Genomic DNA, 52,702 nt, shown 5'->3' with positions numbered 1-52,702 from the left:
TCCTCGCGCGAGTCGCGCACCAGATCCTCCAGCGTGCGCTGCGCGCGGTTGTAGTAGTCGGCCGACATTTTCAGATTACGGAAAATGCGGCTGCCATTATGCGGGTGCTTGTCGGTCAGTTGCACGACGTAGTCGCGGTCGGCGCGCGTCTTCTCGCCGCCCTTCGGCTCGATCACGATTGCGCCGAAAGCTCCGTCAGGCTCCTGAAACCCGGTATGGCTGTGAAACCAGTAGGTGCCGGCTTGCTGGATCGGGAACTGGTAGGTGAAGGTCTGGCCCGGCGCGATCCCGTTGAAGCTGATGCCCGGAACGCCGTCCTGCCGGAACGGCAGGATCAGCCCGTGCCAGTGGATGGAAGTGCTTTCGCGCAGATTGTTCTTGACGTTGATCGTGACCTGCTCGCCTTCCTTGAAGCGCAGGACGGTCGGGCTCTGACTCTTGTTGTAGCCGATGCCGGTTTTCTTGAAGTCTCCGGTGTCGATGCGGATCTTGTCGACGCTGACATTGTAGGTGCCTGCCAGCGTCATGCCGCCGGATACGGCGAGGGTTGCGGCCAGAATGGCCGTCTTGATACGGGGGATGGGTTTCATCTCCGGTCCTTTCAGATTTGATTTGAAAGCGGTGCATTTGCGCCGCGTAGCGTGCTGATGATTGCAGCCCTGCAAATGGTCATGTCGCGTCAAGGCGCGTCCGAGTGATGCAAAGGGTTGCGTATGTTCAACTTCGGCCGCCTATTCGGCGGGCACGAAGCGACAGAAATCAGGCTCGCGGAGGCGGCGTTTCGCTGAAGGAGGCCAGATTATAAGGCACGACGACGCCGAAATCGTATTCGACCGAGATTTGCATGCGCATCTGTACCGGCAGCAGAATTGGCGGTGGCAGAAGCGACGAACAATGCGCCGTCATGGCGGCGCAGCCACCCGTCTTCACATGCAAAGCGGTGACATCACAGCTGCTTGAAGCTGGCACAGATTGATGCGCGCCTTGGGAATGATCCGGCTGGGCACGTGCGAACGACATATGCGGAAACGTCGCCGTAACCATTACGGTCAAGGCCAGAAGCCACCCCCAGAATATGCTGTGCCGCTGTGTCATGCCACTCCATCAACATCGACGTTCTCCAATCGCCGAAAAATCGGTCAGACGCGCGGAAATTGCAAGCTTACACTTGGTTACATTAAAACCGCGCCGGGTGAGTTGACCCTCCTGCGCTGGAATGATTTCGTTTCACAACGTCGGGGAGGGGGTTTCGCGGCATGCGACATCATCTGCCCCAGCAGATCAAAACACAGTCAAGGAAAACAACATGACGTTTATGAAATCTATCGGAGCAACGACTGCACTCATCCTTTTTGCAGGATCAGCGATGGCGGGTGCGGGACACGGCTCGTCCATCGGCAAGGCAGGAGACCCGGACAAGGTCGACCGCGTCATCGAGGTCAGCATGGACGAAATGAAGTATGAGCCCAAGTCCGTTTCCGTCGCCACGGGCGAGACGATCAAGTTCGTCGTGCGCAATGACGGAAACCTCGTTCATGAATTCAACCTTGGCAACAAGGCCATGTGGGACGATCACAAGGGTGAGATGAAGAACATGCTGAAATCCGGCATGATGACGATGAAAAAGCTCAACCATGCCAAGATGATGGAAGGCGGCATGATGCATGATGAAAGCAACAGCGTCCTCCTGGAACCCGGTCAGACCGCTGAGGTGGTCTGGACTTTTACCGATACAACCGAAATGGGCTTTGCCTGCAACGTGCCGGGGCACCGCGAGGGCGGCATGGTCGGCAAGATTGCGTTCGCGGGGCACTGATTTTGCCTCGGATCATGAGGGGCCGGTTTCTGCCCCTCATGATCCAGCGGAAAAGGCCTTCGGCCCGGCAAGCAACAGGTTCGGCTAAGACGAGAGAGCAACATGAAACACCTCACTTTTTCGATAATTTCAATCTCGGTGACGGCTTACGCAAATGTTGCGTCCGCGACCCCGGAGGGCGACTGGGGTAGCGCATACGGTCATATGATGTGGAACGGAGGCCACGGGCTGCTTGGCGGTCTGATGATGTTGGTCTTTTGGGGGGTGATCATCGGATTGATCGTGCTGGGCGTTCGAGGCTTCTCGGGCCGATCCGACGCGTCGTCTAATTCAAGTGCGCTCGACATTCTAAAGGAACGCTACGCTCGGGGCGAAATCGAAGAGGATGAATACGAGCGTCGCAAGGCGAATCTGGAGCGCTGAAATTGAGAGAAGATCGGGGCTGTTGACAATAATGTGAGATCGATACCCAAAGGCTCGGTTGACCTTCCAGCACTGGACAGTCTTACATTCTATAAAATCAGATATTTGAGATGAAATATGATACCGGAAATTGGGCAATTCGCTCTCGCTCTCGCGCTGATGATTGCGTTGGTTCAAAGCATTTTACCGGTGCTGGGTGCTGCGCGTGGTAATCTACTGTGGATGCGAAGTGCGCGCGCGTCATCGATCGCGCAACTCGTCTTCATCGGCATCGCGTTCCTGGCCCTCACGCGGTCCTTCATTGTCAGCGATTTCACGGTTGCGAACGTGGTCGAAAATTCCCATTCACTCAAACCGATGCTCTACAAGGTCGCGGGCACCTGGGGGAGCCACGAGGGCTCCCTGTTGCTCTGGGTCTTGATCCTTGCGGCCTTCGGTGCGGGTGTCGCGCTTCTGGGGTCGAATATTCCGGATGCGCTAAAGGCGCGAACGCTGTCGGTTCAGGCGTGGATCAGCACTGGATTTCTCTCATTTCTGATACTTACGTCCAACCCGTTCGAGCGGATTTTCCCTCCGCCGCTCGATGGCAATGACCTCAATCCGCTTTTGCAGGATGTTGGGTTGGCGATGCATCCACCGCTGCTCTATTTCGGCTATGTCGGTTTCTCGATCGTCTTCTCCTTCGCCGTCGCAGCGTTGATTGAAGGGCGGGTTGATGCCGCCTGGGCACGGCGGGTTCGCCCCTGGACACTGGCGGCGTGGATGAGCCTGACGGCTGGTATCGCTCTGGGGTCGTGGTGGGCCTATTATGAGCTGGGCTGGGGTGGCTGGTGGTTTTGGGATCCGGTTGAGAATGTCAGTTTCATGCCTTGGCTTCTGGGCACGGCGCTTCTGCATTCGGCCATCGTGACGGAAAAGCGCGACGCCTTCAAAAGCTGGACGATTCTTCTGGCGATCCTCACGTTCTCACTGTCTTTGCTGGGCACGTTCATTGTGCGCTCAGGATTGCTCACATCCGTTCATGCCTTCGCGGTCGACCCCGAACGCGGCCTCTATATTCTCGGGCTGCTGGGTGTTTCCATCGGCGGGTCTCTCGGGCTTTATGCATGGCGCGCGCCAGCGATGGAGGGGGGCGGTCTCTTCGCGCCGATCAGCCGCGAGGCGGGGTTGCTCGTCAATAACCTTCTTCTGGGGGCTGCGACAGGTACGGTCCTGTTCGGCACGCTGTATCCGCTTTTCATGGAAGCTGTCGTCGGCACCAAAATTTCGGTCGGCCCACCCTTCTTCAATGCGGCCTTCATTCCGATGATGCTGCCGCTTGTTGTTGTCATGGGTTTTGGCCCGTTTCTGTCCTGGAAACGGGCAGACCTGAAGGGCATCTTTCAGCGCCTTCGCTTTGTCGCGGTGCTTGCAGGGTTATCGGGCCTCGCCGTCTGGTATCTGACCGAGGGCGGACCTGTCCTTGCCTATCTGTCGGTTGCAATCGCTGTCTGGCTATTGCTGGCGACGCTACGCGAGTGGACGACCCGCATCAGGCTTTTCGAGGTGCCTTTTGCAGATGCGATGCGCCGGGCCCGCAATATGCCGCGGTCATCTCACGGCATGACATTGGCCCATGCCGGTCTGGCAGTTGCAATGCTTGGTTTCATCGGGTCGAGCGCATGGAAATCGGAAGAGATCGTCTTCGTTCAACCCGGAGCCGAGATCGCGATTGCGGGCTTTGATGTCCGCTTCGACGGGGTCGAGCGCGTTCAGGGACCCAATTATGTTGCCGATCGAGGCACACTTACAGTAACCCGTGATGGGGATCCGGTGACGATACTGTACCCCGAGCGCCGGTTCTATTTGGTTGCACAGAGCAGCACGACCGAATCCGCCATCCGTTCGACACTCGCAGGCGATCTTTACGCCTCTCTGGCCGAACCAGCCTCGGAAGACACAGCCGCGTCCGGTGCATGGACCCTGCGTATTCTCTATGAGCCGCTGGTGAATTTTATCTGGATCGGTGCCGCAATGCTGGTTCTCGGCGGAGGTCTTTCACTGTCTGACCGACGATTGCGCGTGGGCGCTCCGCGACGTGCGATCACACCTGCCGCACAAGCGACCCCAGCGGAGTGATTTGATGACACGTATTCTCGCAGCCCTACCGATCCTGGTCGCACTGATGGTTGGCGGCTTTTTTCTGTGGGGATTGAACCCTGATCGGGACCCAAACGAAATTCCTTCGGTTCTCATTTCCCAGCAGGTCCCTGAATTCGACCTGGCGCCTGTTGCGGGCATGAATATTCCCGGTCTTGCCCGGACGGATCTGACAGGGAATCCGGGGCCAGTGGTGGTGAATGTCTTTGCTTCATGGTGCGTACCTTGCCGAGCCGAACACGCGGTTCTGACGCGGATGGTCGAACGCGACGGCGTGCGGCTCATGGGCATCAACTACAAGGACAAGCCCGAGGAGGCCCGTGCCTGGCTGGATGATCTGGGCAACCCCTATGAGCGGATAGGATCGGACCTGAACGGACGCGCCGGAATCGAATGGGGTATCTCAGGCGTGCCTGAAACCTTCATCGTCTCCGGCGCTGGCACCGTACTGTACCGCTATGTCGGTCCGGTCGTCGGCCCCGAAGCAGAAGCGGAATTTTCTACGGCGCTGGCAGAGGCCCGCGCTACGAAGGCGCCGCGCACATGATACGGAAAACGCTGTTCGCAACCTTGATACTTTTCATCCTGCCCTTTGCTGTGGCGGCGGTAGAGCCGGACGAGATACTGGACGATCCGGTGCTGGAGGCGCGGGCGCGGGATATCTCGAAAGACCTGCGTTGCGTCGTCTGCCAGAACGAGAATATTGACAGTTCGAATGCCGGCGTTGCTCGCGATCTGCGCCTGCTGGTCCGGGAACGGCTGATTGCAGGCGATACGAACCAGCAGGCACTCGACTTCATTCAGGCCCGCTATGGTGATTTCGTCCTTCTGAAGCCGCCGTTCAAGCCGTCCACTTACGCGCTCTGGCTCGCCCCCGGCGTTTTTCTGCTCTTCGGAATAGGGGTAAGCATCCTAATTCTGTCCCGAGCTCGGACGCGCCGCCCGAATGAAGCCCTGAGCGACTCCGAAGAGTCCGCCGTTGCTGAACTTCTGGCGCAAGAAAACAGGAGTGATCCATGATGCTCTGGGGTATTTTTTCTGCGCTGGCCGTCGCGGCCGCGCTTTTCATGGTACTGCCGCTGTTCGGCGCGAAAACGGAAATGGCCAACCGCCAGGCCGGCTCGGTCTCGATCCTTGCCGATCAGTTGCGCGAGGTCGACGCCGATCACGAACGCGGCTTGATTTCCGCAGCTGAAGCCCAGGCAGCCCGTGTCGAAATCAAGCGCCGTCTTCTGGCGCTTTCCCGTCTCCCAGAAACCAAACGCATGGATGGAATCAAGAGCGGTCAGGCACTTTTGGTGGTCGTGGCCCTCGCCGTTCCTGCGACCGCCGGGGCGCTCTATGCGTCACTTGGTTCGCCGCAAATGCCCAGCATGACCTTCGCTGACCGTGAAGATGAGCGCACCCAGCGGGTCGAAATCGCCGATCTGACGGAGCGTCTGCTGGAGCGGTTGAAAAATGACCCGAATGGCGGCCCAACCGAGGGCTGGATGCTGCTGGCGCAGACATACATGCGTATGGAACGCTATTCCGACGCGGCGGCAGCCATCGCAAATGTCACCGAGCGTAAAGATGTGACCTCGGCGATTTTGTCCCAATACGCCGAGGCGCTGATCGCAGCCGAGGAAGGCATCGTGACCCCGGATGCCCGCACCGTCATCGCCCGCGCACGACAGATGGACCCGGCGAATCCTGCTGCGTCCTACTATGAGGCCATCGCGCTTGATCAGGCGGGCGACAGCAAAGAGGCGCACGACCTGCTCCTTGCCCGGCTGGATGCCGCGACAGGATCGGAATCCTGGGTGGAGCTTTTCGTCGCACAGGCCAATCGGATCGGCGATACGCTTGGACGTGACGTTGTCAGACTGACCTCCATCGCACCGATGGACGCTGCCCCGTCATCAGGGCCGACCGAGGACGACATGGCCGCGGCCGCCGAGATGAGCCAGAGCGAACGTGATACGTTCATCCGGTCGATGGTTGATCGATTGGCGAACCGACTGGAAAGCGCGCCAGATGATCTGGACGGGTGGCTGCGGCTGGCCGACGCCTATCAGGTCTTGGGCGACACACAAAAGGCGCAGGTAGCTTATGGTAAAGCGGAGAGGTTGGCTCAAACCTTGCCCAATGATGATCCTCGCAGACAAACCATACGAGAGGCGTTGACCGGTCCCGAACAGTGACGTGGAGGCAGCGAGCATGAGGAGAAGAGAATTCATTACAGGGCTTGCGGCGGCCGCAACGGTGTTTTCAGCGAGAAACGCGGCAGCCCACCCGGTAAAGCAGTTACCGGACTACGATCTACCAGAAGAAATGCTGCCAAGGGTCGTGCCCATTGCGGGCAACTTTGTGCCGTATGAAATACACGTCAACCCCGATGAATTCGCGCTCTACTGGACGCTGCCGGGCAACAGGGCACTGCGCTATGTGGTCGGCATCGGACGCCCGGGCCTTTATGAGGCAGGTGAATTCCATGTGGGCGCCAAGAAGGAATGGCCCAGTTGGACGCCGACACTGGGAATGCTGCGCCGTGAGCCCGAGCTTTACTCCAAATGGACGGACGGAATGCCGGGCGGACTGAACAACCCGCTTGGCGCCCGGGCGCTCTATCTGTTCACGCCCGAACGCGGTGACACGTTTCTGCGGATCCACGGCACCAATGATCCCTCGACCTTGCGACGCCGGGTCTCGAACGGATGCGCGAGGCTGATCAACGATCAGATGGTCAATCTCTATAACCGCGTGCCGATGGGCACACGGATTGTTTTATATCCGTCCCTAGTCTAACGCCAGCGCGACCCCCGTTCAATTCCACCAGGTGGAAACCTATCCGAGCGATCAAATGAACAGGGACGATGTGTTTATTGTCACCGCTCTATCTCCTGCCCCCGTGCTCGGGAGCGAGTCCGCCCCCGACCGCACAAGCGCCTCGGCCAAATCTGTGCATCCTAATCGCAAGCGGATGCCCGGCGTTACTGCGCCGTGTATCCGCCGTCGATGACGAGTTCTGCGCCGGTCACGAACTTCGCCTCGTCCGAGGCGAGATAGACCACACCATAAGCGATATCGTTCGGCTCGCCGACCCGGCCGATCGGGTGCAGTGCAGACAGCGCCTTGCGACCCTCCGAGACGTCGCCGTGCTCGGCAAGGTAATTCTCGACCATCGGCGTCCAGATGTAGCCGGGGTGGATCGAGTTTACTCTAATGCCCAACCGCTCCTTGGCGCAATAGAGCGCAACCGACTTGGTGTAAAGCCTGACCCCACCTTTCGAGGCGTTGTAAGCGCCGAGATTGGGGTCGCCGACCAGACCTTCGATCGACGATATGTTAATGACCGCGCCACCCGCCGGTTCGTTGCGTTTCATCGTCAGAATCGCATGCTTGGTGCCGAGGAAGACTCCGTCGAGGTTGATGCTCATGAGTGTTCGCCAGCGTTCCAGCGTCTCTTCCTCCGGTGGCCCGCCCCAGCCGACGCCCGCATTGTTGACGAGCACGTCGAGGCGACCGAAGTGCTCAAGTGTGGCGATCATCACTCGCTCCCAGGCGCTTTCCTCGGCGACGTCGTGATGGAGATAGATTGCCTCGCCGCCGCCCTCCGTGATGGCCCGCGCCACCGCTTCTCCCTCGGTATCCTTGATGTCGGTCAGCACCACTTTGGCACCCTCGCGCGCCAGCAATTGCGCCGTCGCCGCCCCGAGCCCCAAGGCCGCGCCGGTGACGATCGCCACTTTATTGTTCAAGCGTTCCATCTTCCCCTCCTTCTTTTCCGAGTTTCTCAGCGGCCCCACAGTTTTAGAAGACACAGAGAGCAGCATCTTCTCTTTAGGAGACGCAGTGATCCCGGAACCATTACAGTCTGACCTGGACTAATCCGCGATCAGCCTGGTTTTCCAGCTCGCTCGGCCACTGAAGGCAACGCTGCATGAAAACTAAAGTGTAAGAAGTCGGCTTGAAGTACGTCCTTCGAATAGGGCGCCCGGAGTTCAGCCGATCGCCGGACGGATAGTGATCAAGGAAAGGATGTTCTCATGCGGCCAATAAAGCTATTTTTATCCACGATGATCGTTTCGGTAGCGAGCCTCCCATTCGCCGTTCGCGCGGCGGATGTTGAAGCGCTTCCTGACGCGACTGTTTCCGAGGGACAGGAGATCCTGCAGTGTCAGAATGATCTGCTGGCGTTCGAGGACGAGTTGGCAAGGACTGGGTTCGGTGTATTGGCGCCAGGCGGCTATATTGGCGGATATGCCGGATACAAGACGGGTTATGGCCTGATCGGCACGCCGCGCCAGCAGATGCAGGTGCTGCGCGACGCAGCCGGGGTATATGCCCTCGCAGGCGATGAAAAAGCCTGCCAGATGGTGCTCGCGTCCATGCGGAAAATTTATGAGGCGCATGACGAGCCGGTCGGATCTGAAACCGAAAATCCGGAGGCCCGGACGGCGTGGCGGCGCGCCCATTTGGCAAAGGCTGTACCGGTGACCGAGATGGGCAGGCTGATGCGTGCGGACGTGGTCATCGATGCGGATCTCCGCACCGCCGACGACACGATGTTAGGTGAAATCAAGGACGTTATACTTGATCCGCAACGGCAGACGATCGCATATGTATTGGCCTCCCGAGGCGGGTTTCTGGGATTGGGCGAGGAGTTGATCGCCGTGCGCTGGACCGATCTGCGGGCCACCGAGGATCACGAGATCTACGTGCTTGATGTCTCGCCCGAAGCCTTCATGGCGGCACCCAAGGTGGAGCGGCAAAATTTTGCGGCGAGCTTCGACGAGGGCTGGCGCCATCGCCTCGATCAGTACTGGGCAGGCGTCGTCGCGACGCCATAGATCGGTTGTCGGCTTCGGAAGATTTCGTCTATAGCAATTGACGCGCCGTCCAGCCGATTGCTTCGAGTCCGCGCGCGCGCCAGCCACGTCGGCGCCAGACAGAAAGGGTCACTTCCTCTGCATCTGCGAGGTCGTCCATGTATTGGGCCTGCAGTTGCTCGGTCAGCGTTTGATCGCGTGCAATCAACACGAGTTCCTGGTTCAGGAACAGGCTCCGGTAATCAAGGTTTGCCGAACCGACGATCGACCAGACTGTGTCGATGGCCGAGGTCTTGGCGTGCAATGGGCGCGGAAGATATTCATAAATCCGCACCCCCGCGGACAGTAGCGGCGCATAGGCTGCCTGCGTCGCCCAGCCCGCAACCATCGGGTCGCCCCTGCGGGGCACCAACAGCCGTACGTCCACGCCGCGGGTCGCGGCGGCTCGGAGCGCCTGGCCAACCATGACCCCCGGCCCGAAATAGGGCGACGTCAGATAGACTCGAGACTGGGCACTCGCAATCAATCCTGCGTGCAGACAGGCGAGACGATGTTGGCAGTGGCGAGAGTAGCTCGGCACCAGCAACGCCTCCATATCTTTGGGGTCTTCGGGAATGGCGCTCGCTGGGAACCGGTGTGCATCGTGCCAGAGCCGGTCGAAATGTCCGATTGCAAGCGTTGCGAGTGGGCCGGAGACGCGCACATGGGTGTCGCGCTGACGCGTCTCTCCATGCAGCCGACGCGAGTTCAGGCGGCGGATGTTGAAGCCGCCCAGGAATGCTTCCCGGCCATCCACAACCAAAAGCTTTCGATGGTTGCGCTGGAGGTAGTGCAGAGGGTGCCGGGCGCGAAACGGTCTGAACCAACGGAACCGGACTCCGTTCCGTTCGAGTTCACGCCTGAACTTCCGGAAACCCCGCTGGCCGGCGCCGAAAGCGTCGAGGTGCAGTTGGACGTCAATCCCCGAGCGGGCCTTGGCCCCGAGCGCGGCAACAAAGCGGGCGCCAATCTCGTCGGCCGCGAATATGTAGGATTCCATCCGGATGTCGCACTGTGCGCTTTCAATCGCCCCGGTCATTGCGTCGAAAAGAGCATCGCCTTCGAAGAAAAGCTGGAACGCGCCCCGGCCCTCGCGGAGATCCGGAACGCAGATGGCGGCACCTGCTTGCGTACCTGGCGGCGTGTCGCCGTGTACCGAACCGCCCGTTTTTTCGCTGGCAAGGCTCATGGTTCGCACCTAGCATTCTCCAATGTGGCCTGCAATGTCAGCGGCGTGGCGCGTGCATCAGATTTGTCGCACAACATGCTGCGCGGCCGCAATCTTATCGCTGCAGCGTAAAAGCCCACTCCAGGTTCTGCTGATGGAACCCCGCGCGGCTGGGACGGACGGAAGAGCAAGCAGCATGACACGCGCGCGTCGATCTCTCTCACATCCAGGATCGAATTGATCCTTTTGATGTGCGTGCATCGCAGCAGCCTGACCCTGGTCGGCGAGACGGCCCAAACTCCCGCCTTCTGTCATTTGCGATCTGCGCTCGCGGGGCCATTTACCCCGGATTATTCATGGGGGGGTTATGATCGGCTTGTGGGTGGCTTGCATCAAGACTTTTTCTTGGGCAAAGTCAGTGTCGTAGGAGTGCAAACACATTGATGTAGATCTAATGCCCAGTCTCCAGCGACAGACGCAGTCTTCATTCGGCCATGTGAGAGCCTGGAGTCGGGCAATTTTTCTATGTTTGCTGTTGCTGCTTGGCGGTCTCTTCCATACCGATCACGACATGTCGGTCTCTGCGGTACCGGACCTGACGATCGAGCAGACGAAGGACCGCGGCCATTCACGGGTCAGTCATGCTCGGCACGCCATCCCGGCCCCTGCGCATTGCCACACGACCGGCTCATGTGCGGCCATCGTGCCGATCGTCGGTTCGCAAACCGCCCCGCCGAGCGATTCAACCCTCTGGCACCTTGATGCCGAACCTCTTCCAGCCTCCCGGCCGGCCGACAACCAGTTCCGCCCTCCTCGCTTCTCCGCGCGCGTCTGAGTGGTGTCTGACGGCGCTTCGGCGCGCCGTCGGCACCAGCGTTCTGCCATTTTTTGCGCTCCGGAGATTCTATTATGTTTACAACGCCACGCCATCAACCATACATGACCGCCCCACGAGATCGGCGTACCACAATCGACCGTCGACTCGTCGAATGTCGACAGGAATTTTTTCGCTTCTTCCGTCGTCGTCTTGCCCGCCCCGAGGACGCCGAAGATGCGTTGCAGGATTTCTGCCTCAAGGCGCTCCGCGCCGCAAACACCCTGGAGGACAGCCAGAATGTGGATGCCTGGCTCAGCCGGATCCTGCGGAACACGCTGACTGACCACTATCGCCGCCGTGCCGCACGCCAGAAGGGAGAGACTGCTTTTGCGCGCGAACCCCGCAGCGAAGTAGCTCCAAGGCCTGCGCATGAGCCTTCCGCGTGCGGTTATATTCGCGAGCTGTTGCCGGTACTCAAGCCTGAATACAGAGAGATAATCCGCCGCGTCGATCTTGAAGAGACGTCGCGTCAGTGCGTTGCGGCGGAACTGGGACTTACCTCCAACAATGTGGGTGTGCGCCTGCACCGGGCCCGCCGGGCGCTGCGGGCCGAGATCAAGCATCGTCGTAAGGAGCCCCACGACAGCGCGATCCTGACTTGAGGCTGCGGCTGGCTTTGACCTGTAACGGAACCGAAGTTAGTGCGTCAGAATGATTGGAGGTGAAGGATGACAGGCGAAAGGCAATGTAATTGACTTATCTGATCACGAGGAGAAAACAATGATCAAACAGATATTCACAGGCGTCGCCGCAATCGCGGCGTTTTCAACTCCGGCATTTGCCGATGGCGATGCCGAGGAGGGCAAAAAAGTCTTTAGAAAGTGTCAGGCCTGCCATCAGGTTGGCGAAGACGCGAAGAACCGTGTGGGCCCGATCCTGAACGGCGTTGTCGAGCGTCAGGCGGGGACTCTTGAGGATTACAAATACTCCGACGCTATGACCGAGGCTGGTGAAGAGGGACTGATCTGGACCCATGAGAACCTCGCCGAATATCTCAAGAAGCCTCGAGAATTCATTCCTGGTAACAAGATGACCTTTGCCGGTTTGCGAAAGGAAGAGGAAGTCGAGGACGTGATCGCCTATCTCGAGACCTTTCCCGACAAGGAAGAGTAGTATGCGGCTACTACGCCCCATTGAGTTTCCGCTTGCACGTAGGCGCGATGTGTTGAAGCGGATCCCATTCGGTAGCTCGTCAGGGACTACGAGACGAGGTCCTTATGAGCCATCTGCCCGCTGGCCGTAGGCCCACGGCATCAACGCGTCGATGTCCTTGTCGAGATGACCGTTGGCCAGCTTCATGAACAGGTCCTTCAGATAGGCGTATGGCTCGACGCCGTTCATCTTGCAGGAGCCAATCAGGCTGGCGAAGCGTGCCCAGTTCCGGCCGCCTTCGTCATGACCGGCAAAAAGTGCGTTACGGCGATTCATGGCAGGGCTGCGGATGGCGTTTTCGACAAGATTGGAGTCGATGTCGACGCGGCCATCATCAAGGAAGTGACGGAAGCCCTCTTCGCGCCGCAGCATATAGGCCATGGCCTCCCCAAGCTCTGATTTGCGCGAGACCCGCCCGGCCTGCGCCTGCAGCCAGGCGAAGAACTCATCGACCAATGGACGAGACAGCTCCTGCCGGACGGCCCGGCGCTGATCAGGAACCGAGCCACGGATTTGGTCTTCAATCTTGTAGAGCGTGGCGATGCGCAACAGCGCCTTGTCCACGATAGGCGAACCTTTCTTGGGTTTGGCCTTGATCAGTTTGCGTCGTCCATGCGCCCAGCAGAACGCCAGACGCAATGGATCGCCGCCCGTGCGTTTTGGTGTGGCAAGGTGAGTATAGGCGCCGTAAGCATCGACTTGGATCGTGCCGTTGAAGCCGTGCAATATTTCGGCGGCATATTCGCCTTTACGCCCGGGCCGATAGTGGAACACGACACCCGGCGGCGCGGTGCCGTTCCAGCCACGGTCGTCGCGCAAGACCGCCCAAAGGTAGCCGGTCTTGGTTTTTCCGCGCCCGGGATCCAGCACCGGGGCGGTGGTTTCGTCGACATAGAGCCGGGAGCTTTCCGACATCAGGCGCTTGCCCATGTGATCGACCACGGGGGCGATCAGCGCGCCGGTCCGACCCATCCAGTCAGCCAGAACCGAGCGGTCGATCGGCACGCCGTGACGGGCCATGACCATGGCCTGCCGGTTCAGCGGCATGTGCTCGGAATGCTTGGACACGGCGATCTGTGCCAGCAGCGCCTCGGTGGGTCTATGTCATCATCCGCTTTCAGGACCGCCAAAAATTCATCTAGCACCTTGGTGACAGTCGGTGAAAGCTGTTCTTCATGCTGATCTGCCATGTTAAATCGATGCCTGTGAAATAGAGTTTCCACTTTCCTAGCATTTCACCAGAAAATAGTCATTGGAAGCGACCTCTGGTCCAAGTCTCACCATTATTCGTTTTCGGTTTAGCCGCGCGACCCTAGAAGCAGCAGAATTTGTGTGTTGTCGAAAGTGTCGCCAGCCCATTTTGCTGCAACTCATGTCCGCTTTAGCGGCGGATGGGTGTGGACTCGCGGTTGCAGCGAATGGCAGCTTCCCGCCGACCCTACAGAAGTGACCTGTACTCATCCATGAGCGTGGCGACCTGTAGAAGGCCCTGTGCCTCGGATTTGTGGATGAGAGCCGGGACGTCGAGCGCCGGATTTTCGAACCGCTCTCGCATGCGCCTCAGAGCTAGTATGGATTCCGAAGGATCGAGCTCGATGGTATCGGCGATGAAGTCATCCGCTGAGATCGCACCAATCGCATGGGGGGCAAGTGCCACTTCTGGAAAGTCCGCGAGGTTGTCAGTGATGATGACCGAGGCGGATGTGGAAATCGCAGCCGCCAGGACATGGTTATCATTTGGATCAGGAAGGTCGAGCTTATCCTCGAACACCTCGTAGCCTGTAACCAGGGACTCGGGGAACGCGGCTTCGATCGCCTTGCGTTGCCGGTATCCATCCGTGGCACCTTTGGTGATCTCAGAGATGGCCTTCTGGGTTTCGTCCAGAATACGCGCACTCCACCGAGGCCGGAACAAGCCGGCCTCCGCGAGGCTCAAGAGCATATTGCGTCGCAGCGCTCCTCCGAGGACACAGGCGTCGAGAAGAGCCGTGAACCGGTCCGCGTATCGGCTCATACAAGATCGTCCTCGGCATCCGCTTTTGCCAAATCACCGAGCGCATCTGACCGCGTCGCATCCCGCTTCTCCTTGTACGCGAACAGATCGTCTGCGCGCACGCGTCTGTGACGGCCAGTCTTCGTGAAGGGAACGTCTCCATTCTCCAGAAGATTGACGAGGAACGGTCGCGAGACATTCAACAGATCCGCGGCTTGTTGCGTCGTCAACTCTGCTTCGACCGGAATCATGCGGAACCCCCTCCCACTCGAGACCAACCGCAACACTTCCAGGAGCGATGCGGTCAACGCAGGAGCTAGAGTAACGGTTTGCATCTCTCCACTTTCAAGCGCGAGCGACAGCGTCGTAGGCTCGCCTTCCTTGATCTGGGAGGCAACAATCGTTCTGAGTTGTTCTGCGTTCTTGATCTCAACCTCATCTGGCAAACGATCAAAAAACGCCTCTTTTTTCAGGGCGGACATGATTTCTCTCCAGTGTTTTCTCAGCTTGTTATCAACATAGGTGTATTCGAAATAAACGCAATAGTCGAAATAGTCGAATTTTCTTAGCATTGTGTGAATGCCACGTTGCGAGCAACTTTGGTCCTTGCGAGTTATGAGGTCGCTACCCCCGCATCCTCGAGCTGCTCGCGATCTGGCAGGTCCTGCAAGGATTCCAGATCGAAGGTCACAAGGAACCTGTCGGTCGTCACATACGTGTACGGCGCGCCGCGTCGCGGGGATCGCGGCCCTGTCCCGATCAGACCCTGCGCGTGTAACCGACCGATCAGGTCGCGGCTGACGTCTTTACCAAAAATGTCCTTCAACCCGTCCCGCGTGATCGGTTGGTGGTAGGCGATGGCGGCGAGGACCGCCACGTCATACTCCCGTAGACCGAGGTCCTGGTCTCCCACATCAGCTGCCGCTCTGATCGCTGGTGCATAGGCCGGCCGGGTGCGCAGCATCCAGCCGCCGGCCACCTTCGCCACTTCGAAGGACCGCCCTTCAAGATCAGCGGCGAGGTCGTCGATGAGAAGATCGACCGAGGCCCCCTGCCCCACCACGCGCGCCAGGTCGTCGCGCGGCACCGGCGAGGCGGAGGCGAAGAGCACCGCCTCGATCCGGCGCATCCATTCCCGCCAGCGCAGATCGGCGGGCAGGTCCTCTAGCTCGCGATCCAGATCGGTCTCTGCGTGATCCTTCATACCCTCAGATCCCGTAAAGCCGGAACGTGTCACGCCCGGTCAGTTCGCGCACAGCGCCGAGTTCCACCAAACGATCACAGAACCGACGTGCAGCGCGATCGGACCGCAAGGAAGTCAGTGCCGTTGGCGCGACGGAATCACGGGCCAGGAACAGGGCCACGGCGTCCTCCGCACCCTTGGCGCGCAGTTTCGGTGCAACGTCGCGAAGGCGAGCCGCGCGTCGCGTGAGATTGGCAGCTTCACGCGTTGCTTCGTCGGCTGCCGCTGTGGCAGCCCGATGACAGGCCAGGTGCAGGTCCTCCCCGGTCCTTCGCAAATCGCCGCGCTTCAGACCGAATGCCAGGAGCGGCAGGACGTGGGACCATCCGAGCGCCTGCGCCAAGGCGGCATCTGCGGTGAGGAGCGCGGCCGTGCCGTCGCGTGATCGTTCCTCGATGACAGCCTGCATAACGGACGCGGCGCGCGGGATCGGAGCCCCCTGCCCTGCATCAAGCCACTCCCCGATCTGCTCCAGCTCCACGTCCGGCAGCGCGCGGTGCAGCGTTTTTACCGATACGGGTCGCTCGATGCCGCGTCGCCAGTAAAGGTAGATCTCGCCTGCGGGGCCGGGATTATCGCCCGGTTGCAGGAATTGCACCGCGTCGCGCAACTCCTGAGCCCGTTCGACGCGGCCCGAATGGGCGACACAGGTCTCCGCCGCCTTAAGCGCCAGCCGCTCCCGGAGCAAGGCCTGGGGGACGTCTTCGCGGCTCAACACAAGATGCAGATGGGCGAGCGCAGCCCCGGACAAAAACGCCACATCTTCAGGGGTTTCAGTGCGCGCGGAGGTGACCCAGGACGGCAGCTTGGGTAGGCTGGTCAGGTCGTTCGAGATCGTGCCTGGCTGATATGTCATACCACAACACTAGTCTCTCGCGGCGCTTTCGTCCACAGTATACGGTATAAACCGCCCCACCCTACCGGTCTTTGTTATGTCCAATAAGCTTGCCTTATCGGACATTTAGAGATATGCTGGGAAGCAGCTCAATTTCATCACTGGATTCACTGGAAAATGGCCTCAGAGGACGAGAAGTCGACATCATCAAACTCTGGTGCATTTAGTATTGCTCAGAACCGCGACAGCGATCAAGAGAAAAGTGGCCGCGTCGCCCTGCCCGCTCATGTCGCCGGTTCCGGCAATCTCGATCGCTTGGTCGACACCGCGCGCGACTATGCGCGCGCCGCGGCCTCGGACAATACGCTGAAGGCCTATGCGAAAGACTGGGCGCATTTCGCGCGTTGGTGTCGGATGAAAGGCGCGGAGCCTCTGCCCCCCTCTCCCGAAATGATCGGGCTCTATCTTGCAGACCTAGCGTCCGGCTCGGGCCCCTCCCCGGCCCTATCGGTCAGCACCATCGACCGCCGCCTGTCGGGTCTCGCCTGGAACTGCGCGCAGCGTGGCTTCGCCCTCGATCGCAAGAACCGCCACATCGCAACGGTGCTCGCCGGGATCAAGCGCAAGCATGCCCGCCCGCCGGTGCAGAAGGAAGCGATCCTGGCCGAGGATATCCTCGCGATGGTCGCCACCCTTCCTTTCGATCTGCGCGGCCTGCGAGACCGGGCCATCCTGCTCTTGGGGTACGCAGGCGGTCTGCGTCGCTCGGAAATCGTCAGCCTCGACGTTCATAAGGACGATACCCCGGATTCCGCCGGTTGGATCGAGATCTTCGACAAGGGTGCCCTGCTCACCCTCAATGCCAAGACCGGCTGGCGCGAGGTCGAGATCGGCCGTGGCTCCAAGGATCAGACCTGCCCCGTGCACGCGCTCGAGCAGTGGCTGCACTTCGCCAAGATCAACTTCGGCCCAATCTTCACCGGCACTTCGCGCGATGGCAAGCGGGCATCCGAAACCCGGTTGAACGACAAGCATGTCGCGCGCCTGATCAAGCGCACGGTCCTCGACGCGGGCATCCGGTCGGACCTGCCTGAAAAAGACCGCCTGGCGCTGTTCTCCGGTCACAGTTTGCGCGCCGGTCTCGCCAGTTCGGCAGAAGTCGACGAGCGCTACGTCCAGAAGCAGCTTGGCCATGTAAGCGCCGAAATGACCCGCCGTTACCAGCGCCGCCGAGACAGATTCCGCGTGAATCTGACCAGGGCTGCAGGGTTGTGACGTGGATCAGGAGTCTTCGGACTTCAAAGCCGAAAGTGAGGCAACATGGCGAGGGAGATCGCTGCGGGAATGGAGGATATCCACGATGATGACCTCGTCCAATCGATCCAGAAAGACCAGGAAATGCTCCCCTGCCCTTATGAATCGCAGGTCTTCGACGTCGTCAACGAGAACTGCGCAACTCCGGCTATGGGCCTGGCCATTTAGAATACTATCACAGAAGTTGAGCAATTCTGCTTCGTAAAGCTCTGCCTGGCGCAGCCCGAAATTCTCGATTGTCCATCTGGCAATTTCTGTGAGGCTTGCTTCCGCACGACGGGTTAGCCGGAAGGATCGGCTCATGAACGCGCGCGCGCAGTCGCAAAGGCCCTACGGATCGCATCTTTGCCGCTGCCCTCCGCAATATCACCTGCCTTGGCCTGCGCCAGACCTTCGAGGAGACCCCTCCGGATCCCGGCCAGCTCTGCTTCTTCCTGCTCGAGCAGCCTCAGGCCAGCGCGCATGGCTTCACTCACATTCTGGTAGCGCCCAGACGCCACCAGTGCTTGAACCAGATGGTCTTGGGTTTCGGTCAGGACAACGTTGCGTGTCACCATGGTACAAATCTCCTTGTTGGCAATATATGCCAATGCGAAGTTTTGGTCAATAGTTTGGACCCTCGCATCGCCGTCGCCAAACGGTCGTTTATTGGCGCTATATGAAACTGCAAAAAGACTGTCTTGATGCCATTGATAGGCTACGCGCGCGTTTCAACCGAGGATCAAACCCCCCTGCCCCAGTCAGAGGCTCTGAAGACTGCGGGTTGCGTGGAGATATTTGAGGAGCATGCCTCGGGCGGCAATCGTGCGCGGCCGGTGCTGGCGCGGGTGCTGGAACGCGTATCCAAGGGCGACACGCTGGTCGTGGTGCGGATCGACCGCTTGGCGCGGTCGCTGTCGCATCTGCTAGAGGTGATCGAGCGACTTGAAGCCAAGGGTGCTTTCTTTCGTTCCATTCAAGACCCAATCGACACGGCATCGCCGCAGGGCAAGTTCACGTTGCAAGTGCTGGGGGCTGCGGCCGAGTTCGAACGCGCCCTGATCCGCGAACGCACAAAGGCCGGGCTTGCCTCGGCGCGCTCCAAAGGCCGCGTGGGCGGGAACCCTGGGCTGCGGGCCAAAGACCCTGCCGCTCTTCGCAAGGTACGGTTGGCGCGACAGGACGGCTACATTGAGCGTTTGAACGAGACGGCACAAGATTGGGTGCCCCATGTGCGCCGGTTGCGCCCCGACTTGGCTTGGGAGGACGTGTTGCGTATCATCAACGGCCCCTTGCCCGAGGCGCGTCGCTGGACGCAAAGCCGTCTCTTGCGCGCCGTGAAGGCCTATGTCCGCGATGGGTTCCTGCCCAACGAGGTTCTGGGCAGTGCCCGGCGCCGCGAAACCGACGACCGCCTGCCCGCCATCGTCGCCGCCATCAAGGGCGCGGATCCCGAGATGACGCTTCAGGCGATCTGCACCCGGCTGGAAGCGATGCGCGAGCGCACGCCCCGCGGGCGGACAAGCTGGCAGCCTTCGTCGGTGAAGATGCTGCTGGAGCGGGCCGAGAGACTGGGAATGATTTAAGAGACTCAGATTCGTTCTTTGGAAGCAAAACCGCCTATGTGAATCGGGTACATCTTGCGTTTAAGTGATGGCAGCGACACAAGCACTTGACGCGCTGGATCCGCGAAATAAGATAAGTCATTGTAAATAAATGATTTCACCGGATACCGGCCCACCATCTGAAAAAATCCTTGCCTGTCAAACGCTTTCCTGACATTTTTGCGGAAGAACGCTAACCATCAGTTTCCGGCGGTTTTGCGTTCCTTCTCAAGATAGACCCGGAAGACGGGCGGCGGGACGGGCATGAACGAGCAGCGGATCAGAATGGATCAAAAGATCCAGACGATGGCGACACGTCTAAGCAAATCGCTTGATGTGAATATGCGCAAGTCGTTTCTACCTGATGAACGAAAGGCTCTCAGACGCTTCTCATCCACGGAAGTTGCCCAGATCCTCGGCGTAAGCCAAGATTTTTTGCGGAAGATGTTTTTCGAGGACAAGCTCGATCTCGGTGAAATCGAGACAGACGCCCGCGGCCGCAGGTTCTACACTGCAGAGCAAATCGATATAGCGCGCCACGAAATAGCCCGGTCAAGCACCAAGTTCCAGCATATCGTTCCTCGTCGTCGGGATGGGGAGCATATCCAGATCATTTCGATCGCCAACTTCAAAGGGGGCGCAGGGAAGACGACAACAGCGATCCATCTGGCCCAAAAGCTTGCCCTTGATGGTTATCGGGTTCTGGCAATTGATCTCGACCCACAAGCCTCAATGACCACCATGTTCGGTTTCCGGCCGGAAATCGACTTCCCTGAGGCCGGAACGGTGTACGATGCCCTTCGGTACGAGGACCCTATCCCCTTTAGAGACGTTGTGCGCAAAACGTATTTCCACAACCTCGATCTAGCCGCGGCCGGCTTGCTGCTCTCTGAGTTCGAGACCGAAACCGCACACGCCCTTCGAAACAATATCAGGCCGCCGTTCTATCAGCGGCTTGCCCTTTGCATTAATGAAGTCGAGACAGACTACGACATTGTCGTCATCGACTGCCCACCGCAACTCGGGTTTACCACACTATCGGCTTTGGTAGCGTCGACATCCCTAGTCGTCACTGTCATTCCAAGCATGCTTGACGTCGCCTCGATGGCCCAATTCCTGCAGCTCACATCCAGCCTCATGGCAACAATTGCTGATGTGGGCGCATCGCCCGACTGGGACTTCATGAGATTTCTAATCACTCGTTTCGAGCCCAATGACGGCCCCCAAACCCAGATGGCGGCATTCCTGCGGACCATGTTCACGGATGACGTTCTTACTCAGCCTTTCCTGAAATCCTCCGCGGTCTCTGACGCTGGGCTCACGCAACAGACACTGTTCGAGATCGCCAGAACGGATTTTCATCGCCAGACGTACGATCGGGCTATCGAGTCCATCAACGGGGTTGTGGCGGAGGTCGAAGGGCTCATCAAAACGGCATGGGGGCGCAAGTAATGGCCCGCAAAGTCACATTCGACATTCCCGAGGATGAAGAAAAGCAGCAGAGCTCGTCGATTTCTCCGACTCGAACCCAGTCACGAGCCCCTGCCCTTTCGGGAATGGCCCGTTCTCTTCAGGATGCGGCACAATCTTCAATTCAAGAAATCAGTACCGACCTTATTGATGATTCCGAGTTCCAGGATCGTCTGGCCCTGGATGACGAAGATGACATCAGGGAACTGGCTGAAAGCATTGACAAGCAGGGACAGCTTATCCCGATACTTCTGAGCCCCGAAGGGGGGCGGTACAGGATCATCTATGGGCGCAGGCGATTAGCGGCCCTTCGACTTATTGGCAAGCCCGCAAAGGCTCTCATCAGAGGCTTGGATGAGGATCAAGCGATTCTTGCACAAGGCCAAGAGAACAGCTTCCGAAAAGACCTCAGCTGGATCGAGAAAGCCCTTTTTGCACGTTCTCTCATAGAGTCCGGCAAGGATGAGGGACTGGTCTGTGACGCCCTCAACATCGATCAGAAAGCCAGGAAAGCCGGTGACAAGCTCACGGGACTTGCTCGCATGAAACAAGTCACTTCCTGTATTCCGACTGAACTCATCCAAAAGATCGGGGCGGCACACGGGGTTGGACGGGATCGTTGGTATGCTGCCGCAAAGTCTTATGAGAGCCTTGGCTTCTCTGGAGGTGAAGGGTTTCCGGCCGGAAACCGAGAATTCCATGATGCTCTCATGGAATCCAGAGGTTCAGGCAAGACCTCCGACGAACGCTTTGCGATCTTCGAAGGGCTCCTGAAACAGCACAAGCCCCCTGCCCCATCGGCGATCAAGACAAAATTCGGGATGGTGAAGGTCACCAAAAGAAACGTGATCATCACCGTCAAGAACGGAGATGACGGGCTTCATAAGTGGATCTCTGAGAATCCAGAGGCCGCTCTTCTAGCGTTGGCGAACGCGAAGGCCGCTGGTCCAGGGCAGATCATTACCCCAGAGAAAATGGAACCCATAGGTAACCCAGTCTCCGGCAGGGATCAGGATCTTGATGGTCCTGACATAGACGATAACAAAAACTGAGCAGAAAGGAGGACAGGCCAGAAAAGGAAAGACCCCCCGAAAGCAGTGCTTCCGAAGGGCCTCGATTAGCTTAGACACCTGATTGATACCCCGAAGCCGAATCGTTTTCAACACCGTTCGCGGTGAACGGGGAAGCTTTTTCAGCCGAAATCATCATGAGACAGGTATTTTCTCACACACCCGCCTTGGCGGAACGATCGTCTGTACCCGGTACGAACCCGTACAGGGTAATCGAGCCGATCCGAGCGCTTCGCAAAGAACTCGGTCTGACACCAAATGACCTGGTAACACTGCAGGCCTTGATCAGCTTCATGCCGAAGAAGGCCGGACAAACAGCTCCAATGACTATCGTCTTTCCCTCAAACGCATCATTGTCTGAGAGAACGAACGGCCTGAACGAGAGAACGATTCGACGGTGTATCGGACACCTCGTGGATGCCGGGCTGATCCAGCGCAGGGATAGCGCAACCCGCAAACGGTTCCCTCTTCGCTACGGTGGATTGATCAGAGATGCCTTTGGCTTCGATCTGCAGCCAATGTATGATCGGGAAAGAGAGCTCACCGAACACGCAGAACAGCTTGTGGGCGATCAGGAAAAGCTACGGTCACTCAAGGCGGAGGCACTGGCTCTTCGTGTCGAGGCTTTGCGCCAAGCAAAGGATGTTGAGACTGTCTCATTTCTCCAGAACGTACGAAACATCCTACGCCGTGCAACTCTCAAAGCCGACGAAATCATAGAGCTTATCAAGAGGCTGGCAGAGTTGGTCGGAGCGACCATCAGAGAGTTTCCGGCCGGAAACCATGACGCTCAGGAAACAATGCCCGACCAAATGTCCGGCGACGACGGACAAAATGTCCGGCACGTAGAACCCACAAGATTGAATATAAAAAAAGATAGAGCAGATGCACACTGCACCTCTGGTTTTCAGGAACGCCGAGATCCAACAATTATGGCATGGACGGACCTGAAAAACGTATCGGACTTCTTCCCGCATGAACCAAGAGATCATCAATCAGTTCTCGAAATATTGGCCGATGTCGGAAGATTGCTAAGAATAGAACAGGGCAGGATCATGAAACACCTCAGAGAACGAGGTCCAGGGCAGCTCCTTATTGCACTCGACGAATTAATTTTGAGAGCCAGCACAGGACAGGTGAAAAACAACAACGCCTACCTCGACGCTATGATGAGGCAAGGGACGTGATGGTCTTATCACGCTCACTCAACCAGTTTGTAATTGAGCGTAGTCTTCGATCCTCCGGCAAATTTTCCCGGATAGTTCCAACCATAAGGTCATCGAGAGGGAAAGGAGTGTTGGTTTGAGGGTGACGGGAAGTGAGATCGGGAGAGTGGCTTCCGGCGCCCGTCGTGGAGAAGATCTGATGACCAAAGCTGTCCAGAAAATCACCCTGTCCCCCTCGCGGGATGTCCCTTTTGACAAGCTGGTGCTGAGCCAGTCCAACGTGCGGCGCATCAAGGCTGGCGTGTCCGTCGAGGAATTGGCCGAAGACATCGCCCGCCGCGGTCTGTTGCAGAGCCTGAGCGTGCGGCCAGTGTTGGACGATGATGGGACCGAGTCCGGCAAGTTCGAGATCCCGGCCGGGGGCCGCCGGTTCCAGGCATTGTCCCTGCTGGTGAAGCAGAAGCGGTTGGCGAAGACGACGCCCATTCCCTGCATCGTGCGAGATGCAGGGTGCGCGATCCTGGCCGAGGACGATTCCTTGGCCGAGAACATGCAGCGCGTCGCCTTGCACCCGCTCGACCAGTTCCGCGCGTTTGTGTCCCTCCGCGACAAGGGTCAGAGCGATGCAGAGATTGCTGCAGCCTTCTTCGTGACGCCACAGATCGTGAAGCAGCGCCTGAAACTCGCCTCCGTCGCCCCTGCACTGCTTGAGGTCTATGCCGAGGATGGCATGACGCTGGAGCAGCTCATGGCCTTCACCGTGAACCCCGATCACGCGCGTCAGGTTCAGGTCTGGGATGTGATCCATTCATCCTGGAACAAGGAGCCATTCCAGATCCGGCGCATGCTGACCGAGACCTCGGTCCGGGCGTCCGACCGGCGCGCGATCTTTGTGGGTGTTGAGGCCTACGAAGCGGCGGGCGGCACGATGCTGCATGACCTCTTTCAGGGCGATGACGGTGGCTGGCTCGAGGACCCTGCCCTGCTCGATCGGCTGGTGACGGAAAAACTCCAGGCCGAGGCTGAGACGGTTGCGGTTGAGGGCTGGAAGTGGATCGAGGTCGCGCTTGACCTGCCCTACGGCTACAGCCACGGGCTGCGGTCTCTGTCTGGTGATCCGGCACCGATGACGGATGACGAAGGTGCAGCTCATGCCAAGCTGCTCGCCGAGTACCGAGCGCTCGAGGAGGAATACGCGGATCAGGATGACATCCCCGACGAGATCGACACGCGGCTTGGCGTATTGGAAACGGAGATGGAAAAGATCGAGACCCGGCCGTTGATCTTCGACGCGGAGGAGATCGGGCGGGCAGGGGCGTTCGTCACGCTCGACCGCTACGGCGCGCTGGCCGTCTATCGCGGCTATGTGCGTCCAGAGGATGAGCCCGTTGAGAAGACCACGGTCCAGGATGGTACGGATCCAGCGGTGGCGGGGCAGGGGGATGATCGTGATCTCACCGATGGCCATGGCAGTGCCGCTCATGGCGGAACCGACATCATGTCGGGTGGCCAGCCGATCGGAGCTGACTTGCCGGAGGATGAGGACGACGGCGCGCTGAAGCCGCTGCCCGAGCGGTTGGTCATGGAGTTGACGGCCCACCGGACGCTGGCGCTTCGTGAAGCGATCGGGCGCTCGCCGGATGTGGCGCTGACGCTGCTGCTGCTGAAGCTCGTCACGGACACCTTCCGCACCTCCTCTGCTTCAGGAAGCTGTCTCGAGGCATCCGTGCGTCAGGTCTACATGTCGGCGCAGGCGCCCGATCTGAAGGACAGCGTGGTGGCAAAGCTGGTCGACGAGCGTCACGCGGAATGGGAAGCCGATCTGCCGCTTGGCGATGATGCGGCACTCTGGGACTATCTGACGATCCTCGACCAGGGCAGTCGGCTGGCCCTGCTGGCGCATTGCCTCAGCTTCGGCGTCAACGCGCTGCATGAGAAGGTGAACCCTTACGGGGCAGGCATCTCCGCTGGGGGTCTGACCCGGCGTATGGCGCATGCCGATCTCGTGGCGCGTGCCACAGGTCTCGACATGTTCGAGGCGGGCTGGGAGCCGACGGTGGACACCTATCTCAACCGCGTGCCCAAGGCGCGCATCCTTGAGGCCGTGCGCGAGGCGAAAGGGGAGGGGACTGCCCAACTCCTCGATCACCTGAAGAAGAGCGAGATGGCCAGTGAGGCCGAGCGCTTGCTGAAGGGCAGCGGCTGGTTGCCCGAGGTCCTGCGCCGGAACGATCTCGTGGCGCTACACGGTGAGGACTGTGCCGAAGGGCTGGGGGCGGATGCCGAAGTGGCTGACAGTGTCAGTGAAGCTGACCTTCCTGCATTCCTGACGGATGACTTGCCTGCTGAAAGCGCGTCGATGCTGGCCGCGGAATAACGTGATCCACTGGGGGGCGGAGATTCCGCCCCCAATCACCCTATAGTGTAACAATATCAATAAGATGAGTGCGATTACTCGCATTCAGAATGAGGAATCATGTCTGCAACAACCATCATCGACACCGCCCCCCTCGGGGCGCTCATTCGCTACACCGATGGCAGCCCCAAGCCGCCGGCACGCTTCACGAAGAAGCTGGCGGCCTGGGAACGTTCGAACGGCGTCGGCCGTCTTGTGAAGAAGGAGCCACCCCGACCTTACCCGACCTGGACGGCACCCGCGTCGTTCACGCTGCATGAGGGTAACTTCTCCTCGGAGGGGGTGATCCTCGTGACCATCATGCGTAGCCATTCGGCTGACAGCGCTGTAGCGCGACAATCTGGGTGAGAAGAGCGCGTCAATCAGGATGAGAATCCTTGGCCGCGACGGGTTGAGATTGGCGAATTACATTGTCGCGGGCAAGGGGTTTGTCGCTTGGGATTGTCGCGGCGCGTCAATCAGCGGTCATGTCGGCTGGTGACGCCTTTTGTGGGGGCCTCCCGGGACCCTTGGCGTTTTCTGCAGCCTTGCGTCGATAACTCTCGACATTCATCTCGAAGATGGTCGCGTGGTGGACCAGCCGGTCGACGGCGGCCAGCGTCATGGCCGGGTCGGGGAAGATCGCGTTCCAGGCGCCGAAGGGCTGATTGGCGGTGATCAGCATGGAACGCCGCTCGTAGCGCGCGCTGATGAGTTCGAAGAGCACGCTGGTCTCGGCCTGATCCTTGGTGACATAGGCGATGTCGTCGAGGATCAGCAGGTGGAACTTGTCGAGCTTCGCAATGGCGCTTTCGAGAGCGAGATCGCGGCGTGCCTGCTGGAGTTTCTGGACCAGATCGGTGGTGCGGGTGAAGAGCACACGGTAGCCATTTTCCACCAGCGCCAGCCCGATGGCCGAACTGAGATGCGACTTGCCGACCCCCGGCGGGCCGAACAGCAGGATATTGTCGCCCTTGCCGATCCAACTGTCGCCGGCTGTGATGGCGCCCACATGCGCCTTGGACACCATGGGGACAGCGGCGAAGTCGAACGTCTCGAGGGTCTTGCCGGGCAACAGGCGGGCCTGGGCGAGATGGCGCTCGATCCGGCGCCGATCGCGTTCGGCCAGTTCATGTTCCACCAGGGCGCTGAGCAGGCGGGCGGCGGGCCAGCCTTCCTTGTCGGCCTGCTCAGTGAAGCGTGGCCAGAGCGCCTTGATGGCCGGCAGGCGCAGCTCGTTCAGGGCAAGGGTGAGACGGGCGGCGTCAATGTCGGTGGATGTCATGCTGCGGCCTCCTCGGCGATCGGTGTATTGCCCAGAAGGCGGTCGTAGGATGACAGGTCGGCCAGTTGCACGTCGATCCCCGGCAGAGTGTCGGGCGGCGGTGCGAAGAGCGCGCGCAGGGCCCGGATGTCAGGCAGTCGCCGCTGGCGCAGATCCTCTTCGAGTTGGGCGGCCAGTTCGGCCTCGCAACCGCGGTCATGGGCCAGGGCCAGAAGATCGACCGCCATCCGGCAAGCCGCCTTTTCGCCGGTCCGTTCCAGCAGGGCCGCGAACATGTCGCCGAAAGCCCGGCGCGGGAACAACTGGTCGCGATAGACCAGCCCCATCAGCGCCATGGGCTTTCTGCGCAGCGAATGGATGACGTGATGGTAGTTGACAACGTGGCCGTGGCTGCCACTGGGCGTGGGCCGCCCACGGCGCAGCGCTTGCAGGAAGGTCGAGCCGAGAAACAGTTCGAGCCGGTCGTCGTAGAGCCGAACCCGCAGTTGATGTCCGATCAGCCGGGAGGGCACGGTGTAGAAGACCTTGCGCAGCAGGAAGCCACCCGAAGACGTGACGCGCACCGCGACCTCCTCATGATCCGTGGTGCGCCGGGCGGGCAGCGGCGCCAGATGTGCGCGTTCGGCATCGATGCGCTTGGCATTGCGCGCGTTGATCCGGCCCACGATCTCGTCGATGAAGCGGCGATAGGCCGCCAGGTCCCCGAAGTCGCGCGACCCGCGCATCAGCAGCGCGTCCTCGATCGCCCGCTTCAGATGACCGTGCGGGCCTTCGATAGCGCCGTTCTCATGGGCCACCCCCTTGGTGTTGCGCGACGGCGTCATGCCATAGTGGCGGCACAGAGCGTCAACCCGGTCGGTGAGATCGTCCTGCGCGGCTCTTGCCAGGTTCTTGAAAGCTGCCGAAAGGCTGTCGGTCCGGTGCTCCTGCGGGACGCCGCCAAGCGACCAGAGGGCATTTTGCAGCCCTTCGGCCAGGGCAACATAGCTCTCCCCGCCCAGCACGACATGGGCGTGCTCGAAGCCGGAATAAGCCAGCCGAAAGTGATAGAGCCGGTGTTCCAACGGCTGGCCGGCGATCGTCACACCGAGCCTGCCCATGTCGGTGAAATCCGAAAGGCCCATCTTGCCCGGTGTATGGATCTGCCGAAAGATCACTTCCTGCTCGGGACCATGCTCGGCCCGCCAGGCGCGTATGCGCCGTTCCAGCGTGCGCCGAATGCCGGGGTTCAGCTCGGAATGTCGACGCAGGAGTTCCTCGAAGATCGCAACCGGCCGCAGACCGGGCGAGGACTTCAACAGCGGAACAACCTCCGCGTCGAAAATATCCGCAAGTGGGTCCGGGCGACGCCTGCTGCGCGGAGACTTCTTTTGCGTCGGCAGGATCGGGTTGGAACTGATGCGATAACCGGTCGCCTGGCTGATCCCCGCCTTGGCGGCGGCAACCGGAACGGAATGGGTCTGTTTGAGCGTCATGAAAAGCCTCATTTGATGGTCGGTGACATGACGGCCCGGCATGAACGATCCCTCCAACTCGGAAAAATCATCCCTACCTGAGCCGGTCACGACCGTCAGACCCGCCCATTGCGAGCGAAACGCGGGTTTGGGGGCTCTCCGGTCGGGCTACGCCCTCCCTGCGCGCCCCCAAACCCGCGTTCTCATCCTGATTGACGCTGGATTCTCACCTTGTTTGTCGCGCTGCACAGCGCCCTGGTCTTCGAGGTGGCCGAGGAGCCGAAGCCCGGGCAGGTGCGCGTGCTCCTCGACTTCAGCGGCAACACCGAGCTGCTGCATCTGGCGGAATCTGTCACTGCGGCCGAGCTTTGGATCGCCAAGGAAGGATACCGCAATGCGCGACTTGAAATCGTTGGCGATGAAGAGGGCGAAAGGGCAGGGGGCGCGGACCTGGCCGCCTGAGCCCAACTGAAACCGAGGGGCCCGCCAAAGTTCGGGCCTCTCATCCATCACAACCCTGTCCTTTGAGTTCGCGGGGCACCAAAGGATCCATCCCCAAAGAAGAAGTCTTCAACCAAGAGCGTGGCCGGGAGGCTGGCGGCGTTCCAAGCATCAGCGGGACAACCGGCTCCTGATGTTGGGGGACCATCCCCCGCTCGCCATTCCCTTCCTTGGCCCGAATCCCGTCTTCGAGATCAACCCGCGAGGGGTCGGACTACGGGCAAGCCCGTGCCGCCGGATGGATTCGGGCAAGCCGAACGCACCCGGTGATGTCAGCCAGTATTCGGGCCTGCGGGGTCCTGTCGCGCGGGGGATGGTCCCCCGCCTCCAAGACAGGAGCCAAACAGATGTCCCGCAAAGATGCACACGCCTTCGCAGCCTCCCTCGCCGCCACGCTCATGGTCTCGATCATCGTCTTCCAGGCAGGGGATGGAACCTTCGGCGCCGTCCCCGCCGATGAAATCGACGGCGACGAGGTCGTGATCGTCTCGGAATACGATCCCTTCGGGTGAGGCTTCGGCCTCACTTCCCGAGGGCTTGGCGCAAAAGCGGCTATCGCCGATAGCGGGCCTGCTCTACAGAGCAGTCCTAAGTGCAGAAAAAATATAAGAAAATAGCTCTCCTATAAGAAAGCTTTCCTACGTTTCTGCGATTTTCTTCAAACGATGACGTCGCCGGTGATGCGTCAGACTTCAAGGCCAATGCTCCCGATCTTTCACATGGGCATTTGGAGCATCTGTTGGCAATCTGACGGATGCCTGAAATCCAGAAGTTTCACCGGGACGTGGTGACTGGAGCAAGAGAGAGGTTTCGATCCGTTCTGCGATGGCTGAGACGATAGCGAGGCCAAGCCCGCTACCATCAGTTTTTGCATCTGCCCTCTCGAAGCGCCCTGTCAGGCGTTCGAGTGTTTGGGTTGCTACCGCGGGGCCCTCGTTCGCCACGATCAACTGCCCGTCGCTCGTGAGTGTAACCTCGACTGGGGCATTCTGCGCCCCGTGGCGTAGGGCGTTTTCCACCAGATTCCGGCACAGAATTCCCAATGCGTCGGGGTCGATATCAGACAAGACAGGCGTGTCCGGCAAGTTCAACATAAGGCGCCCGTTCTCTGTGCTGCGCGCAATATCTTCCACCACGACCCGAGTGATGGTTCTGACATCAGCGCTCTGGTCCATCCGAAGTCTACCGCCTTCCGCCCGCGCAAGCTGCAGGAGACGTTCGGACAGCCGAGCGAGACGCTTGAGCGTCGCCTCGATCTCGGCGGCGCGCGCGTCGATGGTCGGATCTTTGGTCTCTGACCGCAGTCGCTGCGCTTGGGCGATAGCGCCCGCCAATGGTGTCCTTAGTTCATGAGCCGCATTGGCTGCAAAACTTCGCTCAGCCTCGAACGCGTCGCGCAACCGAGCCAAAAGGCTGTTCAAGGTTGCAGCCAGCGGTCGGATTTCTGTCGGCAGGTCGGCCGCGGGTACTTCTGACAGGTCGCGCACGCCGCGCGCTTCAAGCCGCGTACGGAACCGATGGAGAGGGGCGAGGCTAAAGCGCACAGCGAGAATAATCGACGCGAGCGCCAACGGCAGCACAACCAGCAGCGGCAGGCCGAGGCTCATCTGGATTTCCCGAGCAACCGAAGCGCGATGCGCCAACGGTTCGGCCACGGTGATGCTGATCGTCCCCTGGAGCGCCGCGTCGCTGTAGAGGCGATGTGTGGCGTTCTGCCCAAATCCCGGACCGTCGTATGGAGGAAACACGGCAGGGTCCGCCGCATGGGATTGCAGCAAAATGCGTCCCTCGGCATCGCGTACGATGTAGGTGAAGAACTCGTCATGCTCCCGGATCGGCGCGAGGCGCTGCGTCACACCCTGATCTTCTCGCCCGACGATGTCGGTCACGGCCAGCGGCAGGATGCGCTCGGCGGTTTCGCGTAGGGCGCTGTCGAAGACCTCATCCATCTCGCCCCGAACGATCACCGCGGTAACCGTGGCGGCGGCGAGCCAGAGGATCGTCAGCACAAGGCCGAGTGACAAGCCGAGCCGTACCTGAAGGCTGGATGGCCACATCATGGCTTGCCCAGCCGGTAACCCATGCCGCGCTCGGTCTCGATGATGGCGCTCCCCAGTTTCTTGCGCAGGCGGCTCACGTGCACCTCGATGGTGTTGCTCTCGACTTCGGCGTCGAAAGCGTAGAGCTTCTCCTCCAACTGCGCCTTGGACAGGAGCTGCCCGGGACGCGCCAGGAAGGCCTCGAAGAGCGCCCATTCCCGCGCCGTCAGCGGCACATGTCTGCCATCCCGATGGACGCTGCGCGCGGCAAGGTCGATGTCGAGCGGTCCGTGGGTCAGGATCGGGTTGGGGTTGCCGCTGTAGCGCCGCGCGACCGATCCGATCCGTGCCGACAGTTCCGACAGGTCGAAGGGCTTCACAAGATAGTCGTCAGCGCCCGCATTGAGGCCTTCGATCCTATCGGAGACCTGGTCGAGCGCCGTCAGGATGATGACCGGCGTCACGTCTCCACGCGTCCTGAGGCCCTTGAGGAACCCGATACCACGTCCGTCTGGCAGCATGAGGTCGAGCAGGAGCAGGTCGTAGGAGGTTGCGCTCATCGCGTCTGCCGCCGCGTCTAGCCGCGTGACCCAGTCTACTGACTGGCCATCAGCTGCGATCTGGTCGCGCACGGCAGCGCCAAGAGTCGTGTCGTCCTCGATCAGCAATATGCGCATGGTCGTACCCGTCCTTTCCTGATGTCCCTCCATGATCCGTCTGGCTGACACGAAGCTGAAGCTTGTGGGTCGAGCCCCTTCAGGCTGCCGTCAGCTTCGCGGCGCATGAATGGCATCAAGAGGCGAGCCACTAGGAGTGTGCCCCATGAAGAAGACATTGACAATTATCGGCTTTCTCGCGGTCTTTCCGGTCGGCGCGGCGCTGGCTGACGACGATTGCTTCGTGCCGATGGCCGACTGGCAGCCGCGCGATGCTGTTGCCATGCTGGCTGAGGAAAATGGTTGGACGGTGCGCCGGATCAAGATCGATGACGGCTGCTACGAGATCGATGGGAGGGATGCCGAGGGGCGTGCGATCGAGGTGACTGTCCACCCGGCCACGCTGGAGATAATCGAGTTCGAATACGAGGACGACGAGGATGATCGCCGCGAGCGGGATCACGAGAGACGCGACGATGACTGATGCAGCGCGTCGCGACGGTAATGTCCCGGTGCCGGGCCTGCCGCCACTCTCCCGGCTTTCCCTAAACTCTCCTCTAGCTCTGACGGGCCCGGTGCTGGTTGCGTTGCCATGCCTGCTGGCGGCACTGATCGGGTTCAACACCTATGCGCCCTATGGCGCGGATGCAGCACTTGGCATTGCCGTCGGGGCCGCGGCAGTTGTCGCGATGGCACAGACCCTGATCCTCGCCGCACGGCCGCCGCTGGTGGAACCATTGTTCGGCGGTCTCGATCGCATGTACCGTTTCCACAAGTGGCTTGGTATTTCCGCAATGGTCCTGATGATCCTGCACCAGCAGATCGAGCCGGATTTCGAGCGTTTGGTGCGTGAAACCTCCCTTGGTGAACTTGGTGAAGAGGCGGGCGAACTTGCCTTCAACGCGCTTCTCGCCCTGGTTGCTGTCAGCTGGTTCCGGAGATTGCCCTTCACCCCACTGGAAATCCCCTATCAGATCTGGCGGTTCAGCCATCGTTTCATGGGGGCCCTTTTTGCAATCGTGGTCTTTCACCAGTTCTTCGTCGACCTGCCGACAGAGGTAGATCCATCGCTCTCGGTGCTTCTAAACACATTTGGCATCGCGGGAGTAATCGCGTGGATATTCACCGAGCTGGTCGCCCCGTACCTGCGGCGTAGAGAATTCACCGTCACAGAGATCAGCCAGACCAAGGACACCACCACGCTAACCCTCCGCCCCGAGGGGCGGGCCATGCGGTGGCGGCCGGGGCAATTCGCCTTCTTCCGCGCGCCAGAGGCAGGACTGTCCGAGCCGCACCCCTTCACGATCGCCAGCGCCCCGCGCCCTGACGGCACCCTGACGTTCTCCATCCGGGGCTTGGGTGGCTGGACACGAAGCCTGCCCGCCATCTTGCGGACCGGAACGCGCGTGCAGGTCGAAGGGCCATATGGACGGTTCAATTTCCGCAAGGGCGGTGCGCGCCAGATATGGCTGGCGGGCGGCATCGGTATCACGCCGTTCCTCGCCTGGGCCGAAAGCCTGAGCGAAGCGGATAGCCGCGACATTCACCTCATCCACTGCGTTCGGACACAAGAGGAGGCGATTGGGGTAGAGACGCTGCGCGCTGCGGCTGCCCGCAACCCGAGGTTCAGTTTCGAGGTGGTCGTTACGACGCGCGATGGCAGGCTCACGGCCGAGCGCCTGATTGGCGCGGTCCCTTTCGCGATCCGGCAAGCCGATTTGTGGTTCTGCGGCCCAACCGGTCTGAAGGACGGGATTCTCAAGGGCTTGAAAGCACAAGGCCAAACGCCTCGCCGTGTCCGCTTCGAGCAGTTCGAATTCACCTGAACGCGGGGCAGGGCGCTTAGCCATGCCAGCCCTGTAGCCTGCGCTCGCATCTTTTTTTGGCCCCGCCCTCATCGGCGGGGCCATTTTCCTGACGGCAAGCTGAAGCAGGAATCGCTGGGGCGTCAGGATGCCCTCAGGTCGGGGTGCCAGATTGGTCTCATCAAACGAAAGGACCCCTTGCCATGAAAAAGACCCTGACCGCCCTTGCCCTGATCGCACTCTTGCCCGCCGGCGCTGCGCTGGCCGACGACGATGATTGCAATGCGCCCCGTGACCAGTGGCAGCCGCGCGAGGCCGCCATGCAGATGGCCGAACAGAACGGTTGGACGGTGCGCGACTTCGAGATCGACGACGGCTGCTACGAAATCGAAGGCCGAGACCAGGATGGCCGCGAGATCGAGGTGAAGCTCGATCCGGCGACGCTGCAGATCGTCGAGATGGACTACGAGGATGATGACGACGACCGCGGTGGCGCCCGCAATCCCGCGCCCGCTGGAACGGTCGCTCCTCCGCAGAACGGCCTCTTCGGAAACGGCGCCCCTCCGCAGGTTCAGGTGAACTGAACAGCTCCGAAGCACCCTGAACAAGGATCATTCCCATGAAATCACTTCTCGCAACGCTCGCGCTTACCACCGCACTCACGCTTCCCGGCCTCGCTATGGCACGGCCCGTGACGCTCACAACCACCCTTAACAACTATGGTGGCGACGGCGCTTACCTCGCGCTTTACGTTACCGACGCCTCGGGCGCCTATGTCGGCAGTCTCTGGATGGCTGGTGGCAAGTCCAAGTACTACGAGCATCTGAGCGACTGGTACCGTGCCACGGGCGGCGATACCGCGCAGGTAAACGGTATCACCGGCGCCAGCGTCGGCGCGGGCCGCAGTCTCGAGATCACGCTCGATCTGGCCGACGCGCTGTTCGATACGGGCTACACGCTGCACATCGACGCGGCGGTCGAGGATATGCGCGACAGCCCGAACGAGGTGGCCGTGCCGCTGACGACGGCGGGCGCGGGCACGCCGGTGAGCGGGCGGCGCTACATCTCCAACTTCTCCTACGACATGTGAGGGGCAGGGCCATGATCCGTACACTCCATCGCTGGCCGGGTCTTCTGGCACTCGCGCTCGTCACGATCCTGAGCCTGAGCGGCGCCGCGCTCTCGGTCTTTCCGACAGTCGAGCGCATCACCGCGCCGCAGGTGGAGACTGGCCTGACAGTCGCCACCCTCGCGGACCGCATCCAGGTCGTCTATCCGGGCGTCGAGCAGATCCGGCGGTCGCCCTCCGGTCGGATCACCGCCTATTGGTTCGATCAGGGCGCGCCGGGTGCTGCCGTGATCGACCCGGCGACGGGCGCGGGCGTGGCCTCGGCCGACCCGAACCAGGCCCTTCGCTGGCTCACCAACTTTCATCGCTCGCTCTTCCTCGGGGATGGCGGGCGCATCGCCATGGCCGCCGGGGCCGCGGCGATGCTGGTCCTCTCGCTCTCGGGTGCTATGCTGGTCGCGCGACGGGCGGGCGGATGGCGGCACTGGTTCGCGTCCTTGCGCGGTCCGTTCGCGGGCAGGCTGCATGTCGAGATCGCCCGGATCGCCGTCATCGGCCTCGTTCTGTCCTCCACCACCGCCCTCTGGATGACAGCCTCCACCTTCGATCTTCTGCCGGACGGTAGCGTCCTGCCGGCTGATCCCACCGAAGTGAGCGGAGAAATTGGGTTCGCTCTCGATCAGATGGCCACGCTGCTGCAGACCCCCGTCGCCGAGCTGCGCGAACTGAGCTTTCCCTATCCCGGCGACGCGACGGACGTGTTCACACTGAAGACCGACTGGGGCACCGGCTATCTTGACCAGGGAACCGGCGCGCTCGTGGCATGGGCCGACCTGACCGGGTGGGAGCGCGTCTCGGAAACCATTTACATGCTGCACACGGGGCAGGGGGCCGCGACGCTCGGCCTTGTGCTCGGGATGATGGCGCTCGGAGTGCCGGCGATGGGCGTTACCGGCGTCTTGATCTGGCTTGCCGGGCGGCGCGGGCGGCCGCGCATCCGGGGCAACCAGCCCGCGGGCCGTGCCGAGACGATCATTCTTGTCGGCAGCGAGGGTGGCAGCACCTGGGGCTTCGCCGCGACCCTGCATGCCGCGCTGACGGCAGCGGGGCAGGGCGTCCATGTTGGCCCGATGTCGGGCTTCGCGCCAGAGCGCTACGCCCGTGCCGAGCGCATCATCCTGCTCGCCGCGACCTATGGCGATGGTGCCGCTCCGGCCTCGGCGAAGGGCTTTCTCGACCGGCTGAACGCCACAGACCGAGCGCCCGACTTTCCGATTGCCGTTCTCGGCTTCGGCGACCGGAGTTTTCCGGCCTATTGCGCTTTCGCCAAGGACGTCACGGCAGCGGCAAAGGCGAAAGGTTGGCCCGAGCTTCTGCCGCTCGACACGATCGACCGGCAATCGCCACAGGATTTCGCGCGCTGGGGCCGCGCGCTTGGCGAGATGCTTGGCATACCCCTTGACCTTGCGCACCAACCCGTCTTGCCGCGCACCGAACAATTGACCCTCGTCTCGCGGCGCAACTACGGGGCTGAGATGCAGGCGGGGGCCGCGATCCTGCGCTTTGCCCTGCCGAGCGCAACGCCGTGGCAGCGGCTGACGGGCGCGGGCTTCGCACGGTTCCAGGCGGGCGACCTGATCGGCGTCCTGCCGCAGGGCAGCGCCGTGCCACGTCTCTACTCGCTTGCCTCGGGCCGGCGCGACGGGTTCGTCGAGATCGTGGTGCGCAAGCATCCGGGCGGTCTGGCCTCGGGCCAGCTGACCGCGCTGGAACCGGGCGATACGGTCCGGGCCTTCCTGCGCCGCAATCCCGGCTTTCACGCCGACCGCGGTCGCACCCCGCTGATCCTGATCGGGGCGGGCACCGGCATCGGGCCGCTGGCGGGCTTCATCCGCGGCAATGCGCGGCACAGGCCCGTGCACCTGTTTTTCGGGATGCGGCATGCGGACAGCGATTTCTTCTATGGCGAAGAGATGCCCGGCTGGCAGGCTGAGGGGCGGTTGACCCGGCTTGTCACCGCCGTCTCGCGCGGCGCGCGGCGCAGTTATGTGCAGGACGCCTTGCGCGCCGACGCGGCGCAGGTGGCCCGGCTTATCTGCGACGGGGCGCGTGTGATGGTCTGCGGCGGGCGCGACATGGCCACGGGCGTGAGCGATGCGTTGGCCGAGATCCTCGCACCTGCCGGGCTTACGCCCGCAGTCCTAAAGGCAGAGGGGCGGTATGTCGAAGATGTCTACTGAGCGCGCGCGCATCGCCCTGAACGGCCCCACCATGGGCACGCGCTGGTCGGCGCTGTTCTTCGCGGATCGGGGCCGCGACACGGATGCAATCCGTGCCGCCCTTCAGGCGGCTGTCGACGAGGTGGACAAGCAGATGTCGACGTGGAACGCGGAGAGCGCGCTCATGCGGATCAATGCGGCGCCGGTGGACGATTGGGTGGTGGTGCCGGAGCAACTGCGGGCGGTCCTGCGCCTCGGGCTCGAGATCGGGCGCGCCTCGGGCGGGGCCTTCGATATCGGCATGGGCGATGCGGTGACGGCCTGGGGTTTCGGGCCCGGGGCCGCCGCGCCCGAGGGTATCCGCGCCGTGATGGACGCCCCCCGCCGCCCGGCGCAGGAGGTGCTGGAGATCGAGGGGATGCAGTTGCGCAAGACCGCGCCCATTGCGCTGGATTTGAACGGCATCGCCAAGGGCTATGGCGTCGACCGGCTCGCCGAGACCTTGCGCGATCATGGGATTGCCGACGCCCTTGTCGGCATCGACGGTGAGATGCGTGCCATGGGCCTGCGCCCCGATGGCGAGGCATGGATCATCGCGGTAGAAGCGCCGGACCCTGATCGCCGGACGCCGCATTCGGTTCTGGCGCTGCAGGACGCCGCCGTGGCGACCTCCGGTGACTACCGCCATTGGGTCGAGGTTCAGGGGCGCCGCCTGTCGCATACCATGGATCCGAGACGTGGCGCGCCGCTGATCGCCTCGCCGGCCTCCGTCACCGTGGTGGCCCGCACCTGTGCCGAGGCCGATGCTTGGGCGACGGCGCTCATGGTGCTCGGTGCGGAGAGGGGTGCGGACCTCGCGAGACAACGTGGACTCGACGCCCTGTTTCTTCTGTGCGATGATGAAGGCAATGCAATGGGCGTGGGAGTCGGGCGTCTTTTTTCCGAAGAACCAGCGGCAATCGCCTCAGCCGGGGGAAGATGAGCCGCATGGAACAGACCCGTACCGATCGCTTCAAGACCGCACTCCTGCTGATGGCCGCAACCGGGCTGATCGTGGGACTCGCATTCTACCTTGCGGGCCAACCAGAGATCGCGAACCTGATCTGGATTGCAGGAGTTGTTCCCGCGCTCGCAGCGCTTGTGGTCGAAATCGTCCGGAGCATTGGGCGCGGCGAGGTGGGCCTCGATATCGTCGCCGCGCTCTCCATGACCGCGGCGCTCGTCTTCGGCGAGACGCTCGCAGCGGCGGTCGTTGCGGTGATGTATTCGGGCGGCACCTTCCTCGAAGCCTTCGCAGAGGGCCGCGCCCGTCGGTCGATGCAGGACCTCCTGTCCCGCGTGCCCCGGACCGCGACCCGGCACTGCAACGGTGCGCTGGAGGAGGTGCCGCTCGACGAACTCGCCCCCGGTGATCGCCTGCTGATCCGGCAGGGCGACGTGGTGCCGGTAGACGGCACAGTGGCCTCCGACACGGCCTTCCTCGACACCTCGGCGCTGACCGGCGAGTCCCTGCCAGTCCGGCTGGCGCGCGGGGCCGACGCCATGAGCGGCTCGACCAATGCGGGCGAGGCCTTCGACCTGACGGCGACGCGCGAAGCCAAGGACAGCACCTATGCCGGGATCGTTCGCCTGGTGGAGGAGGCGCAGGCGTCCAAAGCGCCGATGTCCCGGCTGGCCGACCGCTGGTCGCTGGGCTTTCTGGTCGTCACCGTCAGTATCGCCTTCGTGGCGTGGTGGTTCACCGGTGATCCGATCCGCGCGGTTGCCGTTCTGGTCGTCGCCACGCCCTGTCCGCTGATCCTTGCTGTGCCGGTCGCACTGGTCGCCGGCCTGTCGCGTGCGGCGCATTTTGGCGTGCTGATCAAGGGCGCAGGGCCGCTCGAGACGATGGCGCGGATCCGCACGCTGATCCTCGACAAAACGGGGACGCTGACGGATGGCCGTCCACAGATCGTCTCGATCGACAGCCACGATGGCATGACCGAGGACGACATCCTCCGCCTCGCCGCCGCGCTCGATCAGGCATCGAAACACCCCGTGGCGCAGGCCATCGTCGCTGCCGCAAAGGCGCGGGGCTTCACACTGCCCGTTCCGACAGAAGTGGCTGAGATCCCGGGCGAAGGGGTCTTGGGTCGTGTGGAGGACCGCGAGGTGATCGTCGGCGGCGACGGCTTCGTGGCGTCCCGTGTCGGGCGGATGGTGGGCGATCACCCCGCCAAGGGCGCCGGATCGGTCCTTGTCGCAGTGGCAGTTGACGGTCACATGGCCGGGCACCTCGTCATGTCCGACCCGCTGCGCGAGGGGGCGGGCACCATGCTGGACGGTCTGCGCCGTCAAGGGATCGCGCGCATCCTTCTGGCTACTGGCGACCGCGCGGACGTGGCCGAGCGCGTGACCGAGGGGCTGGGCCTCGACGGGCTGCGGGCCGGTCTGACGCCGGATCAAAAGGTGTTACTGGTGCTTTCCGAGCGTAAACACGGGCCGGTGATGATGGTGGGTGATGGTGTCAACGACGCGCCCGCCCTGGCCGCAGCCGATGTAGGCGTGGCAATGGGGGCACGGGGCGCCGCGGCCTCGGCCGAGGCGGCGGACGTGGTGCTGCTCGTCGACCGGATCGACCGGCTTGGGCCCGGGATCGAGATCGCGCGGGCGTCGCGCCGGATCGCTGTCGAAAGCGTGGTCGCGGGTATCGGTCTGTCGGTTCTCGGCATGATTGCCGCCGCTTTCGGGTATCTCACCCCGGTGCAGGGGGCGCTTCTGCAAGAGGTCATCGACGTCGCTGTTATCCTGAACGCCCTGCGCGCGCTGCGCATCGCGCCACAGGAGCCAGCTACGGGCAAACCACAGGCCATCATGTCAGAGCAAGCTGACATCGTTCAAGGAGCCACGCCATGAGCCGTCTATCACATTCTGAAATCCATATGGTGCATCGCATCGGCTGGCTGCGGGCCGCCGTTCTCGGGGCCAATGATGGTCTTGTCTCGACTGCGAGCCTCGTCGTCGGCGTCGCGGCCGCAGGCTCCGGCAAGCCCGAGGTCATGATCGCCGGGCTGGCCGGGCTTATGGCTGGCGCGATGTCCATGGCGGCGGGGGAGTATGTCTCGGTCAGCTCGCAAACTGACGCCGAACAGGCGGACCTCGCCCGAGAGAGCCGTGAGCTCGAGGAAACGCCCGAGGCCGAGCTCGAGGAACTAACCCGGATTTATGTTGAAAGGGGGCTGGACCGCGACCTGGCGGAAAAGGTTGCCGTGCAACTGACTGAACGTGACGCGCTCGGATCGCATGCGCGCGACGAACTTGGCATTTCGGAAACCGTTGCCGCCCGCCCTATTCAGGCCGCTCTGGTGTCCGCACTGACCTTCGCCGTTGGGGCGGTGCTGCCCCTGATCGTCGTAATGCTGGTCCCGGAGGCGCAGATCGCTCCCCTGGTGGCGGGATCGACGATCCTTGGCCTTGCGGTTCTTGGCGGATTGGGTGCTTCCGCCGGCGGCGCAGGCATCGTTCGTGGGGCCGCAAGGGTCACGCTATGGGGCGCGCTTGCCATGGCCGCGACAGCCGGGGTCGGTGCGCTGTTCGGGGTCGCCGTAGGCTAGAGTCAATGGGGTGTACCCGAACCCCGCTCCGGCTGCATGTTGCGGCAACGCTCGTCAACATCGTGCTGATCATCGAGGTGCCAAAGATCGAGTCGCAGCGCGTGGGGTTAGAAACCCATGTCCGCAAATGGGTCATGCTGGACGAGATCAACACCGATATTCTGGAGCGGTCCTATGTCTGGGAGGACCGCACGCCCATCGGCACGTTCAGTTCCGCCTTCACATCCAGGATCCAGTCCAGCCTGATCGCGCTTGCCAAGTCGGGCGGGGCATCGGTTGTTGATCGGCTGAAGTAGTCTCGATCACCGCAGGGTCAGCCCAGCTTCATTTGTTCCCGTCGATCCACTTCGACATCAGCCCCTTGTCGCGGAAACACTCATCCGGCACGGCGCGGCGTTTGATCCGGGCGAGGCGTTCGGCGAAGGCGACCTGTTTGGACGAGGGCAGGCTGTTCAGCGCTGTCGCGGATGTGAGCTTGGCTTGTGCGTCGATCCAGGCGCTCAGGGACCGGCGGTCCTGCTGAACCTCCCACGGCAAAAGCGTCTGGTTGCGCAGTGCCAGCGCGCGCGCATAGGCGATCTGCTTTGGCGTCGCGGGCAGGGCGTAAGTGGTGCTTTCCATCGGGGCTCTCCCTTCATAGCTTGGTTTCAGAATAGAACATAACAGGAACAAAAGCAAGCCGCCTGCGCAAATCATGGGGTTTGAGAGGAAGAGGAGGGTCGGGGAGGATCAGGCCTTTGAGGTGCCCGAAAGAGCGTGTCCGGGCCTGCCCCTGTTCTTCAATGGGGTCTGATGCCGGAAAGTGCAGGATCCTAGGTTCTCATGAGCTTTGCATTCAACATTCTCCGGCATCAGTTCCCCAAAGAGTGAAAGTGTCCTTCGGGTTTTGTGACTGACGGATGAGGGCCTTTGGGGTCCCTCGGATGGGTCCGGGCCGGATTCCGGTCTGCCGTTCCTGATGAAGGGCATTCTCATGCAAACAGGTGTCTTGCGCGTATTGCGCGCGACCGCTGCCTCGTGGTGGCGACACAAGGAACTACGCCGAACCGGCCAGACGGGGCAGGCACAACGGCGCGAGCGCGAGACCGTCCTACGTGATCTCGGTTATCTGAAGCAGGCGGCGCTGTTGCCTAACGCGCATGTGATCTGCGGAGAGGGTGGGACATTCCTCCATCTCGGTTGGACCACCGTTTCAACCTTCGCGCCAATCGAGCGCTTTCCCTTGGCCACTCTTGCGGTAGCACGAGGGACCCCGTTTATCGATATCCGACCCGTCACCGATGTGATTGCCTTCGCGAACCTGCCGCGGGTGACGCGGGACGGATCGGACGACCCTGAACCTTCGGGTCCCGGCAGGTCCGTGTCGCTGACCACCTACATCGACATGGTCGAACAGCTCGGCGCGAGCATCACCAACGATCCGCGGCCCTGTCGGTCAACCTAGTCACCACTCCCTCTTACCAAAACTCGAAAGGACGCCAGCCATGGCCCGATCCCGCACGCCCAAATTCGATGCCTCCGAGGTCATCACAAACGAAATCATCCGTATTATTGAGCGCGGCGTCCTGCCGTGGCGCAAGCCTTGGACCGCAGGTGGCAGCTCTCGTCCCCTGCGCGTGGGCGGTGAACCCTACCAGGGGGTGAACAACTTTCTGCTGACGATGCGGACCGTGATGGCGGGCCACAGCTCTCCCTTCTGGATGACGCTGCCGCAGGCCAATGCGTTGGACGCAAAGGTCCGCAAGGGCGAGAAGTCCTCTGTCGTCGTTTACTACGGTCAAAGCCGGAGAGACGCCGGCGATGAGCATGATCACAGCGACGGGGATGATCACTCCGAGGAAGCCCGTATCTTCCGCTTCCAGAAATCCTACCGTGTGTTCAATGCCTGCCAGATCGAGGGCTTGCCCGACAGCTTCTACCCTGACCCGGAGCCCGTGCCCGAGCATCCGCCGTCCGAGCCCATCCCGCACATGCAGGCGTTTTTCGATGCCATCGACATCACGACCGTCTTCACAGGAACGGAAGCGTACTACCTGCCGCCCGTGGACAAGGTTTACATGCCGTCCATCACGCGGTTCCAGGACCCGCGCAATTTCTACGGGGTCTGGGCCCATGAGCTGGCCCATGCCACGAAAGCCCCGCATCGACTGAACCGAGATTTCGGTCTCTCGAAATTCGGCAACACCTCTTACGCGCGCGAAGAGATCGTCGCAGAATTGACCTCGGTGTTCCTGGGTCAAACGCTTGGCTTCACGGCGCATACGCTCGAGATGAATGCCGCCTATCTCCACAACTGGTTGCGCGTTCTTCGGTCGGACAAGGGTGCGATCTTCAAGCACGCCGCAGATGCGCAGCGCGCCTGCGACTATCTGATCGCCAGATCGGAGACGGGCAGGGCAGGGCGCAGTGCCGAGGCCGCCTGACCACACAGAGAACGGAGACTCGCATGTCACGTAAGGAACCCAAGACGCTGCGGGTGGCCTGCTTCAACGACGGCCGCCGCAAGATCATCGTCTTCAAGCGCGGTGCCTATTGGTGGAGCCCGTCCGAGGGCGCTTATCCGCTCTCGGCAGCGCTCGAGAGCATCAAGCACCAAGGCGGCTGGATCGAAACCATCCCCAACCCGAACTACAGAGCCAGAGGGCTGTTCGGGTAAGGCGCCTTCTGCTTCGATCCTTTCGCCAAGCAGAAAAGTGAAAGCGGGCTTTGGGAAGGGTGTTTCAACTTCTCAAAGGAGATCCCCATGTCCATGACCGTTCAACCCCAGCCAGACCGTCCAGATCCGACCGTGATCGCGGCGCAAAACGACGCGTTTCGCAAGCTCGCGTGCCTTGGGGTGCCGCCCGTGCAGCCCATTCAGGGCCGCATGCATGTCACTCGCGCGCTTATGGAAGCCGATGACGGCTTCATGGCCGAGGCGGTGAAGGCCACCGGTGCGTTCGATACATTCGAGCCCGAGAATGACCCTGAAGGCTGGCACGATTTTGGCGCGGTCGAGATCCGGGGCGAGACCGTGTTCTGGAAAATCGATCTCTATGAAGCAGACTCGGATTTCCGCTACGGGGCTGAGACCCCGGACAATCCTGCCACCACCGTCCGCGTGCTGACCATCATGCTGGCGCGCGACTGGTAGGGCAGGGGACTCCTCCCCTGACATCTGAGACGATGAAGGCCCGCTGCCCCTCAAAAAGGCAAAGTGGGCCTTTTGTCGTGGTGATCCCTGAAGCCGGGGATTGGTCACGCGCAAGCGCGCGGGCCACACCTCACCCTCCTGGAAGGATATCCCATGACCACAAGCTTTGCTCCCCTTACCGTTGCTATCGGCGATCTCGTCCCGCATCCCGCCAATGTACGCAGCAACGCGCCGGAAACCTATGATCCCGAGAACATCGCCCATCTGAAGGCCAGCATCGCCGTTCTGGGTCTCCTGCAGCCTCTCCTGGTCCAGAAGCTCGACGGCAAATACGCAGTGCTCGCCGGTGGCCGACGCCATGCCGCGCTGAAGGAGCTGGTCGCGGACAAGGCCACCAAGGAGTTCACGGCGAAGACCAATGTCGACTGCCGCCTCGTGCCGGAAGACTGCGACGTCACCACGGCGCTGTCGCTCGCCGAGAACATCACCCAAGCGCCGATGAATGCCATCGACGAGTTCGAGGCTTTCGCCCGGATGATGGAGGTCGACGGCCAGACGCCCGAGACCATCGCAAAGACCTTCGGCACGACCGTCGCCGCCGTGAAAGGCCGGTTGCGCTATGGCCTTATCCACCCCGACATCCGCGCCGCGGCACGGGGCAAGGTGATCACGCTCGACACGATGAAAGCCTTTGCCGAGCACCCGAGCCAGGAGGCGCAGCGCGAGGTCTTCGAGGCGCTCACGAAGGACGGAGGCTATCTGCAGGCCTATACCGTTCGACAGGCGCTCAAATCCCGCGGCGTGCAGGTCAGCGACGATATCGGGGCCTTCGTGCGCGCGGACTACGAGGCGCGGGGCGGCGCCGTCGCGGCCGATCTTCTGGAAGAACATTCCGTGCTCGAGGATGCAGCACTGGTCGAGACCATCTTGCTCGAGAAGCTCGGTGCGGCTGCCGAAGAGGCCCGCACGAGGCTGGGCTTTGCCTGGGCCGATGCGATGGTGCGGTATGATTACGCGACAATGGCCGACTACGGCCGCGTCTATCCCGGCCCGATCGAGGCCGACGAGGCCGCCCAGAAGCGCGTGGATGAAATCACCGCCGAGCTTGAGAAATTGCAGCTCGAAATGGAGGACGAGGGGCTCGAGGACGGTGCCTACAATGCCCTTTACGACCGCGTCGACGCTCTGGAAGAGGAAGCCCGCGACCTGCAGGAGGCCTACAGCGCCGAGGACCTCGCGCGGTCTGGGGTAATCGCGTCCTGGTCGGGCGGGCAGGTGACCCTCCATGTTGGCCTCGTCCGCCCGGAAGACACCGTCAAAAAGGAGGGCGCGCGCGGCTCCTCGGCTAGCCCGACCGGGGAGGAGGCCCCAGACGCCGGCGAAATCACCTACCCGACCTCACTGGCTGAGGACCTCAAGACCGAGCGAGCCATGGCGCTTGGGGCCGCGATGGCGCTGCATCCGGAAGCCACGCTCGATCTGACGCTCTTCAAGCTGGTGAGCGACGTTCTGGCCAGCGGCATGAGTGTCACGCAGGCGATCAAGATCGATGCCCGCAAGGAATACCGCAGCCATGCCAAGATGGACGAAATCGACGAGACCTCGCTCGAGCAGGTGGCGGCGGCGCATGAGGCGCTTGATCTGTCCTGGCTAGATGACGCCCGCGCGCCCGCTGATCAGTTCGCGGCGTTTCGCGCGCTGGAGGCCGGCGAGAAGGCCAAGCTCGTGGCCTATGCCACGGCCAGCACCACGCAGTCCTGCTTCGCGCGGGACCGCCAGCGCGACAGCCTGATGCATGCGTTCGAGATCGAGATCATGCCCGACATCCGCGCCCACTGGACGCCGAATGCGGCGCTCTTCAACCGCTTCAAGAAGGCTTGGCTCCTGAAGATCCTCGGCGAGGATCTGGGTCTCGCCCAGGAGGCGGTGACGCTGGCCTCGTCGAGCAAGAAGGAGATCGTCGCCTTTTGTGACAAGCTCTTCGCCGAGCCCTTCGCCACGCTCACGGACGCGCAGCGCGCTGCCGTGGCCGCCTGGTGCCCGCCCATGATGCAGACCGCCGGTGTCGCCTGTGATGAGGCGGAGCCCGCTGCGGAAACTCCCGAGCCTGACAGCGAGGTCGCGCAAGCGGCCTGAGTCCTTACGCGACCCGCGCGAGGCATTCCCCGCGCGGGTCGACCCTCCCACACCCAACCGAAAGACATCCTCATGGCTATTCTCAAGTTCTCTGCCTCCGCTGTCGCGGCGCAAATCGCACATGCGCGCGCCTGCAAAACCTTCCTGCCGAACTGGAACGGGCCCGTGGACAGGCCGGCCCTGATCCTCATCGTCGGCAATGGTGTGCATCTGCGCTCAAACGGCATCGATGGCACGACCACCCGCATCGTCACCACCGAACAGGCCGATCCCTCCTTCGCCTTCGCCGACGGCATGAACCCGTTTCGGGACACCGACTGGATGGCGCAGCGCCGCATGGCGTTTCGCGATCTGACCGGTCAGTTCTACACCGACATCCTCGACGATGTGCAGGTGCTCATCGACCGGGGGCAGGGGGCGATCCGGCTCGCCACCGATGGCCACAGCATCCGTGTCTTCGCGCGCCGGGCCTCGGACTATCTCATCGGCGGGACCTACGAGGTGCCCTCAGGCCTCGGCGGCACCTTCAGGGTCATCCTCAAGGATGCCTGCGACACCTTCGCGATCGTGCAGAACTGCGGCAATTGCGAGGATTTCGACGCCATGCAGCCCTACCGCGTGCCGCTCGATGCGCTGATGGAAATCGATGACCGGAGGGCGGCGTAACGCGCCCATTCTCAAACAAGCATCGCCAGTACCCTGCCGGGCCTGCGGCCCTCTCGGGACATTGGCGACAACAATTCCCCCAATGAAAGAAAGGACTCTGAGATGGGTTGGCTCTTCTACACCGACGGCCGCGTTCAGACCTACACGGACGAAAAAGCGGAGATTGCCCAGCTTTGCACCTTCGAGGGCGATACGCGCAAAACCGAACTGGTCAAAGCCTGCAAGGTGGGTTCGACTTGGTACGCGGCGGCAAAGGTCACAAATATCGACGGCACCCCTGTCGAAGACACGACCTATGTCACCGATGCGGATGGCTCCATCACTTTCGCCGCCGTATTCCTTACCCGATATGATGACGGCTGCTGGGGCTACAAGGACATGGAGGAAAGCGCGGGACCGGTCGAATCCCGCGCGCCGGTGAGCCTACTGGCCCTGCTGTCCGAGCTGAAAGACCCAGACAGCTATGCTCATGCCTGGCGCCAGCGCTGCCAGGACTGGGCTGCGATCCCGGACTACGAGGAGGGAGACAAGATCAAGCTCGCCGCGCCTGTGACCCTGACCGATGGCAGTACATGCCAGATAGTCACCGCGACGCACTACAGGCGGGGTCGGCAGAAACGCCGCTGCTACCGCATCGAGGAAACCGGTGGGCTCGTACGCCTGTCGAAGGCCTCGCTTGCGGGCTCGGAGCTGCTCAGCTCCGCGAAAGTCGCGACCAGTCCTGTGCTGGCGGAGTTTCTGGCGGGGCGAGAATAGGTCAGCGCCGGACGGTTCATCGACCTGCCCGGCGACAGCAGATCCTGCGGCTTATCTTGACAAGGCAATGCAAATGCATTACCTATCGCGGGCAGCAAAGACACTTTTCTTCAGGAGACTGCCATGACAGCCCTCGCACAAGATGTCTCGAAGCTCACGGATCGGTATCAGACGACCGTGCCGGCGGGTGTGCGCAAGCAGCTCAAGCTGGGCAAGGGCGACCAGATTCGCTATTGCACCGAGCCGAGTGGCAGGGTCTATATCGAGCCCGTGCGCAGCGACGAGGAAGATCCTGTGCTCGGCGCCTTTCTCGATTTTGTCGAGGCCGATATCAAGGCGCATCCGGACCGCATTCGGGCGTTCGATGGGGCTTTGCATGACCGTCTTGCAGCACTGGTCGGAGACGTTGACGTCGATCTCGATGCGCCGCTATCGCTCGAGGATGAATGAGCGGCGATAGCGTGCCCGCCCAAGCGCCCCTTGTCGTAAACGGATGGTCGATTTATGCGCATCCGCTCTTTCTGGACCAGCTCGAAGGGCTGACCCTGGAGGTCGAGGCGCGTAAGGCACGAGATCCCAAGACCTGGCGCAAGAAAAATTCCACGAAACGGCTGGCCGCCATTTTCAAGCTGGTCACCGAGGCCATACCGGCGGATCCGGGTGCCGCGGCCTTCCGGCAAGGCGGCACACTCGGCGATCACCGCAAGCACTGGTTCCGGGCGAAATTCTTCCAGCAATATCGGTTGTTCTACCGGTTCAACAGTGATGCGAAGGTCATCGTGGTGGCCTGGGTGAACGACGACAAGACCCTGCGCGCCTATGGCAGCAAGACGGATGCCTATGCGACGTTCAAAGGGATGCTGGAAGATGGCAACCCACCTGACAATTTTGACGCGCTCTTGAAAGAAGCGGCGGCGGCGGACAAGCGGTTCGAAACTTCCCTTGAAGCGGCGCCTGGCCGTTGAGATGGCTTTGGGAACGCCCGCGACGCACAGGCAGCGCTATTGCTGTCAACCAAATGCCCGAACGCCTGTATCCGCGCGTGCCACCTGCCAGCCTGGCAAAAGGCAGAGGAAGACGTCAAATCATTGCTCAAAGAGAAGCTATTGCCAGCTCTCCAGCGGGCCTCTCTCAAGGCGGAACGCGCGCGCATTCACAACGTGATAGGGCAGATTTCGGGGGAGTGATCAGCCAAAATATGATTTTGCCTTGGACAGGACCAAACTTTCTGCAATGCAATGATGTCAACCGAGGGGGATCAGGGTGGACGCGTTTCTTTCAAAGATGGTTCGGGCCGTGGAAGCGCCAAAGTTGCCGTTGCAGCAGTCAGAGCTTTTACGGCAGTTTGGCAAGGATCTTCTGGCGCGCCCGGACCTTTGCGCTGCGCTGATCCAAGAGGCCGCGAGTGGCCCATTGTCGGACGGCCAGATGGCGATGCTGGTCGCCGCACTGGATGAGGCCCGCATGGCCGATGAGAGCGGGCAGCGCAAAGGGCGCACCTTACTGGATGACATGCGCGATGTGGTGGCCTTGCTCGACGCCGACCTGACATCCCAAACGGCCTTGTCTCTCTCCAGCGCCTGGACGCGTGCGGGCCTGACCCCGCCACCATCGCTGGCCCATGCGGTCATCCCCGAAGACCCGGATGCCTTTGCCGACATCAACGGCATTCCCGACATCCCCGATGAGATGTTCGACGGTATCTTCAAAGGCTTAAATGGCATCGGCGAAGACTCGGTTTCGGCCATGCTGGCGATGCTGGATGAGATGCTGCCAACCTTGCCGCCAGAAGCACGCTTTGCTTTCATTCGCAAACTCGCTACCCGACCAGAGTCCCTATGTGGAGATGCCGCCGCAGCGCTGCTACTTGCGACAGACGCCTCGGTGAGCTCCGGCGCGCTAACCGGTCTCGCTCTGCGTCAGCAGGCGGGTGATCTGTCTCAGGCGTTGTTATCGCGCATTACCTTGATCCGAAGCTGGCTACAAGACCCGGACATCTTGCGCGGTATGGATAAGATCATCCGATCCGCCCTCAAAACCGGGACGCCGGCAACTGATACGCGCTCAAAACCCAAGATCCATCGCGTTGTATCCTCGATGGTCGATGGCAGCGGTGCGCAGAGCCTCTCCATGGCCATTCAATCGGGTGGCCGACGTGCTTTGGCGGTGGTGCTGCTCAAACAGGGGTTTGGCGTGAAAGACGCTTTTGTGCTTCCGTGCACCAGCGCCTCCGAGCAAAAACAGATGATCGCGCAGATTGCAAATGAGTCAGGCGCCTTGGAGGCAACAGCAGATTATGCGTTCACCGCTCTGTCCTGGGCGCTTGCGGAGGGGCAAGCAAACGGGACAATGCCTGCGGCGGGTCTGCTCGATGTCGTAGAGACCGCAGGTTTTGCCAATCTGCGCCCGCGATCGGCAGATATTGCAGACATCGCGGCCATTGCTGACCCCGAAGGCGCCGTCTCCACTCTCTCCGTCCGCGCACGGGGCAGCCTGATCATGGCGAGTGAGCATTGGCCTGATCACTTCCCGATCTCGGACAGCTGGTTCGAGGACAGCGACGCATCGTCAGATGCCATTGAAAGTGCAACGACTCAAAATGCCATGACCCGCAAGCTTTGGCAGCATCTGGAGACCCGCCGCAACTTTTGGGCCATGATCTTTGCCCGCAATGCTGCCTTGCTGGCGGCTGCAAAGAACCCCATAACGCCTGAGCTTGTCGCCGTGGCCCAGGCCATGTCCGAGGGCCGCGACCTGAAGAAGGCCCCGATCATGCATTTCGTGCACGCCATGAGCTTTGAGGCGTGGGTCCATCAGGACGCGCCGCCGATGCCGTTCGGCGGTCTTGAGGTCACCGAAGAACGCGCGGCCCCGGGAACCTACGCCGAGGTCGCACCGTTCGGCACAAAGGAACAAAAGGCGCTGGATAAACTTCTGCGTCCGGCCAAGATCACACCCCCCTGGATGGAAGGCTTTTTGACAGGCCTCTGCACCGCGCCCAAGTTCATCAAACCCTCCGAGTGGATCGTCACGATTTTCAATGTCGTGGCAGACGATCTCGCCTCCGATGCGGACTTGCAAAAACTCCTCGACCTGATCGTAATAGCCTACAATCACCGTCTGTCCTTGCTGCGAGACGGTGCTCCGGCAGAGGTGCTGTTCCCGGCGGACCCGGTCCTGTTTTCCATCTGGGCTGACGGCTATCTGACAGCATGGGAAGCGCACAAACCCCACTGGCCTAACAAATCCCTCGGCAAAGACGGCAAAGCCATGCGCGCGCTCCTCGAACAGGCGGCGGATTTCAAAACCAAACCCGACCAAGCCCCCGCCTTGCACAAATGGCTGATCAAGCAATGTGACAAGCAGAAATGATAGCTTTCTTGGATTGACTGTCAGGATAAGTCGCGGAAATCGGAAACTGCATGCTTTGCGCGCAAATCGGGGTGGAACCTGAATTCGACCAGAGCGCCGCCTATGTCGAGGGGTGGCTTGAGGCGATGAAAGAGATAGAGATTTCAAGGCTCTTATCGTTCGGGAAACTTCGCTGTAACGTTCGATCATCGCGTCAATGGGAGACCGGAGTTGAAACAGCCTTCAGATCGCAAACAGGCCTGCGACAAAGTCGACGGGTCCAGGGTCCAATCCCCCGACCGCCGGTCTCAGGTCGCTCTGAGCGTTGCCGATATGCCGAGTTACCTAGGCGAGCTTCTGGATAGGGGGCTCGACGACCATTTCCGTGACCGCTGAAACGAAATCCCACGATGCCTGGTTTCGATCCAGGGTGCAGGAAGCGCTCAAAGATCCGCGCCCGCCGATATCGCACGCCCACGCGTTGCATCAGTTGCAGACGTTGATTGACGAAAAGCGCCAGGAGCAAACTTGACCTAGCGCAGAGGTCTCGTATATACATACGTATAACCATACGGGCCCTGCCATGATCGAAGCCAAAATCCGCAAGGTCGGCAATTCCGCCGTCATGACACTCAGCACAGAGATGCTCGCGCTCCTGGATGCCAAGGAGGGGGATACCCTCTATGCCGTGCGCACGGATGATGGCGGGCTGAAGCTGATGACGGAAAACCCGGAACTTCAGGCCGCGCTTGCCGCCGCCGAGATCGTCATGGATGAGAACCGCGATCTGCTCCAAGCACTTGCATGAGCGATTGGGTCTGGATTCCGCTGGCCGCTTCGTACGTCGTCCATGATCGCCAGATCGCGCGCCACGGCGGTGCGCCAGGCACCCGCGATCCGGCCCTTTTGGAAATGGGATGCACACGGGCAATGAACCGCGCGTCCTATGAGGACGTGGATGTGTTCGCGATTGCGGCAGCTTATGCCTATGGTCTTGCCAAAGCGCATGCCTTTGTCGATGGCAACAAGCGAACAGCATTCGTGGCCGCTTTTGCGTTCTTGCGGCTCAATGGCGTAAATCTGCGGCCCGATCCCGGGAAGGGTGTCCGGATGATGGAGGACCTTGCCGCCGATCAGGTGAGTGAAGCCGCGTTTTCTGCTTGGCTCCGTGACCTTGCCGCAAAGACCGATGACGTCTGATCGCGTTGGCAGTCCTGCCCCGCCCCGGTTCTTGATTTCAGATCCTTAACTCCAAAAGGGGAAAGCTGGCTTTTTGTCCTTTGGAACTCAGACCCTGACCCAAAGGACAGACGCCATGGCCAAGCCTACCCCCAAACCCTCCCACCACACTGATCCCGACGCTGACCTCGCCTCTGCCCTCGGGCAAATCGGCGCGGTGATCGACAATCAGCCCCTGCGCAGTTCAGCGCTCGCGCGCATCATGCGCGAGACGTTTCATGGCAGCGATGCCGGCGGCGCCTGGGACTGGCGGATGGCCCATGACCTTATGCAGGCCTCGGCTGTCCAGGTGCTGCTGCAAAGGGGCGGCGCCGCAGATGACATTGCCGCCGCAAAGCTGCTCGCTTCTCGGCTGCTGACGGAAACGCGCCGCTCAGAGCAGCAGATCCGGTTGCAACAATTTTCCACGCCGCTCTCATACGCAGCCCTTGTCGTGCGGGCCGCAGCGATCCGCAAAGGGGAGACCGCGCTGGAGCCGTCGGCTGGCACCGGTGCCCTGGCCGCTTTCGCCGCCCGGGCCGGTGCCACGCTTTTACTCAACGAGATCGACCCCTTTCGCCAGCGCCTCCTGCGGGCCCTCTTCGGCGGCGAGGTGACAGGCCATGACGGCGAGTATATCGACGATCTGCTGCAGACGCCGGTTCTGCCCGACGTCGTGGTGATGAACCCGCCCTTTGCCTCTTCGGTCGATCGCTCCCGAGACAAGCACATCGCCGCCAAGCATCTCGTTGCGGCTGCCAAGCGCCTGGCGCCGGGCGGACGGCTGGTGGCGATCATGCCGCCAGGGTTCAGCCGGGAGCGTGATGCCGCGCATTGGTCCCGCGCCTGCGGTCTCCTGACGCCGCGACTGGCGTTGACGATGCCGGGACAGGTTTACCGCAAGCTCGGCACCTCTGTGGAAACCCAGCTCATGGTCTTCGACAAGGTGCAGGAGGATGGCGAGATGATCCGCGCCATTGTGTGCGATCTGGATGAGGGCCTTCCTTTTGTCGATGCCGTGGCCGCAACCCGGACCGAGATGCGCCCCGTCCAACGGGCGGAAGCGATCCCTTATGCTCGGCCGACCGTTCCAGCATCTGTCGTGCGCAAGCGCCGCGCTGCGCCTGTCGCCGCCTCCAAGCCCAGGGCCAATGCCGCCATCCCGCTTTCTTTCACGAGCTTTGATGCCCCGCGCGACAACACGCCGGTCTCGGACATTTATGCGCGCTACCGCCCGCAGCGGATCGAGAGTAAGCGGCGGTCGCGGCCCATTGATTTTTCAGTTGCGTTTGGTCGATCGCGTGAAGCTGAGGTCTGTGGGTAGCTC

Annotated in this window: 55 protein-coding genes and 4 pseudogenes; 43 read left to right on the top strand and 16 right to left on the bottom strand. The window is 61.4% G+C overall.

What is annotated here, in order from left to right:
* The coding region (locus tag DC366_RS17015) for a multicopper oxidase domain-containing protein (RefSeq protein WP_165802945.1) at positions 1-590 on the bottom strand (590 nt) is incomplete at its 3' end.
* A gap of 169 nt (positions 591-759) precedes the next feature.
* Complete coding sequence (locus tag DC366_RS19715; RefSeq protein WP_133176231.1) at positions 760-1,095, bottom strand: hypothetical protein; 336 nt, start codon at positions 1,093-1,095, stop codon at positions 760-762.
* 211 nt (positions 1,096-1,306) lie between these two features.
* Between DC366_RS19715 and DC366_RS17010 the strand changes: the two genes are divergently transcribed.
* The 7 genes from DC366_RS17010 (at position 1,307) to DC366_RS16980 (ending at position 7,165) form a co-directional block, all read left to right on the top strand.
* Entirely contained in the window at positions 1,307-1,816 is a 510-nt protein-coding gene (locus DC366_RS17010; RefSeq protein ID WP_243405195.1) for a cupredoxin domain-containing protein, read from the top strand.
* Between the two features lie 102 nt (positions 1,817-1,918).
* On the top strand, positions 1,919-2,239 hold the full coding sequence (locus DC366_RS17005) for an SHOCT domain-containing protein (RefSeq protein WP_108693392.1): 321 nt from the start codon (positions 1,919-1,921) through the stop codon (positions 2,237-2,239).
* 117 nt (positions 2,240-2,356) lie between these two features.
* Positions 2,357-4,357 (top strand): heme lyase CcmF/NrfE family subunit, encoded by a 2,001-nt coding sequence (locus tag DC366_RS17000; RefSeq protein WP_108693391.1) that lies wholly within the window; start codon positions 2,357-2,359, stop codon positions 4,355-4,357.
* Between the two features lie 4 nt (positions 4,358-4,361).
* Positions 4,362-4,925, top strand: a complete 564-nt coding sequence (locus tag DC366_RS16995; RefSeq protein WP_108693400.1) for a DsbE family thiol:disulfide interchange protein — start codon at positions 4,362-4,364, stop codon at positions 4,923-4,925.
* Positions 4,925-5,398 (top strand): cytochrome c-type biogenesis protein, encoded by a 474-nt coding sequence (locus DC366_RS16990; RefSeq protein WP_108693399.1) that lies wholly within the window; start codon positions 4,925-4,927, stop codon positions 5,396-5,398. Before DC366_RS16995 ends, DC366_RS16990 begins: the two co-directional genes overlap by 1 nt.
* On the top strand, positions 5,395-6,561 hold the full coding sequence (gene ccmI, locus DC366_RS16985; protein ID WP_207768761.1) for a c-type cytochrome biogenesis protein CcmI: 1,167 nt from the start codon (positions 5,395-5,397) through the stop codon (positions 6,559-6,561). Before DC366_RS16990 ends, ccmI begins: the two co-directional genes overlap by 4 nt.
* Positions 6,562-6,577: 16 nt before the next feature.
* On the top strand, positions 6,578-7,165 hold the full coding sequence (locus DC366_RS16980) for a L,D-transpeptidase (protein ID WP_108693397.1): 588 nt from the start codon (positions 6,578-6,580) through the stop codon (positions 7,163-7,165).
* A 185-nt stretch (positions 7,166-7,350) separates the two neighbouring features.
* Here the strand turns inward: DC366_RS16980 and DC366_RS16975 are convergent, their stop codons facing one another.
* The gene (locus DC366_RS16975) at positions 7,351-8,127 is read right to left on the bottom strand and encodes a glucose 1-dehydrogenase (RefSeq protein WP_108693396.1); all 777 of its coding nucleotides are present in this window, start codon (positions 8,125-8,127) and stop codon (positions 7,351-7,353) included.
* A gap of 279 nt (positions 8,128-8,406) precedes the next feature.
* Between DC366_RS16975 and DC366_RS16970 the strand changes: the two genes are divergently transcribed.
* A complete protein-coding gene (locus DC366_RS16970) occupies positions 8,407-9,210 on the top strand; it encodes a PRC-barrel domain-containing protein (protein WP_108693390.1) in 804 nt (267 codons plus the stop codon).
* A 28-nt stretch (positions 9,211-9,238) separates the two neighbouring features.
* Here the strand turns inward: DC366_RS16970 and DC366_RS16965 are convergent, their stop codons facing one another.
* The gene (locus tag DC366_RS16965; protein ID WP_108693389.1) at positions 9,239-10,417 is read right to left on the bottom strand and encodes a phospholipase D-like domain-containing protein; all 1,179 of its coding nucleotides are present in this window, start codon (positions 10,415-10,417) and stop codon (positions 9,239-9,241) included.
* Positions 10,418-11,335: 918 nt separating this feature from the next.
* Between DC366_RS16965 and DC366_RS16960 the strand changes: the two genes are divergently transcribed.
* Together DC366_RS16960 and DC366_RS16955 are read left to right on the top strand one after the other, a co-directional pair.
* Entirely contained in the window at positions 11,336-11,875 is a 540-nt protein-coding gene (locus tag DC366_RS16960) for an RNA polymerase sigma factor (protein WP_165802944.1), read from the top strand.
* A gap of 118 nt (positions 11,876-11,993) precedes the next feature.
* Positions 11,994-12,386, top strand: coding sequence for a c-type cytochrome (locus DC366_RS16955; RefSeq protein WP_108693387.1), 393 nt, complete (start codon positions 11,994-11,996; stop codon positions 12,384-12,386).
* 102 nt (positions 12,387-12,488) lie between these two features.
* On the opposite strand, the pseudogene tnpC reads toward DC366_RS16955, so the two are convergent.
* From tnpC to DC366_RS16930, 5 genes and pseudogenes are all read right to left on the bottom strand, one after another.
* A pseudogene (gene tnpC / locus DC366_RS16950) lies at positions 12,489-13,523 on the bottom strand (IS66 family transposase); the annotation flags it as partial.
* A gap of 340 nt (positions 13,524-13,863) precedes the next feature.
* Complete coding sequence (locus DC366_RS16945) at positions 13,864-14,439, bottom strand: PIN domain-containing protein (RefSeq protein ID WP_108693386.1); 576 nt, start codon at positions 14,437-14,439, stop codon at positions 13,864-13,866.
* Positions 14,436-14,900, bottom strand: a complete 465-nt coding sequence (locus DC366_RS16940; RefSeq protein ID WP_108693395.1) for a helix-turn-helix domain-containing protein — start codon at positions 14,898-14,900, stop codon at positions 14,436-14,438. Before DC366_RS16940 ends, DC366_RS16945 begins: the two co-directional genes overlap by 4 nt.
* Before the next feature lie 131 nt (positions 14,901-15,031).
* A complete protein-coding gene (scpB, locus tag DC366_RS16935; protein ID WP_108693385.1) occupies positions 15,032-15,622 on the bottom strand; it encodes an SMC-Scp complex subunit ScpB in 591 nt (196 codons plus the stop codon).
* 4 nt (positions 15,623-15,626) lie between these two features.
* The gene (locus DC366_RS16930; protein ID WP_108693384.1) at positions 15,627-16,517 is read right to left on the bottom strand and encodes a DUF1403 family protein; all 891 of its coding nucleotides are present in this window, start codon (positions 16,515-16,517) and stop codon (positions 15,627-15,629) included.
* A gap of 156 nt (positions 16,518-16,673) precedes the next feature.
* On the opposite strand from DC366_RS16930, the gene DC366_RS16925 reads away from it, so the two are divergent.
* Positions 16,674-17,771, top strand: coding sequence for a tyrosine-type recombinase/integrase (locus DC366_RS16925; protein WP_108693383.1), 1,098 nt, complete (start codon positions 16,674-16,676; stop codon positions 17,769-17,771).
* Positions 17,772-17,777: 6 nt separating this feature from the next.
* On the opposite strand, the gene DC366_RS16920 is transcribed toward DC366_RS16925, so the two are convergent.
* Together DC366_RS16920 and DC366_RS16915 are read right to left on the bottom strand one after the other, a co-directional pair.
* Positions 17,778-18,113 (bottom strand): type II toxin-antitoxin system RelE/ParE family toxin, encoded by a 336-nt coding sequence (locus DC366_RS16920; protein ID WP_108693382.1) that lies wholly within the window; start codon positions 18,111-18,113, stop codon positions 17,778-17,780.
* Positions 18,110-18,367 carry a type II toxin-antitoxin system ParD family antitoxin gene (locus tag DC366_RS16915; RefSeq protein ID WP_108693394.1) on the bottom strand — a complete coding sequence of 86 codons (258 nt, stop codon included), beginning with the start codon at positions 18,365-18,367 and terminating at the stop codon, positions 18,110-18,112. Before DC366_RS16915 ends, DC366_RS16920 begins: the two co-directional genes overlap by 4 nt.
* A 126-nt stretch (positions 18,368-18,493) precedes the next feature.
* Here DC366_RS16915 and DC366_RS16910 point away from each other — a divergent pair, with 126 nt between their 5' ends.
* The 6 genes and pseudogenes from DC366_RS16910 to DC366_RS16885 form a co-directional block, all read left to right on the top strand.
* Positions 18,494-19,375 (top strand): recombinase family protein, encoded by an 882-nt coding sequence (locus DC366_RS16910; RefSeq protein WP_108693381.1) that lies wholly within the window; start codon positions 18,494-18,496, stop codon positions 19,373-19,375.
* Between the two features lie 282 nt (positions 19,376-19,657).
* Positions 19,658-20,845, top strand: coding sequence for a plasmid partitioning protein RepA (gene repA, locus DC366_RS16905; protein WP_099828095.1), 1,188 nt, complete (start codon positions 19,658-19,660; stop codon positions 20,843-20,845).
* On the top strand, positions 20,845-21,915 hold the full coding sequence (gene repB / locus DC366_RS16900; RefSeq protein WP_108693380.1) for a plasmid partitioning protein RepB: 1,071 nt from the start codon (positions 20,845-20,847) through the stop codon (positions 21,913-21,915). Before repA ends, repB begins: the two co-directional genes overlap by 1 nt.
* 155 nt (positions 21,916-22,070) lie before the next feature.
* Entirely contained in the window at positions 22,071-23,120 is a 1,050-nt protein-coding gene (locus DC366_RS16895; RefSeq protein WP_108693379.1) for a helix-turn-helix domain-containing protein, read from the top strand.
* A 178-nt stretch (positions 23,121-23,298) separates the two neighbouring features.
* Positions 23,299-25,476 carry a ParB/RepB/Spo0J family partition protein gene (locus DC366_RS16890; protein ID WP_108693378.1) on the top strand — a complete coding sequence of 726 codons (2,178 nt, stop codon included), beginning with the start codon at positions 23,299-23,301 and terminating at the stop codon, positions 25,474-25,476.
* A gap of 99 nt (positions 25,477-25,575) precedes the next feature.
* Positions 25,576-25,845, top strand: a pseudogene (locus tag DC366_RS16885) (UCP036055 family protein); the annotation flags it as partial.
* A 124-nt stretch (positions 25,846-25,969) separates the two neighbouring features.
* Here DC366_RS16885 and istB read toward each other — a convergent pair.
* On the bottom strand, positions 25,970-26,779 hold the full coding sequence (gene istB / locus DC366_RS16880; RefSeq protein WP_108693377.1) for an IS21-like element helper ATPase IstB: 810 nt from the start codon (positions 26,777-26,779) through the stop codon (positions 25,970-25,972).
* A complete protein-coding gene (gene istA, locus DC366_RS16875; RefSeq protein WP_108693393.1) occupies positions 26,776-28,296 on the bottom strand; it encodes an IS21 family transposase in 1,521 nt (506 codons plus the stop codon). Before istA ends, istB begins: the two co-directional genes overlap by 4 nt.
* 186 nt (positions 28,297-28,482) lie before the next feature.
* Here istA and DC366_RS16870 point away from each other — a divergent pair.
* Positions 28,483-28,695, top strand: a pseudogene (locus DC366_RS16870) (UCP036055 family protein); the annotation flags it as partial.
* A 386-nt stretch (positions 28,696-29,081) separates the two neighbouring features.
* Positions 29,082-29,246, top strand: a complete 165-nt coding sequence (locus DC366_RS19970; RefSeq protein ID WP_165616582.1) for a hypothetical protein — start codon at positions 29,082-29,084, stop codon at positions 29,244-29,246.
* Positions 29,247-29,426: 180 nt separating this feature from the next.
* Here the strand turns inward: DC366_RS19970 and DC366_RS16865 are convergent, their stop codons facing one another.
* Together DC366_RS16865 and DC366_RS16860 are read right to left on the bottom strand one after the other, a co-directional pair.
* Positions 29,427-30,794 (bottom strand): sensor histidine kinase, encoded by a 1,368-nt coding sequence (locus DC366_RS16865; protein ID WP_076535544.1) that lies wholly within the window; start codon positions 30,792-30,794, stop codon positions 29,427-29,429.
* The gene (locus DC366_RS16860) at positions 30,791-31,450 is read right to left on the bottom strand and encodes a response regulator transcription factor (protein ID WP_009503873.1); all 660 of its coding nucleotides are present in this window, start codon (positions 31,448-31,450) and stop codon (positions 30,791-30,793) included. Before DC366_RS16860 ends, DC366_RS16865 begins: the two co-directional genes overlap by 4 nt.
* Positions 31,451-31,595: 145 nt before the next feature.
* On the opposite strand from DC366_RS16860, the gene DC366_RS16855 reads away from it, so the two are divergent.
* From DC366_RS16855 to DC366_RS16815, 9 genes are all read left to right on the top strand, one after another.
* Complete coding sequence (locus tag DC366_RS16855; RefSeq protein ID WP_009503874.1) at positions 31,596-31,913, top strand: PepSY domain-containing protein; 318 nt, start codon at positions 31,596-31,598, stop codon at positions 31,911-31,913.
* A complete protein-coding gene (locus DC366_RS16850; RefSeq protein WP_108693376.1) occupies positions 31,870-33,255 on the top strand; it encodes a ferredoxin reductase family protein in 1,386 nt (461 codons plus the stop codon). Before DC366_RS16855 ends, DC366_RS16850 begins: the two co-directional genes overlap by 44 nt.
* A 182-nt stretch (positions 33,256-33,437) precedes the next feature.
* Positions 33,438-33,818, top strand: coding sequence for a PepSY domain-containing protein (locus tag DC366_RS16845; RefSeq protein ID WP_009503876.1), 381 nt, complete (start codon positions 33,438-33,440; stop codon positions 33,816-33,818).
* Between the two features lie 35 nt (positions 33,819-33,853).
* A complete protein-coding gene (locus tag DC366_RS16840) occupies positions 33,854-34,324 on the top strand; it encodes a DUF2271 domain-containing protein (protein ID WP_043872238.1) in 471 nt (156 codons plus the stop codon).
* An 11-nt stretch (positions 34,325-34,335) separates the two neighbouring features.
* Positions 34,336-36,543, top strand: a complete 2,208-nt coding sequence (locus DC366_RS16835) for a PepSY domain-containing protein (protein ID WP_043872239.1) — start codon at positions 34,336-34,338, stop codon at positions 36,541-36,543.
* Positions 36,524-37,504, top strand: a complete 981-nt coding sequence (locus DC366_RS16830) for an FAD:protein FMN transferase (protein ID WP_043872240.1) — start codon at positions 36,524-36,526, stop codon at positions 37,502-37,504. The genes DC366_RS16835 and DC366_RS16830 overlap by 20 nt, the downstream gene beginning before the upstream one ends.
* A gap of 5 nt (positions 37,505-37,509) precedes the next feature.
* Positions 37,510-39,417 carry a heavy metal translocating P-type ATPase gene (locus DC366_RS16825; RefSeq protein WP_108693375.1) on the top strand — a complete coding sequence of 636 codons (1,908 nt, stop codon included), beginning with the start codon at positions 37,510-37,512 and terminating at the stop codon, positions 39,415-39,417.
* Positions 39,414-40,115, top strand: a complete 702-nt coding sequence (locus DC366_RS16820; protein WP_043872242.1) for a VIT1/CCC1 transporter family protein — start codon at positions 39,414-39,416, stop codon at positions 40,113-40,115. Before DC366_RS16825 ends, DC366_RS16820 begins: the two co-directional genes overlap by 4 nt.
* A gap of 5 nt (positions 40,116-40,120) precedes the next feature.
* On the top strand, positions 40,121-40,411 hold the full coding sequence (locus tag DC366_RS16815; protein ID WP_243405192.1) for a hypothetical protein: 291 nt from the start codon (positions 40,121-40,123) through the stop codon (positions 40,409-40,411).
* A gap of 28 nt (positions 40,412-40,439) precedes the next feature.
* Here DC366_RS16815 and DC366_RS16810 read toward each other — a convergent pair whose 3' ends face one another.
* Complete coding sequence (locus DC366_RS16810) at positions 40,440-40,736, bottom strand: hypothetical protein (protein ID WP_043872243.1); 297 nt, start codon at positions 40,734-40,736, stop codon at positions 40,440-40,442.
* 352 nt (positions 40,737-41,088) lie between these two features.
* Here DC366_RS16810 and DC366_RS16805 point away from each other — a divergent pair, with 352 nt between their 5' ends.
* The 15 genes and pseudogenes from DC366_RS16805 to DC366_RS16735 form a co-directional block, all read left to right on the top strand.
* Entirely contained in the window at positions 41,089-41,559 is a 471-nt protein-coding gene (locus tag DC366_RS16805) for a hypothetical protein (protein ID WP_243405191.1), read from the top strand.
* Positions 41,560-41,599: 40 nt separating this feature from the next.
* Positions 41,600-42,538: an ArdC family protein gene (locus tag DC366_RS16800; RefSeq protein ID WP_043872245.1), complete on the top strand. Its 939-nt coding sequence runs from the start codon at positions 41,600-41,602 to the stop codon at positions 42,536-42,538.
* Positions 42,539-42,561: 23 nt separating this feature from the next.
* Positions 42,562-42,771 (top strand): DUF6330 family protein, encoded by a 210-nt coding sequence (locus DC366_RS16795; protein ID WP_043872246.1) that lies wholly within the window; start codon positions 42,562-42,564, stop codon positions 42,769-42,771.
* An 87-nt stretch (positions 42,772-42,858) separates the two neighbouring features.
* Positions 42,859-43,248, top strand: a complete 390-nt coding sequence (locus DC366_RS16790; protein WP_043872247.1) for a DUF3768 domain-containing protein — start codon at positions 42,859-42,861, stop codon at positions 43,246-43,248.
* Between the two features lie 153 nt (positions 43,249-43,401).
* Complete coding sequence (locus DC366_RS16785; protein ID WP_108693374.1) at positions 43,402-45,384, top strand: ParB/RepB/Spo0J family partition protein; 1,983 nt, start codon at positions 43,402-43,404, stop codon at positions 45,382-45,384.
* Between the two features lie 72 nt (positions 45,385-45,456).
* Complete coding sequence (locus DC366_RS16780) at positions 45,457-46,050, top strand: regulator (protein WP_108693373.1); 594 nt, start codon at positions 45,457-45,459, stop codon at positions 46,048-46,050.
* A 102-nt stretch (positions 46,051-46,152) separates the two neighbouring features.
* Positions 46,153-46,806 (top strand): DUF6927 domain-containing protein, encoded by a 654-nt coding sequence (locus DC366_RS16775; protein WP_108693372.1) that lies wholly within the window; start codon positions 46,153-46,155, stop codon positions 46,804-46,806.
* A gap of 123 nt (positions 46,807-46,929) precedes the next feature.
* Positions 46,930-47,256 carry a type II toxin-antitoxin system PrlF family antitoxin gene (locus DC366_RS16770; protein WP_005668772.1) on the top strand — a complete coding sequence of 109 codons (327 nt, stop codon included), beginning with the start codon at positions 46,930-46,932 and terminating at the stop codon, positions 47,254-47,256.
* Positions 47,253-47,771, top strand: a complete 519-nt coding sequence (locus tag DC366_RS16765) for a type II toxin-antitoxin system YhaV family toxin (protein WP_108693371.1) — start codon at positions 47,253-47,255, stop codon at positions 47,769-47,771. Before DC366_RS16770 ends, DC366_RS16765 begins: the two co-directional genes overlap by 4 nt.
* A 298-nt stretch (positions 47,772-48,069) precedes the next feature.
* Complete coding sequence (locus DC366_RS16755) at positions 48,070-50,178, top strand: UPF0149 family protein (protein ID WP_108693369.1); 2,109 nt, start codon at positions 48,070-48,072, stop codon at positions 50,176-50,178.
* Positions 50,179-50,216: 38 nt separating this feature from the next.
* Positions 50,217-50,522 (top strand): zincin-like metallopeptidase domain-containing protein, encoded by a 306-nt coding sequence (locus DC366_RS20365; RefSeq protein ID WP_274861703.1) that lies wholly within the window; start codon positions 50,217-50,219, stop codon positions 50,520-50,522.
* A 20-nt stretch (positions 50,523-50,542) separates the two neighbouring features.
* A complete protein-coding gene (locus DC366_RS20580; protein WP_369333113.1) occupies positions 50,543-50,689 on the top strand; it encodes an antitoxin PaaA2 family protein in 147 nt (48 codons plus the stop codon).
* Positions 50,690-50,740: 51 nt separating this feature from the next.
* Complete coding sequence (locus DC366_RS16745) at positions 50,741-50,965, top strand: AbrB/MazE/SpoVT family DNA-binding domain-containing protein (RefSeq protein WP_108693368.1); 225 nt, start codon at positions 50,741-50,743, stop codon at positions 50,963-50,965.
* Positions 50,962-51,357: a type II toxin-antitoxin system death-on-curing family toxin gene (locus DC366_RS16740; protein ID WP_108693367.1), complete on the top strand. Its 396-nt coding sequence runs from the start codon at positions 50,962-50,964 to the stop codon at positions 51,355-51,357. The genes DC366_RS16745 and DC366_RS16740 overlap by 4 nt, the downstream gene beginning before the upstream one ends.
* 115 nt (positions 51,358-51,472) lie before the next feature.
* Positions 51,473-52,624, top strand: a pseudogene (locus DC366_RS16735) (strawberry notch family protein); the annotation flags it as partial.
* Positions 52,625-52,702: the final 78 nt, after the last annotated feature.

It is taken from the genome of Pelagivirga sediminicola (assembly GCF_003072125.1).
Lineage (GTDB): Bacteria > Pseudomonadota > Alphaproteobacteria > Rhodobacterales > Rhodobacteraceae > Roseovarius > Roseovarius sediminicola.
The sequence above is the reverse complement of the archived record's forward strand: the minus strand, read 5'-3'. Positions and strand labels throughout refer to the sequence as shown.

Coding starts and splice junctions, on each gene's coding strand:
- DC366_RS16895 (WP_108693379.1), top strand. CDS start 22,071: ATGAGACAGGTATTTTCTCACACACCCGCCTTGGCGGAACGATCGTCT.
- DC366_RS16995 (WP_108693400.1), top strand. CDS start 4,362: ATGACACGTATTCTCGCAGCCCTACCGATCCTGGTCGCACTGATGGTT.
- DC366_RS16835 (WP_043872239.1), top strand. CDS start 34,336: ATGATCCGTACACTCCATCGCTGGCCGGGTCTTCTGGCACTCGCGCTC.
- DC366_RS16915 (WP_108693394.1), bottom strand. CDS start 18,367: ATGGTGACACGCAACGTTGTCCTGACCGAAACCCAAGACCATCTGGTT.
- repB (WP_108693380.1), top strand. CDS start 20,845: ATGGCCCGCAAAGTCACATTCGACATTCCCGAGGATGAAGAAAAGCAG.
- ccmI (WP_207768761.1), top strand. CDS start 5,395: ATGATGCTCTGGGGTATTTTTTCTGCGCTGGCCGTCGCGGCCGCGCTT.
- DC366_RS16975 (WP_108693396.1), bottom strand. CDS start 8,127: ATGGAACGCTTGAACAATAAAGTGGCGATCGTCACCGGCGCGGCCTTG.
- DC366_RS16920 (WP_108693382.1), bottom strand. CDS start 18,113: ATGAGCCGATCCTTCCGGCTAACCCGTCGTGCGGAAGCAAGCCTCACA.
- DC366_RS16860 (WP_009503873.1), bottom strand. CDS start 31,450: ATGCGCATATTGCTGATCGAGGACGACACGACTCTTGGCGCTGCCGTG.
- DC366_RS16965 (WP_108693389.1), bottom strand. CDS start 10,417: ATGAGCCTTGCCAGCGAAAAAACGGGCGGTTCGGTACACGGCGACACG.
- scpB (WP_108693385.1), bottom strand. CDS start 15,622: ATGAAGGATCACGCAGAGACCGATCTGGATCGCGAGCTAGAGGACCTG.
- DC366_RS16815 (WP_243405192.1), top strand. CDS start 40,121: ATGGGGTGTACCCGAACCCCGCTCCGGCTGCATGTTGCGGCAACGCTC.
- DC366_RS16810 (WP_043872243.1), bottom strand. CDS start 40,736: ATGGAAAGCACCACTTACGCCCTGCCCGCGACGCCAAAGCAGATCGCC.
- DC366_RS16925 (WP_108693383.1), top strand. CDS start 16,674: ATGGCCTCAGAGGACGAGAAGTCGACATCATCAAACTCTGGTGCATTT.
- DC366_RS16820 (WP_043872242.1), top strand. CDS start 39,414: ATGAGCCGTCTATCACATTCTGAAATCCATATGGTGCATCGCATCGGC.
- istA (WP_108693393.1), bottom strand. CDS start 28,296: ATGCCGGGCCGTCATGTCACCGACCATCAAATGAGGCTTTTCATGACG.
- DC366_RS16855 (WP_009503874.1), top strand. CDS start 31,596: ATGAAGAAGACATTGACAATTATCGGCTTTCTCGCGGTCTTTCCGGTC.
- DC366_RS16740 (WP_108693367.1), top strand. CDS start 50,962: ATGAGCGATTGGGTCTGGATTCCGCTGGCCGCTTCGTACGTCGTCCAT.
- DC366_RS16790 (WP_043872247.1), top strand. CDS start 42,859: ATGTCCATGACCGTTCAACCCCAGCCAGACCGTCCAGATCCGACCGTG.
- DC366_RS19970 (WP_165616582.1), top strand. CDS start 29,082: ATGTCCCGCAAAGATGCACACGCCTTCGCAGCCTCCCTCGCCGCCACG.
- DC366_RS16850 (WP_108693376.1), top strand. CDS start 31,870: ATGATCGCCGCGAGCGGGATCACGAGAGACGCGACGATGACTGATGCA.
- DC366_RS16890 (WP_108693378.1), top strand. CDS start 23,299: ATGACCAAAGCTGTCCAGAAAATCACCCTGTCCCCCTCGCGGGATGTC.
- istB (WP_108693377.1), bottom strand. CDS start 26,779: ATGACATCCACCGACATTGACGCCGCCCGTCTCACCCTTGCCCTGAAC.
- DC366_RS17005 (WP_108693392.1), top strand. CDS start 1,919: ATGAAACACCTCACTTTTTCGATAATTTCAATCTCGGTGACGGCTTAC.
- DC366_RS16865 (WP_076535544.1), bottom strand. CDS start 30,794: ATGATGTGGCCATCCAGCCTTCAGGTACGGCTCGGCTTGTCACTCGGC.
- DC366_RS16910 (WP_108693381.1), top strand. CDS start 18,494: ATGCCATTGATAGGCTACGCGCGCGTTTCAACCGAGGATCAAACCCCC.
- DC366_RS16765 (WP_108693371.1), top strand. CDS start 47,253: ATGAGCGGCGATAGCGTGCCCGCCCAAGCGCCCCTTGTCGTAAACGGA.
- DC366_RS16960 (WP_165802944.1), top strand. CDS start 11,336: ATGACCGCCCCACGAGATCGGCGTACCACAATCGACCGTCGACTCGTC.
- DC366_RS16825 (WP_108693375.1), top strand. CDS start 37,510: ATGGAACAGACCCGTACCGATCGCTTCAAGACCGCACTCCTGCTGATG.
- DC366_RS16845 (WP_009503876.1), top strand. CDS start 33,438: ATGAAAAAGACCCTGACCGCCCTTGCCCTGATCGCACTCTTGCCCGCC.
- DC366_RS16800 (WP_043872245.1), top strand. CDS start 41,600: ATGGCCCGATCCCGCACGCCCAAATTCGATGCCTCCGAGGTCATCACA.
- DC366_RS16805 (WP_243405191.1), top strand. CDS start 41,089: ATGCAAACAGGTGTCTTGCGCGTATTGCGCGCGACCGCTGCCTCGTGG.
- DC366_RS16770 (WP_005668772.1), top strand. CDS start 46,930: ATGACAGCCCTCGCACAAGATGTCTCGAAGCTCACGGATCGGTATCAG.
- DC366_RS16780 (WP_108693373.1), top strand. CDS start 45,457: ATGGCTATTCTCAAGTTCTCTGCCTCCGCTGTCGCGGCGCAAATCGCA.
- DC366_RS17000 (WP_108693391.1), top strand. CDS start 2,357: ATGATACCGGAAATTGGGCAATTCGCTCTCGCTCTCGCGCTGATGATT.
- DC366_RS16795 (WP_043872246.1), top strand. CDS start 42,562: ATGTCACGTAAGGAACCCAAGACGCTGCGGGTGGCCTGCTTCAACGAC.
- DC366_RS17010 (WP_243405195.1), top strand. CDS start 1,307: ATGACGTTTATGAAATCTATCGGAGCAACGACTGCACTCATCCTTTTT.
- DC366_RS16980 (WP_108693397.1), top strand. CDS start 6,578: ATGAGGAGAAGAGAATTCATTACAGGGCTTGCGGCGGCCGCAACGGTG.
- DC366_RS16785 (WP_108693374.1), top strand. CDS start 43,402: ATGACCACAAGCTTTGCTCCCCTTACCGTTGCTATCGGCGATCTCGTC.
- DC366_RS19715 (WP_133176231.1), bottom strand. CDS start 1,095: ATGACACAGCGGCACAGCATATTCTGGGGGTGGCTTCTGGCCTTGACC.
- DC366_RS16745 (WP_108693368.1), top strand. CDS start 50,741: ATGATCGAAGCCAAAATCCGCAAGGTCGGCAATTCCGCCGTCATGACA.
- DC366_RS16940 (WP_108693395.1), bottom strand. CDS start 14,900: ATGTCCGCCCTGAAAAAAGAGGCGTTTTTTGATCGTTTGCCAGATGAG.
- DC366_RS16775 (WP_108693372.1), top strand. CDS start 46,153: ATGGGTTGGCTCTTCTACACCGACGGCCGCGTTCAGACCTACACGGAC.
- repA (WP_099828095.1), top strand. CDS start 19,658: ATGAACGAGCAGCGGATCAGAATGGATCAAAAGATCCAGACGATGGCG.
- DC366_RS16930 (WP_108693384.1), bottom strand. CDS start 16,517: ATGACATATCAGCCAGGCACGATCTCGAACGACCTGACCAGCCTACCC.
- DC366_RS16970 (WP_108693390.1), top strand. CDS start 8,407: ATGCGGCCAATAAAGCTATTTTTATCCACGATGATCGTTTCGGTAGCG.
- DC366_RS16955 (WP_108693387.1), top strand. CDS start 11,994: ATGATCAAACAGATATTCACAGGCGTCGCCGCAATCGCGGCGTTTTCA.
- DC366_RS16945 (WP_108693386.1), bottom strand. CDS start 14,439: ATGAGCCGATACGCGGACCGGTTCACGGCTCTTCTCGACGCCTGTGTC.
- DC366_RS16830 (WP_043872240.1), top strand. CDS start 36,524: ATGTCGAAGATGTCTACTGAGCGCGCGCGCATCGCCCTGAACGGCCCC.
- DC366_RS16840 (WP_043872238.1), top strand. CDS start 33,854: ATGAAATCACTTCTCGCAACGCTCGCGCTTACCACCGCACTCACGCTT.